Source organism: Rhizobium sp. P1_B8, from assembly GCF_056406515.1.
On record NZ_JBFTZZ010000024.1, the window covers coordinates 55,970 to 100,664 of the forward strand.

The window sequence follows — 44,695 nt, forward strand, 5'->3', positions numbered from 1 at the left end:
CATTCGGACCTGTGAGCATGGCGACGCCGGTCTGCATGCCGCCGATGGTCACGCAGCCCTTCGGCATTTTCAGCGAGGGCACGGTCTTTCGCGGCATGTAGATGCGCGGATCGAGACCATGCAGATAACCGAAACCGGGAGCGCTGCCCAAGGCGAACACACGGTAGGTCGCTTCATGATGGATGCGGACGACCTCGCGGTCGCTCAAGCCTGAGAGATCGCAAAGGGCTGGAAGATCCGTCGCATGTTCGCCGCCATATTGGACGGGGATCTCGATGGTCTTGCCCTTGAGATCGATGCTACGGGCATTCTCCCATGCCTCCAGCAGCCGGGCGACCACCGCATCGGGATCTTCGGGGGTCTCCTTGAAGATCACCAGCAGATTGGTCATGCCCGGGATGTTTTCCGCAAGGTCCGTCCAACCTTTCACAGTCTGGGACAGAGCCCAGATCCGCCGCTGCGCGATAAGGTCGAAGTCGCCTGGCGCCTCGAGCAGGAAGGATCTGGCGCCGATCGAGGAAACCCGCGCCAGGTTTTTGGTGACCGGAACGATCTCGCGTTGCGATGCATGTCTGTTCGTCGTGACGATCATGACTGGAGCTCGATTTCGAACAGAGGATCACCGAAGCCGACCGGTGCGCCGGGTTCTGCGAGCAGCCTGGTCAAAACACCGGAACGGCTGGCGCGAAGGGGAAGCAGGATATGCCCTACCCCGACAAAGCCGACGATATCCGCTTCGGATACGGAGCGCGGCAGATTTTGCGGCGCGGCGGAGGCGGGATGCTCGACATGGAAGCGGCCGGCCATCGGCGCCTTCACAACCACCGATGCGGAGCCGGAAGCCAAACCGGGAACACGGGGCGTCGCTCCGGTCGAGCTGATCCGGGCGCCGTCTTTTCCGGCGACGACGATGCGAAGCTGTCCGTCCGGCCGGGAGATTTCAAGACCGTCCACGCCTGCGGCCATCAGCGCCTCGGTGAGCAATGCGATCGTCGCCGGATCGCTGAAATCGATCGCGCTCATGCCGCCCTCCGCAGCTTCAGCCATTGTTCGAGATAGTGAATGTCCGTCTCGCCGCGCGCGAATGCGCCGTCCTCGAACAGGGCGCGCAGGGAGTGGATATTGGTGGAAATCCCCTCGACCTCAGTGCCGGCAAGCGCTTCGCGCATTCTTGCCATTGCTTCCGTCCGCGTCGGCGCATGCACGATCAGCTTGGCGATCAGCGAATCGTAATAGGGCGAGACCTTGTAGCCGGCATGAATATGCGTATCGACGCGAATGCCCAGCCCGACGGGCAAAGCCAGATGGGTGACGACACCCGCCGATGGCAGGAAGGTTTCCGGATCCTCGGCGTTGATACGGCATTCGAAGGAATGGCCTTCGCATGTTACATCGCCTTGGTTGAGATCCAGAACGTGACCCTGAGCTGCCCTTATCTGCGCCTGGACGATATCGACGCCGCTCGTCATTTCGGTGACGGGATGCTCGACCTGAAGTCGCGTGTTCATCTCGATGAAATAGAAAGCGCCATCCTCATAGAGGAATTCGAAGGTTCCGACGCCCCGGTAGCCGATCTGGAGGCAGGCTTGCACGCAAGCCAGGCCGACCGGCTGGATGATGTCGGACGCGATCCCCGGCGCCGGCGCCTCCTCCACCACTTTCTGATGGCGGCGCTGCATCGAGCAATCCCGGTGTCCGAGCCACACGGCATTGCCGTGATCGTCGCAAATAACCTGGATCTCGATGTGACGCGGATGCTGGAGGAATTTCTCCATGTAGAGCGATGGTGAGCCGAAGGCCTGGCGGGCCTCTTCTCGCGTCAGAGCGATTGCTTCATGCAACACGTCGGCCTTTGGCACGACGCGCATGCCGCGTCCGCCGCCGCCGCCGGCTGCCTTGATGATGACAGGATATCCGATTTCCAGCGCTATGCGCTCGATCGTGGCGGGATCATCGGGCAGCGCGGTGTCCGGACCGGGAACGCAGGGCACGCCGGCCGCCATCATCGCGCGCTTTGCCGAGATCTTGTCGCCCATGGTCGCAATCGAGGAGGTGGTCGGACCGATGAAGATCAGCCCCGCCTTTTCTACAGCGTCGGCGAAGGCAGCGTTCTCGGACAGAAAACCGTAACCGGGATGAATGGCGCCCGCACCGGCGAGACGTGCTGCCAGAAGGATGGCATCCTGATTGAGATAGCTCTTGGCGGCACTCGACGGGCCGATGCAGAGAAAGCTGTCGGCGGTGCTGCCGTAAGGCGCTTCCCTGTCGGCCTCGGAGCAGATGGCGATCGTCTTCAGGCCGAGCTCGCGGCAGGCGCGCTGGATCCGAACTGCGATCTCGCCACGATTGGCGATCAGAACGGTATCGAAGCGGCCGGCCGCGGATTGTTCAGGCGTTTCCGGCATCAGGCAATCTCCGCCAGCAGATCGCCGGTCTCGACCTCGCCGTCGTCGATTTCGGTGAGGTGCGTAATGCGCCCTGACCGCGGCGCGGCGATCGTGTTGAAGACCTTCATTGCCTCGATGATGAAAAGGGTCTGCCCCTCCTCCACCTCGTCACCGATTGCGACGAATGGCGGCTCCCCAGGCGTCGGGGTCCGGTGCAGAACGCCGAAGACCGGCGCCTTCACCGCGTAGGTTTCCTCAGGCCTCGAAGGCATATCGGAGCCAGCATCCTGGGCAAGGCTTGTCGTTGATCCTGCCTCTTGCCGGGGCTCGGCAGCAGCCTCCTGACCCGGCGACGTGCGGAAGATCCGAACCGTCACGTCCTTCTCCGTCACGGTCAGCTCGGTAATGTTCGATCGTCCGACAAAGTCGATCAGCGTCTTGATCTTCGAGAGGTCCATATGCGTGCTCGGAATTTCAAAATTCCACCGCGCGGACCCGAAGTTTCACGTCGCCCGGTGTTGTGATTTTTCGTAGCACGACGCGTCGACTGATGGGGTCAGACGAAGTTTTGATGGAGTGCAATCCGCGTCCTATGGGGACATAGCGCCGGACGCCCTTCGACGAATAGAATCCATCGAAGAGCAAAACGCTTTTCGAAGCGTCGCCTCCCTCCGAAATGATTTACACTTTATCGCACCTGTCTCCTCACTCCTATCGTTAGTCCCGCCGTCCGGGCGTGAATAACGATAGGAGTGAGTATATCGAGACGCTGGCTCATGAGGGCGACTGGCGAAGTTGTAGACCGTCAACCCGCTATCGACATCGCTCGAAAGTCAAATGACCTTCAATCCTTCTTGGGCGTCTTGAAACATACCGTTCAGTTTTACGGCAACCCAGAAGACTTTCTCGGTATCAGCGCCAGGCTCCGCGTGGGCTATTACCGATAAAAAACCATCGGTGCTCGTAGCATTAGGATCTATAGTTACTTTGATTTTCGGAACGACATCGTTGCCGTGCTTATTGGTACATACGAATGCATCGATCGTCTTTTTACTAAAGCCACGACCTATGAGTTTAAAAGGCTTGTCGTCGCCCCAAGAAACAACCACTAGCGGTTCGCTTAAGCTTTCGATCTCAACTTCCGGCTTATCACCACACATATTAGCCTCCGGGATCCATCGTGATCTGTGGGTTAATCGTTGTCGCCTGATCTGCGAGGTATGAACCCGCCTGATCTCGACATAACGCCGCCGGAGCGGGACAAGGCGCCGCCCGATCTGGACATTCCACCTCGGAGATCAGTCGAAGCCTCGGCCGTGAGCAGGATTTGCTCAAAGGTTCCCGTTTCGGCATCGAGCCTCATCGAGAGATCGCTCTTATCATAGATCCAAACCCTCATATCCTTGGCGAGAGCACCAATTTGGGAACCGAGACCCGTTCGGGCACTCGAACCAGGGGACCGAGACAATCTCTCGTACCCGAGATCGCTCGGAGGGGGATCGTCGGGATCTGAACCGGCGCCGTGGACAACGAAGATTGCTGGCCGACCTAGTTCAATGAAAGCACCCTCGAACGAAAATGCATAGATTCGCGCGAGTTTCGCGCCCTCCGCAGCAAGCTGGCTTCTCAAAAAATTGTTCGTTCCTGCTTTAGGGATGCCCAGAGGCTCGTAAACGCTGCCTCTAAGAATTACATCGTTAAGCGAGCGCCCGAACAAATATACAGCTGATACGCCGAGTAAAGTTTCATTGTCTCCCACGTCTCCCTCCATCTACCGAATTATTGACTGCTCATTGATCTCGACAGTAAAATTTTCTCGCGATAGTTCATCTTCGGAAGCGCGAGATAATCTATTGGCAGTAGCGTACGTGCGGAAAGGACATGGCTGCGATGCTCGCCGCCTTTGAGGTGTGCGCCAGCATGCAATTCGCCGATCGCCCGTTGCCCGAAGTTCCTGCTGATGATCCTCGCAAATTGGCCGCCACTTTCATCCCGATCAATCGCAAGCATCGTTCTCGCCACGTCGCCGTAGTCCAGGAAGTCGGGAGCAAGAGCCCACAAGGTTTCCGCCAGATACGTCCCGACGACGTCTCGTGCATCGAGCAGTGCTTCGACAAAACCATCCGAGTTGCGCGCGAAAGCGCGGTCGAAAGCATGCTGCACGGGTGCCTCGGCGGCCGGATCGAACTCGGCAATATCTGCGAGATTTTCAACGGCAGGCGAGATCAAGCCGCGCGCCACTAGGCTCTCATGAAAGAGGTCGACGAGGATGTCGAATATTGCACCGGTGAGCGGTTGCGAGAGCTCATGCTCGTCCTTCCACCCACGAGCGAAGTCGGCCATCGTCCTTTTGTTATTTGCCGAACGAATCTGGCGATGCGGCGAAAATTCCGAAAAGCGCGCAAGGCGATTTGCACGGTAGAGGTTACCGCGCGTCTCCGCGAGAACATTGTCGATCACGGACGGAAAATGCATGGCCGCGATCAGCGACACGCAGTCGGAGAAGGCCTCCTGGAAGCCAAGATATTCCGGATACTCGGTTCCCGGGCGCGGCACGCCCAGTACGCTGAAGATGATCGCGTGCCCCACCTCATGAGCGATGACGTCAAAATCCAGGCTGAAGGGAAGGACGCGCCCGTTGTTTTCGAACTGGCTCCCAATTTCGAGGAAACCATAGCCGTATTGGGCGTTGTCCCATCGCGGCAGGATCGAGATTTCCAGACGGTCATAATGATCGCGAAAATGCCAGGTGAGCGGCTGACCGAGATAGCGCTCCCACACATCCAGTGTGAATCGCACGCAACCAAAAACATGCGCGGCTTCGAAGCCAGCCATTGAAGATCGGAGATAGTCGAAATTGCCGTACTCGTCGGGGGTGGCCGGCTGAAGGATTTTCCCGGTCCAGGGCGGCAGATACATGTACGGTGTTCCGAGCGGCCCGCGGTTCACACCGTAAGGACTCGTCTTGCCGACCGGCTCCACAACGAACATGCGATCGTCGGCCGGACCAGCTGTCAGGCTACCCAGCGGAGACGACACTTCGACAATCTCGGGACTGGACCGAGCATCTTCAAATGGAGGCTGTACAAAAAGTCTGAACCGGGTGCCCATCCGCTCCCCCTCAAAAGACTTTTATGATTGCCAGTTTAAGTTGACCTTCGGCGCTCGCGAGAATTTTAGCAAGTAATGAAATAGTATTAGCGCCAGCCTGCCAAATGTACCGGGCGTTATTCAGACGGCTCAACCAACCTCGAATAGCGCGGGTGACTGCGAATGGAATCGAGGTCCGAATCGTTCTTGAACCACAGCCGCATCTCGATGCCGACCTGAGGTATCCAGACCTCAAGCAAATCTATCGCTCTGTCGATTTCGCCAAGCAGTGCATAGGTGCACGCGGCATTGTACTGGATGTTTATGTCGTTGGGATCCGTCGCCAGCGCGCGCGCCAACCATTCCAGTGCCATGTCGCGGACACCGAGAAAGGCCAGTGCCGTCGCTCCCAGGCAGGCAACATTGGCATTCTCCGGGTGAAGCCGCAGTTCCTCCTCCGCCTTTTTCAACGCGATCCGCGCATAGCTACTGGCCTTGTCTATTTGCCCGAGCGAACGAAAGACGTTCACGAGCATGATCGGCGCACCATAATCGGCAGGCTTGATTTCCATTGCGCGCTGAAAGTGCGTGGCCGCTAGTTCGAACTGACCGTCGGTGACGCAAAATTCGGCATAGTACCGGTTCGCCTCGTGGCAATTGGCGTCGAGCGACAAAGCCTGCTCGAATGCTGAAACCGCCTCAGCGCGATTGCCGGCCACCGCCAACGCAAACCCCTTTGCCGCATGTGCCTCCGCTAGATTGGGATCGATAACGAGCGCCGTCGCCGTGTTCGCGAGAATGGCCTCCACGGGAATTTCCGCACCGAACTGAGACCGCAGACGCGCATCGCAAACCGCGATTCCGGCATAGGCGCGGGCATAGCCCGGATCCAATTCGATGGCTCTGGCGAAACTCTGCCTGGCCATCAGGTGGTTCGAGCGCGAGGCAATATGGTAGTATTCTCGCCCCCTGAGGAAATGCGTATAGGCTTCAACGCTTCCTGTCGGCGCCTGCTCGATAGCCTTCTTCTCCTCCGGAAGCAGCTTGACCTTAAGCTGCTCGACGATCGCCTTCACGATCTCGTCCTGCACTTCGAAGATGTCGGTGAGGTCGCGGTCGTAACGCGCGGCCCATACATGGCCGTCGCTGGCTGCTTCGATCAATTCCGCATTGATTCGTACGTGGTTGCCTGCCTTGCGGACGCTGCCCTCCACGATATAGGCAACGCCGAGTTCTCCGGCGATGCGCTGCAGGTTTTCGCTCCGGCCTTTCCACGTGAAGACGGTGTTGCGGCTCAGTACGAATAGGCCTGAAACATTCGATAGGTCCGTGATGAGATCTTCAGTGATGCCGTCGCTGAAAAAATCCTGCTCGGAATCGTTGCTGATGTTAGCGAATGGCAGGATTGCAACGGATGGCTTGTTGACGGGTGCCCGTGTGTGGGTACCTGCGGCAAGCGGAACCTGCTCGCTGGAGGCGACATTGCCCCAATCGGCAAAATAGACATGGACCGGACGGGAAATGTTCTTGACGTTCATGGCGCCCTGATCTGCGAAATCGAGACCGAGCTTGTTTGCGACTTCGTGGCGCACTGCCGCCGAACAGGCAATGCCGCCCGGAGCTGCAAGGGCTTGCAGCCGGACTGCCACATTAATGCCGTCCCCATGAAAGTCATCCGCATCGAAGACGATATCGCCCAGATTCAAGCCTATCCGGAACGCGAAGTGCCTGTCCGCTGGAATCCCCATGTTGCGCTCCAGCATGCCGCGCTGGATTTCGACTGCGCATCGTGCAGCACTGAGCACGCTCCCGAACTCGACCAGGAAACCGTCGCCCATCAGCTTGATTATATGCCCGCCATGGTTCGCGACAGCTGGATCGAAGAGCTCGCGGCGATGCTGACGAAGGGCGTTGAGCGTCTCCTCTTCGTTTGCCTCCAGGAGACGGCTGTAGCCCACCACATCGGCGGCCAGGATAGCCGCCAATCGGCGCTCGACAAGCTCTGCACACATGCCCGTCTCCCCAACGTGCTGGTGGCAATATTACTCAATTCTAGAAGTTAGCCGATCATGTTGCCGGATGATTGTATTACTGACAACTAAAATATCCCTCTGTCGCCAAACCAACAGTTTACGCTGAACACTGTAGGGCTGTAATGGCGTCGACCGACAAGAGATCGAAGTACCGAGGATCAAGCGGCGGGTTTTGATTGATGTCGAGGGTAATCCCCTCGCCGCGGCCGGCTCCGTCAGTTCTTCGGAGCAGCGATGCTCTCCCGCAAGATCAGGCTGCTGCGGATGACGGTACGAACCGTCGCCGTATTCTGCCTCTGGCCAATGGCGTCGAAGAGGAGATCCACCGCGGCGCGCCCCATCTCTTCCACCGGCTGCTTGATCGTCGAGAGTGGCGGAGAGCAAAATTCGCAGACGGGGGAGCCGTCGAAGGAGACGACGGACACATCACCGGGAATACTTAGGCCCGTCCGTTGGATACGGCTGACAAATGAAATGGCCATGTCATCGCTGGTCGCGATGACGGCTGTCGGTTTCTCGGTCAACTCGGCGAAATCATCCGCCGCCTGGACACCAATGTCGAAGCCGTGCTGATAATCGAGATGACCACCCGAGCGATGCACCGAATCCTCGGACAATCCTGCCGCCTCGAGCGCCTCGAGGACGCCGCCGTAACGCTCGACATCGTGATAGTTGCCTTCAGGCCCCGCAAGATAGAAGAACCGTCGATGACCCAGTCGGATCAGTTCGGCCGTGACGTCGCGCACGGCCTCGCGGTCGTTCGTAACGACGCTCTGCAGGCCGGCATCGCTCATGTCGAGCAGCATCGACACGATCGGCAGGCCGGAATTGGCCAGCGAGCGTCCGTCAACCTCCGGAAGCTTCGACGACAGGATGATGGCCCCGCGCACGCTGCCGCCGAAGGCGAGGTCGAGAATGTGCCGTTCGGAAATCTCGTCGCGGTCGAGGTTGGCGATCATCAGGTTGTAGCCGCCCTGGATCAGCGATTTATTGATACTCTGCAGCACCTGCGGAATGACCTGGGAAGCGCCATAGTAGAGCGATCCCGGCAGAATGATCATGATGATATTGGATTTGCCGACCCTGAGACCGCGCGCCATCGCGTTCGGGGTGTAGCCCAGTTGCCTGGCTGCGGCATTGATCTTGGCGCGCGTCTTTTCGTTGACCCGTCCGGGATTGGCGAGCGCCCGGCTCACTGTCGATATCGCAACGCCGGCGAGCCGCGCGACATCGGCCATCAACGCGCCTGATTGATCCTCCCCGACTACATCCTTGTTTTTGTTCACGGTTCTTTCTTTCTCCGGGATGCTTTTGTTTGCAACTCTAAGACAAGTGGCAGCTTATAGCAAACGTTTGCCAAAAACCGCTTGCGTAAAAAAACAGCTTGGCTATTATCTAATCATGGCAAACGATTGCCATACGCTAATGCATTGAAAATTCTACGACTTATGAATGCGGAACGGCCCTTCCGCAAACGGATAGGTCATGCCTTGAAAAGGGAGTGATTATGGCTGCTGACGACAGGCTGCGCTTCGGCGTCGATCTCGTGACATTCTTCCATCCCGGCTTTTGGGACGTCGATAGCCATGACGCGATCGTCGACTATGCACGCGCCGCGCCGCGCGCCTTCTGGGACAAGATCCTCGACGGCGTCCAGGCCTCCGGCGTTACCGGCGTCGAGCTGACCTTCTCTCCCTTCAACTGGCAGGACGCGATCAAGACCTATGGATCCGTCGATGCCTTCGCGGCCGAGCTGGCAAGACGCGGTCTGACGCTGTGCAGCGGCTTCTTCGCGGAACTTGAGGCGGCCGGCGACTTCGCCGAGCCCGAGGCCCAGCGCGCGCTGATCGACAAGGCGGAACGATATGCCGACTTCCTGAAAGCCTGCGGCAGCGACATCATGGTGATCGGCGCGCCCTTACGCCAGACGCTCGGCGCCCAGCCGGTGCAGTTCCATGATTTCGATCGCGCCAAGGTGATCGCCGATTTTCTGAACCGGCTCGGCGCGACCCTCTATGCCAGGGGCGTACGGCTGGCGCTTCACACCGAGGCGCACTCGATCTTTGCCGCCGCGCGCGACGTCGATCTGATGATGCTTCTCACCGACCCAGCCTATGTGCACATGTGCCCGGATACCGCCCACATCATCGTGGCCGGCTCCGATCCCGTCCAGCTCGTCGATCGCCATCACGAGCGCATGATCATCGCCCACTGGAAGGATGCGCGCGGCCCGATGCCCGCCGACACCCCGATCGACAAGCACATCCATGAACGCCACCAGCCCTATTTCTGCAGCTTCGGCCTCGGACGGGTCGACTGGCCGGCCTGGATCCGGCTGCTGCGCGACCGGGCCTATGAAGGCTGGGCGATCCTCGAACTCGATGCCGCGCCGGATCCCGTCCGCGACATCGCCAACGGGCTCACCCTCGTCCGGCAGGCGCTCCTGCCGATCTATCGCTGACAGTCATCCCTAAAACAACAAACGCCCCGCAAAGAGGGCATTTTCAAGAGGTGGAACAATGAAGACCATGATGAAGCTTTTTCTTGCCGGCGTGGCATTCGCCGGCCTGTCTGCCTCGGCCCATGCCGAGGACAAGCCGACGATCGAGATCATGTCGTCCTGGACGTCGGGCGGCGAAGCAGCCGCGCTCAACGTCATCAAGACCGAGTTCGAAAAGCGCGGCGGCGTCTGGAAGGATTCCTCGATCGCCGGCTTCGGTGCGGCCGATGCCGCCTTCCAGAACCGTATCGTCGCGGGTGACGCGCCCGGGGCCAAGCAGGGCGTCATCGGCCTCGCTGCCGCTGATTTCATCAACCAGGGCCTGTTCAATCCGATCGACGACGTGGCCTCCTCCGGCAAATGGGCGGACGCCCTGCCGAAATCGATCCACGATCTCATCTCCTATGACGGCAAGGTCTATCTTGCGCCGACCGGCGCCCATGGTGAAAGCTGGATCTTCTATTCGAAGGAAGCCTTCGAGAAGGCCGGCATCGCGCAAGAGCCCAAGACCTGGGACGAGCTCTTTGCGGATCTCGACAAGATGAAGGCTGCCGGCATCGTTCCGGTTGCCTGGGGCGGCCAGCCCTGGCAGCAAACCAAGGTCTTCAACATGATCCTGCTCTCTCAGGTCGGGATCGACGGGTTCCTGAAGATCTATGTCGACAAGGACAAGAGCCCGGCATCCGTCGAGGGTGTGAAGAAGACCCTTGAAATCCTCGGCAAGCTGCGCGGCTATGTCGATGCCGGTGCAGCCGGCCGCAACTGGAACGACGCGACCGCCATGCTGATCACCGCCAAGGCCGGCGTGCAGTTCATGGGCGACTGGGCCAAGGGCGAATTCACCGTTGCCGGCAAGGAGCCGGGCAAGGATTATGGCTGCATGATCGTGCCGGAGTCGAAGGGCATGGTTTACATCGCCGACTCCCTCTGGTTCCCCAAGACCGGCAAGGCCGAGACCGACAAGGCGCAGAAACTTCTCGCCGAAGTCGTCATGGATCCGGCCGTTCAGGTCGAATTTGCCCTGAAGAAGGGCTCGGTTCCGATGCGCGCCGACGTCGATAAGTCGAAGCTGGACGCCTGCGCGCAGAAGGGTGTCGAGCTGATGAGCGCCGGTGCAATCGTGCCGGACCAGGCGATCGTGCTGACGCCCCAGCAGGTCGGCGCGCTCGACGACTTCGTCGACGAATACTGGAGCGGCGGCTCGAACGATGCAGGCGCCGCAGCCGAAAACTTCTTCGCCGTCTTCGAGTAGGATAGTACCCGTGGCGTCGGCCTGATCCGACGCCACGGCTGCCGGCTGCCGCCTCACGCGGCGGCCCGAGCCCTGCTTTCCACTCCGTCAACGAGCTGGCCGATGTCCATCAAACGCAAGCCCAATCTTTCCGCGACCATCGCCTTGCTGCCGACATGGTTCGTCGCGGTCGTGGTCTTCATCGGCACCATGGCTTGGTCGATCCGCCTGTCCTTCACCAATTCGACGCTTTTTCCGTCCTCGACCTATGTCGGCTTGGCGCAGTATTCGAAGCTCTTCTCTTCCGCCAAGTGGCTGGCCTCGCTGCAAAACGTGTTGATATTCGGCGTCCTATACGTCGCAGGCTGTTTGCTGCTCGGCTTCTTTCTCGCCGCGGCGCTGGACCGCAAGATCCGCTTCGAAAGCGCCTTCAGGACCATATTCCTCTATCCCTACGCCATGTCCTTCGTGGTGACCGGGCTGATCTGGCAATGGATGCTCAATCCGACGCTCGGCATCCAGGCGAGCGTGCGTTCGCTCGGCTGGGAAAGCTTCGTCCTCGACTGGGTGGTCAATCGCGACATGGCGATCTATGCGCTGGTGCTTGCCGGCGTATGGCAGGGCGCGGGGCTCGTCATGGTCATTGCGCTCGCCGGCATGCGCGGCATCGAGGCCGAGCAATGGAAGGCGGCGCGGATCGACGGCATTCCCGTCTGGCGGATCTATGTCTCGATCATCCTGCCGCAGCTCGGGCCGGCGCTGGCCGCGGCCGGCATGCTGCTCGCCATGGGCGTGATCAAGACCTATGACATCGTCGTCGCCATGACCAATGGCGGCCCCGGCAATGCGACGGAGGTGCCGGCGAAATTTATCATGGACAATCTGTTCGGGCGCCAGAATCTCGGCCTCGCCACAGCAGGCGCGACGGTGCTTGTCCTCGGCGTGATCATCGCAGTCGCTCCGTTTCGCTACATCATGCACATGCGCGACAGAGCGAAGGGAGCCGCGTGATGGCCCGTCCTCATCCAAACGGCCCGAAGCCGGCACAGATCACCGCCGGGCGCATCGGCCTCTATGCCTTCCTTGTCATCGCCGCGCTTTTCTTCCTTTTGCCGCTCTACACCATGGTCGTCACCTCGCTGAAGTCCATGGACGAAATCCGGCTCGGGCAGATCTTTGCCCTGCCGGCCACGCTCGATTTCTCTGCCTGGGCTACCGCCTGGTCGGGCGCCTGCATGGGAACCGTCTGCGTCGGCATTCGCAGCGGCTTCTGGAATTCGGTGGCGATCACCCTTCCCTCGGTCGCGCTGTCGGTCTTTATCGGCGCCGTCAACGGTTATGCGCTGTCGCTCTGGCGGCCGCGCGGGGCAAACCTGCTCTTCGGCCTGCTGATGGCCGGTGGCCTGATCCCCTACCAGATCTTCCTTTATCCGATGGTCCGGGCGATGGCGAATATCGATCTCTACAATTCGCTGGCCGGCATCATTCTCGTGCATGTCATCTTCGGCCTGCCGCTGGTGACGCTGCTCTTCCGCAACTATTTCGTCAGCGTGCCGGAGGAGCTCTGCAAGGCGGCACGCGTCGACGGCGCGGGCTTCTGGCGCATCTTTTTCGAGATCATGCTGCCGATTGCCGTGCCGATGGTCGTCGTGGTCTCCATGCTGCAATTCACCGGCATCTGGAACGACTTCCTGCTCGGGCTCGTCTTTGCCGGGCGCGACAACCTGCCAATGACCGTGCAGCTCAACAATATCGTCAACACCACGATGGGCGAGCGAACCTACAACGTGAACATGGCGGCGACGATCCTCACCGCCATCGTTCCGCTCGCCATTTATTTCCTGTCCGGCCGCTGGTTCGTGCGCGGCATCGCGGCCGGCGCAGTCAAGGGGTAACGCTTCCATGCAATCTGCCGTCTCCGTCAAGGACCTGAAGATCGCCTATGGCGACCATACGGTGATCGAGAAGATGTCGATCGATATCGCGCCGCGAGAGTTCCTGGTGCTGCTCGGCCCTTCCGGCTGCGGCAAGTCTACGCTTTTGAACGCCATTGCCGGTCTCCAGGACATTACATCAGGCGAGGTCTGGATCTCGGGCAAGAATGTCAGCTGGGAGGAGCCGAAGGACCGCGGCATCGGCATGGTCTTCCAGTCCTACGCGCTCTATCCCCGCATGTCGGTCCGCAAGAACCTCTCCTTTGGACTTCGCGTCGCCCGTCTGCCGAAGGCCGAGATCGAGGCCCGTGTCGCTCGCACCGCCGCCCTTCTCCAGCTCGACAAGCTGCTCGACCGGCGCCCTGCCGAGCTATCGGGCGGCCAGCGCCAGCGCGTCGCCATCGGCCGGGCACTGGTGCGCGAAGTCGATGTCTTCCTGTTCGACGAACCGCTGTCGAACCTCGATGCCAAACTGCGCAACGAATTGCGCGTCGAGATCAAGAAGCTGCACCAGCGCCTCGGCAATACGATGATCTACGTGACCCACGACCAAGTCGAGGCTCTGACCCTTGCCGACCGCATCGCCATCATGCGCGACGGTGTGATCCAGCAGCTCGCCTCGCCGGCCGAGATCTACCGCCGCCCGGCCAATCTCTTCGTTGCCGGTTTCATTGGCGCTCCGGCCATGAATTTCATCGAGGGCCGGATCGAGCGCGGCGACGGGGCGGCGCCCGTCTTCCTGGGTAACGGGCTGAGCATCGATCTCTCCAGTTATTCCTTCCGTGCAGTCGTGGCGGAAGGTCCTGCTACACTCGGCTTTCGCCCGGAACACCTTGTGCTCGATGGAGCTGCGAGCGGCCTGCCCACCATTCCGGGCCGCGTTGCCGTCGTCGAGCCGATGGGTTCGGATGCCGTTGTCTGGTTCGACTGGGCGGACCAAAGCCTCTCGCTCCGGCTGATGGGCGATGTCACGCTGCAGCCCGGTGACGCCGTGGCTCCCGGGCTCGATATCGCCAAGGCCTCCCTCTTCGGCGCTGACGAATCGCGGCTGTGACGCACCATCCCTTTGTTTTCCCGCAATTCCGGGTGCAATTCGCGCCGTTTTGAGGATTGCTTCAGGACAGGATTTGAAAAGACATGTCTGAGATCGTCTATGATGCGCTGGTGATCGGCTCCGGCGCGGCGGGTTCATTTGCGGCAAAAGAACTGACGGCACAGGGGCTGTCGGTGCTGTTGCTCGAGGCCGGTCCCGCCGTTGGGCCGAAGGATTTCGATCCCGCGCGCAAGAAGGCGCCGGCAAGCAGCATCAATATCTGGGAGCGCGCGCGGGCCACCTTGAAGGGCCAGCCGATCCAGGCCCGCGCGGCCTTCTTTACCGAGCGTTTCAGCCACTTCTTCGTCAACGACCGCAAGAATCCTTATACGACGCCGAAGGGCGAGCCCTTCCTCTGGATCCGCGGCCGCCAGGGCGGCGGGCGTCTCCACAGTTTCGGCAGGGTGCTGCTGCGCTGGACCGACGATGATTTCAAGATCCGCTCGCGCGCCGGAAAGGGTGTGGACTGGCCGGTCTCCTATGAAGAACTGGTGCCTTTCTACGACGAGGTGGAGACTTATCTCGGCCTCTACGGCAATAGGGATAACGCGCCCACCTTGCCGGACGGCGTCTATGCGAAGCCGGCAAGCCTGACGCCCGCCGAACAGATCTTCAAGCAGGCGGTCGAAAGCCGCTGGCCGGAAAGGCACGTCGTCTCCTGGCGTTACATCGCGCCGGACGCCGACCGCATGCCGCGACCGCTGCGAGACGCTCAGGCCACCGGCCAACTGACCGTCCGCTACGACGCCGTCGTTCGCCGCATCACCACGGACGAGAAGACCGGCCGCGCCACCGGGGCGGAGTTCATCGATCGCAATACGGGCGAGGTATCGACCGCGCGCGCCGCGACGGTGGTGCTTTCGGCCTCGCCGATCGAGAGCGTACGGCTGCTCTTGAATTCGGCGTCGGCGAAACATCCTGATGGGCTCGGCAACAGCTCGGGCGCCCTCGGCCGCTATTTCATGGATCAGCTTCCGTGCCTTGCCTTCGGGTCCTTTTCGAAGGCGAAGGGTTGGGCGGTCGACGAGTCCGCGCCGACCGACCCGTTCTACAATCCGTCGGGCGGGATCTTCATTCCCCGCTTCGGCGAGGGCGACGTCGCCCGCGGCGATTTCGACTACCAGGGAAGCGTCGGCCGCGCGCCGGTCTCCGGAGAAAGCGATGCACGTCTCGCCTTCTTCGGTTTCGGCCGCATGCTGCCCTATGCAGATAATCGCATCACGCTCGACGTCAGGCGTAGGGATGCCTGGAACATTCCTGTGCCGCATATCCGCTGCGTCATGCGACAGGAGGAACAGGCGCTGCTCAGAAGGCAGGAGGAAACGCTGATCGCGATGATCAAGGAGGTCGGCGGCGACCTCGAATTCATCGGCTCGCCCACCGGCCTCAAGGAGATGGGCAAGGGCGCCTTTCCCGAAGCCGATGCCTTCAGCCGCTTCATGTTCCGCAAATGGTTCCGCAACACCATGTGCATGGGCGCGGCAATCCATGAGACGGGCGGCGCGCGCATGGGCGAAACCCCTGAGGCTTCGGTGCTCAACCCCTACAACCAGGTCTGGGATGTCCCGAACCTCATCGTCACCGACGCCAGCGCCTTCCCCGGCAGCGGCATCGCCGGCACGACGCTCACCGTCATGGCCTTGACGATCCGCGCCTGCCGGAATCTTGTCGACCAGTACCGGACGGGACAGCTATAGGCGCGCCTCGGCGGCTGAAGCGCATTCGACGCCGCAATCATCGGCTTAAGAGATCGGGACGTTGCTGTTCCGGCTTTGGCTTAGCCGAACCGTCACACAAACTTCGCAGTGACATGCTCCTGTCAGAAAACGCAGGAAGGAAAAGCCCATGTCTCAAACACATCAGGACCAGCTCAGCCGTATTAAGGCCGAGATCGCCGACAGCTTCGATGAAGAGCTGGAAATGCAGATGGAGGAAGACCGGCTGGACGATCTCGTCGCCGAAGGAATGTCGGAGCCGGCGGAGCAGACACTCGAGCGAAAGACCTACTTCCGCGAGCTCTTCCGGCTGCAGCATGAACTGGTGCGGCTGCAGGATTGGGTTCAGCATAAGAAGCTGAAGGTGGTGGTGCTGTTCGAAGGCCGGGATTCGGCCGGCAAGGGAGGCGCGATCAAACGCGTGACCCAGCGGCTCAATCCGCGCGTCTGCCGGACGGTCGCGCTGCCCGCCCCTACCGAGCGGGAACGTCATCAATGGTATTTCCAGCGTTATGTCCCGCATCTTCCGACCGCCGGCGAAATGGTGCTCTTCGACCGAAGCTGGTACAATCGCGCCGGTGTCGAGCGCGTCATGGGGTTCTGCACCGATGAAGAGCTCGAGGAGTTCTTCCGCTCGGTGCCTGAATTCGAGCGGATGCTGGTCCGTTCCGGCATCGTGTTGATCAAATACTGGTTCTCGATCACCGACGAGGAGCAGGAATTCCGCTTCAAGATGCGTATCCACGATCCGCTGAAGCAATGGAAGCTCTCACCGATGGATATGGAAAGCCGTGTGCATTGGGAGGAATACACCAAAGCCAAGGAAGAGATGCTGGCGCGTACGCACAGCCCCGATGCGCCTTGGTGGGTGGTTCAGGCCGTGGACAAGAAAAGGGCGCGGTTGAACTGCATTGCCCATCTTCTCGAGCAGATCCCTTACGAGGATGTTCCGAAACCGGAGATCCAGTTGCCAGACCGCATCCGTCACGCCGATTACAACAGGGCGCCGGTTCCGCCTGAAATGCTTGTGCCGGAGCGCTATTGAAAGCATCGCCGCGTTGGGCGGCGGGCTACCGCATAATTCTTCAATTCGGAATCGTTTGAGGGATTGCTCCGCTACGCCGCGCAAGACGTGGCGTAGCGTCGGATCGCCGGCGACCGTCAGGCGGCGATATCAGCCATGCGGTTCAATTTCGAGACGGCGTCATCCGGCAGCAAGAGCGCGGCGGCGGCGAGATTTTCCCTGAGATGGCTGACGGACGAGGTGCCGGGGATCAGCAGGATGTTTTCCGCACGACGCAGCAGCCAGGCGAGCGCCACCTGCATAGGCGTGGCATCAAGGCGTGCGGCGACCTCAGAGAGGGTGGAAGACTGCAGTGGGGTGAACCCGCCGAGCGGAAAGAACGGCACATAGGCGGTGCCTTCGTGCGCGAGATCGTCAATCAGCCTGTCGTCGGCCCGATGCGCCAGATTGTACTGGTTCTGCACGCAGACGATCTCGGTGATCCCACGCCCCTCAGTGATCTGTTTGGATGTGACGTTGCTCAGCCCGACGTGACGCACCAGGCCTTGCCGTTGGAGATCGGCGAGGACCGTCAGCGGCGCTTCGATCGACCCTTCGGCCGGGCCGCGCACGTCGAACATGATCCTGAGATTGACGACGTCAAGCACATCAAGGCCGAGATTGCGGAGATTGTCGTGCACCGCCGCGGTCAGTTCTTCACGCGAGAAGGCCGGCATCCACGATCCGTCCGTGCCGCGCCGGGCACCGATCTTGGTGACGATGGTGAGATCGTCGCGATAGGGATGCAGCGCTTCACGAATGATCTGGTTGGTGACGTGGGGGCCATAGAAGTCGCTGGTGTCGATGTGGTTTACGCCGCTCGCGACCGCCTCGCGCAGTACTGCCAGGGCCGCGCCATGATCTTTGGGCGGACCAAACACGCCAGGACCAGCGAGCTGCATGGCGCCATAGCCAAGCCGCTTCACGCTGCGGCCGCCGAGGTTGAACGTGCCGGATTGATCGATAGTGGACATGGTCTAACTCCTTTCAAGAGATGACACCAAGATAGGCGTTGGCGGCACGTGTGAAAATTGGCTATAATCCGCACGGGCTGTGCGGAGTAGCGAACAGTGAAAGCAGATCTGGGTGATCTCAATGCCTTTGTTGCCGTGGCGCGCGCCGGGGGTTTTCGTGAAGGGGCGCGCGTAAACGGCAGCAGCGCCTCTTTCCTCAGCGAAGCGGTGCGTCGCCTGGAGGCCCAACTCGGCGTCAGGCTGCTCAACCGCACGACACGCAGCGTCGTCCCGACCGAAGCGGGCAAGGGCTTGCTGGAGCGGCTCGGCCCTGCCTTGAGCGAGGTAGAGTCTGCCCTCGACGTCGTCAACGGATTTCGCGACAGGCCGGCGGGTGCGTTGCGCCTTAATGTGCCGGTCAGCGCGGCGCGGCTGGTGCTGCCCGCCATCGTCCCAGCGTTCCTCGCCGCCTATCCCGATATTCGGCTGGAGGTGGTAACCGACGAGAGTTTTGTCGACGTGATCGCGGCCGGCTGCGACGCCGGCATCCGCTATGACGAGCGGTTGGAGCAGGATATGATCGCAATACCGATCGGGCCACGCGTCCAGCGCTTTGCCATCGCCGCCTCCCCCGACTACCTGGATCGCCGTGGCCGGCCGCAACACCCGAGCGAGCTGCTCGGCCATGCCTGTATATTGGGCCGTTTCGACAGCGGTGCGATTACGGCGCCGTGGGAATTCGAGCGCGATGGCGAGATCGTGCGGGTCGATCCAACGGGGCCGTTGATCGTGCGGGTCGGCGGAGCGACCGACCTGGCCGTCGATGCAGCGATATCAGGAACAGGGATCGTCTGCCTCTTCGAGGACTGGCTGCGCCCGCATTTCGACAGCGGTGCGCTCGAGCCCATCCTCGAACCGTGGTGGCAGCGCTTCTCCGGGCCATTCCTCTATTATCCCGGACGGCGTCTGGTGCCCGCGCCGCTCCGGGCGTTCATCGATTTCGTCAAGGCATCAGCCAATCAGGCTTGATGTTTGTCGGCCCGAGACGTGCCTCCGATCTTCGTTGAGTGCTTCCATGCGTTAGAGCTTGACCTCGGCACTGTCGCCCATATCAGGTTTCTGTTCGAGACCGCGGCGGCCGCCATCTTGATATAGCTGATGATCGTGCCTGGGCTGTCCCAACCACGCAGTCGATCAATGGACGCTTGGGGTTTTCATGACCATTGCGAAGTCTTCGGCGACCAGTTCACTGACGGCGATGAGAACTTCTTCCCGGGAAAAACCCGATGTCAGAGCGCGTTGGATCAGATCCTGCAGATCCGGCTCCACGACATCGCGGCAATCCTCGAGGCGTTCTTCGGAAACGGTGAGGCTATTGAGTTCGTCCATTGTCTGTCCTTTCACGGAATGTAGCAGCCGAAGCTCGGGGCTAGTTGGGAATGGCTGCTAACGGGTGGTCGCCACCCGCTTGGATCCGGCGAGCAGGCCTTCACGCTGCATCTTCTTGCGTGCGGCCTTGCGATGCCGACTGATCGCCTGCGCCTTTTCTCTGACACGCCGTTCGGACGGCTTTTCATAGGCGCGCCGTTCCTTCATTTCACGGAACAGTCCTTCGCGCTGCATTTTCTTTTTCAAGACCCTGAGCGCTTGATCGACATTATTGTCTCTGACGAGTACCTGCATTTCAAGTTCTCCTTGTTTGGGTGGTGCGACGATCGCAGGCTCAGCCAAGCTGCTCGGCGATCAGAGCCCGCAATTCGCGGCGGGTGAGAAGGCAGGGAAACGGCTTCCAGCTTCCAGCAATGCGGCGGACAGCCTCGTCATCCTCACGCGGTTTCGCCACCGCAACCGCGGTGGCTGTATTTATGTGGCTCAAAAAGAATTCCTTTGCCGATCTCGGCCGGCGTCATCGATTGTTTGTGGGGTTGCCCGTCACGCAGCCATAACGGCGCGCACGGATGTACAAGCGCTTCAATCATGAGCCAGCAACAGCTTAGATTTCCGCTTGATCGGGTATTCCCGCAAGATAGGTATCGGCGGACACAATTGCAACGGATGGCCCGGATGGCATGGCGCGGGCATCGCCAATCGCCTTCAGATATACTCAGCGCCATTTTATTCAAGTTATCCGGGTATAGTTTTCGCCGAATTTTCTTCAATTTGGCTTGAAAGTGACATTATTCCGCCGGAATGGAAGCAACGCGGAGGTTGGCATCGAAATTAACCTTCTGTTAAATAGACCATTGACTTGTAGTATTAATAGGTTGTTAAAGGAGCCGCTCGCTGAGGTCGAAATTGACCCGCCAATAAACAATTTTAGGAGAGAGCTATGGCTTCGCCGATACATGCAACTGATGATAGTGCAACATTTAAAGAAACCGACGTTATTTCTGGAAATCTGCTTTCCAACGATTCATCCGACAACGGCCACCTGTTCCTGCGCGCCTTCGACGGCGCAAGCGTTGGCGCCAAGGCCGGCAACAGCCAGGTCACCGAGATCCAGGGCGACTACGGCACTTTCTTCGTCAAGCCCGATGGCAGCTACACCTATGTCCTGAGCGACGCGGCCAAGATCGGCTTCGCCAACGGTGAATCGTACCAGGAGAAGGTTTCCTACAAGATCTCCGACGGCAGCGGTCATACCGATGTCGGCCTGTTCACCCTGAACATCCAGGGCGTAACCCAGGTAAAGCCGATCGCTGTTGACGACCACTACAGCTTCAACGAAGGCGACGCCATCGGCGGCAACGTTCTGGACAACGACATTGCCGGCGATAACGGCAAGCTCTTCCTGCGTCAGTTCGACGGCACGAACGTCAGCGCCAAGAGCGGCCTCGACGCTGTTACCGACATCGTCGGCGACCATGGCGTCTTCCACGTCAAGCCGAATGGCGAATTCACCTACACGCTGACGGAAGACCTGGCTGCCGGCCAGAACGTCACGGAAACCGTCCAGTACTACAAGATCTCCGATGGCGAAGGCCACACGGATGCTGGCGTTCTGACGCTCAACATCACGGGCACCGACGCTCATCTTGCTTGATCAGCAGCAGTAAATCAGTCGGACACAACGCCCGCCGCGCAATCGGCGGGCGTCTTCATATGTCCGCTTGTTTTGACGCGCGGTGCCGGCGGGGTTCAATCATGTTGAAGGTCTGAAAAGCGGGTATAATACTTTTTAGCTAGTTCTTATAAATGCCGGGGTGGCGTAGTCTTCATGTTCGGAGGACACGCCGTTGACCGAACACATCGAACCCAGGCAAATCGAAACAGACGATCTGACGAAAGTCTGGTCCGTGACGGAGTTCTGCGCGCGTCACCGCATAGATACCGAGGAACAAGCGCTGCTGCTCAAGCTTTTCGGGCCGTTCGCGACCGCCTCCGAATTGCTTCACAATGCCAAGCGCGCGCCAAGGTTCAGATAAAAGGTCCTTCACCTCGTTGCCTGGACGGATGTGCCGATGAGGCCCCCTCTCTCGCTCTTCAACGATCTTGCCATAAATGCCCGGCAGGTCCTTCAGTGAACGAGACTGCGCAAGATATCACCCGATCGGGCGACGCTCGCTGTTCTTGCCTCTCCTTAGACATTTATGCAGTAATCGAAATGGTGCGATCGTTGCAATTGGCGGAACCATCATCGTGAAAACGAGCGGCGCTAGTATGGATCATGTCGATATCATTGATGCTGTCTATCAGGCTGCGGTCCGTTCAGAATTATGGCCGGATACCCTCTGCTCGATCGTTGACTACGTCGGCGCCATCGCCGGAAATATTGTCTACCAGGCGCCCGATGGTCGCGGCAGCTTTTTGATCCCCGGCCGCATGCGTGAAGATTTGAATGCGCTCTATCTTCAGCATTATACGGGAAACCCCTATGCCCGCGCATTCGAGAAGGTAAAGCCGGGTGAGATTGCAGTCGGCAATACGTTGATCGATGCAGAGGCCGTCCGGCATTCGGCGTTTTATGCCGATATCTGCGCGCCTCAGCACATCTTCAATCAGCTCTTCCTGCCGCATGCCAGCCTGCACGAGCGTGGAGGTATCGGCGGTGTCGCTCTTTTCCTGTCTCGTCAGCAAGACGAACACGCCGTCGAAGCGGCGGCACGGCTGAAGCTGCTGAGTCCGCATATGGCGCGGGCAATCGATCTTTCCTTTCAGGTAAACCAGATCGCCCGTGCACCCGAATTGCCGCAACGGCTGATCGATGCAATGGCTGACGCGGCCGTGCTGATCGATAGTCGCGGTGCAGTCCTTCTGTTGAATGCGGCGGCCGAAGCACTGCTCAAGCAGGCCGACGGCATTTTCCTCAGCCGATCCGAGAGGCCCTCGCTTGCTGCCCATATTCCAGAGACATCCACCCGGCTAGTGAACGCCATTCGCCAGGCGTTGCTGATAGCCGATGGCGAGGACACGCCGTTCGGAGGAGCTTTGTCGATCTCTCGGCCATCGGGTTTGCCACCTTATTTGGTGATGATCACGCCGCTTGCAGCGACAGCGGTTTCCATCTGGGATGCGGTTGACAGCGGAGCGCGCGTCCTCATTCAAATCGTCGATCCAGAAGCAAAGACGCGCCGGCAAGCGCAACAACTGCAACACATCTTTGGCCTGACCGAAGCCGAAACGCGGGTCGCTGCACTGATCGGCAGCGGAATGAATTTGCCCGAGATTGCCGAGGTTCTTGGAATTTCGTCCAACACGGCAAAAACACACACTAGCCGATGCTTTGGCAAAACGGGAACTCGATCCCAGGCGGCTCTCGCCAGGTTGATTGCGTCGATCCCGATCGCGGGAAACAGGACGGCGGCGCCGTCCCGTGCGAAGGGGAAGAGCCTTCCGCGGCAATCGTAAATTCCCAAGCCATCTTCACATTCAATATGCTTTGAAGAGGCCGCTGCGTGACCTTCATAGGTCAGGGCGATTTTCCTGAATTACTGCTCACTCTCTGCACAGAATCTGCAATCCGGCGCGGCATCCTTCGGCCATGAGCAAGAATGACATCCCGCCCCGCTTCACTCCGCCCGCTTTGCCGGATCGCCTCCGCAATGACGGATGGTGGCTGACGGAGACAGGCGGGCCTCAGGGTGCCGAGAAGGTTTCAATGATCATGCTCATCGTGATCGAAAAGCGCCATTTAGAGGAGCAACTATGGACGCAACCGAGACATTGACGCCACCAATCCCTCTCAGGCGCGGCAGCGGCCGAATTGCCGCGCTGCTTGGGCTCGTGGCTCTTGCGGATTTTCTGATCTTCGGCCAGCAGCCCGGGATAAATCTTTTCCTTTTTGCGCTCGCTGTCTGCGTCGGCATTCTGCTCTCGGCCACGAAAAGTCCATCGCCTTTGATGGTAGCTCTGCTGCTCGGCTTTTCGGTCTTGGCTTCAGCTCCCCTGCTGGAAGCGCCTTCACCGATCGGCTTTGCCCTTTGCCTCGTGGCCCTGATGTCGATTGCTCTCGTCAGTGGAAGGCTTATGCCCCGTCGCCTGACGGGCCTGCCCGTGGTATTTTTCCGTTTCGCTCTCGTCATTCCCGTGCGGCTTGCCGCGGATATCAGAAAATATCTTGCGACACCGGCCAAACGTTCCTCCCTCGTCGAGCTTCGCCGGGGCGTCGGCCTCTGGATCATGCCGCTCATACTCGCATTGGTCTTCGTGCTTCTCTTCGCTGCCGCAAATCCGCTGATCGAGAGCGCGCTGCGCAGCATCCGTTTTGAGGTTCTGCTGCGACTTTTCGATCTTTGGCGGATCGGCTTCTGGATGATGATCGCCATCGTGGTCTGGGCAATGTTGCGGCCGCACCTGAAGCGTCGCGCTGCGAGGTCGCAAGCCGGCAGGCCCTTCATGATCGTGCCCACCAGAAATACGCCGCTCGGCCATGCCTCGCTGTTGCGGTCGCTGATCCTGTTCAACGCGCTCTTTGCCGTGCAGACGCTTCTCGATCTCGTCTATCTCTGGGGCGGCGCAGATCTGCCCGATCACATGAGCCATGCTGAATATGCTCATCGCGGCGCCTATCCGCTGATTGCGACGGCACTTCTGGCCGCCGGTTTCGTCCTCGTTGCCATGCGGCGCGGTGGCCCCGGTGATCATAGTTTGCTCATCCGCGGCCTCGTTCACGCCTGGATCGGCCAGAACATCCTTCTCTGCCTGTCGTCCATGCTGCGGCTCGGGCTTTACGTCGAGGTCTATTCGTTGACGGAATTGCGTGTCGCTGCCGGTCTCTGGATGGGACTCGTCGCTATCGGCCTTGTCTTGATCCTGCTGCGCATTCTGCTCAACCGATCCAACGAGTGGCTGATCGCCGCCAACCTCGCCTCCCTGATTGCGGTGCTCTATATCAGCGCCTTCATCGATTTCCCGGCTGTGATCGCCCGTTTCAATGTCGTCCATAGCGAGGAAATCAGCCAGGAAGGCCCACCGCTCGACCTCGATTATCTCTCCTCGCTCGGTCCTTCCGTCATTCCGGCGCTCGATCTCTATCTCCAGATGTTGCCGGGCTACCTGGTCGACAAGCGGAATCAAGCGCTGGCATTTCGGTACTACCTCGTCAGGGATTTCGAACGGCGCCCGCGTGACTGGCGGAACTGGACCTTCCGGGCGGCGCGGCTGGAGACCCATCTTCTATCTCCTGCTGCCATTGCAAGATAGAAAGAGAACGATGACAACAGGTACGAAAAACAACGCAGGACTGGTGGATGGCGCCCCGAATTCTCGTCGTCGATGACGAACCTCACATCCGCGACGTGATTTGCTTTGCGCTTGAGCGCGCCGGCCTGGCATCGATGGCCGCCCGCAACGGCACCGAAGCGATGGCGGCCTTCCGCCGAGGCAACATCGATCTCATCATTCTCGATATCGGCATGCCAGATATGGATGGCCTGGAGGTCTGCCGCCAGATCCGCAAGACGTCGGGATTGCCGATCCTGTTTCTTTCGGCGCGTGACGAGGAGATCGACAGGGTACTGGGTCTCGAAATTGGCGGAGACGATTATGTCACCAAACCTTTCAGCCCGCGAGAACTCGTGGCTAGGGTCAAGGCAATTTTGAAGCGCAGCAGCAATGGGGCAGGACCTGAGAGACGCCACGCCACACTTGTTGCTGGCGCGCTCAGCCTGGATCGTCGCGGCAGGACAGTCACCTTCTGCGATGGTGAGATCGCAATGACGGCGCTCGAATTCGCAATTCTGGATGCTTTGCTGTCACGCCCCGATATGGTTTTCAGTCGCGAACAATTGATGGAAGCGGCCTATGGCGCCGGTACCTATGTCGCTGACCGGACGATCGACAGCCATATCCGCAACATCCGGGCCAAGTTCCTGGCGGCCGGCGGCCAGGGGGTCATTGCAACGGTTCACGGCATCGGCTTCAAACTCGGCAGTGAAATCGGGAGGAAGGCCTGATGCTGGCGCCCAAGGTCAAGACAAAATGGCGGCCGACGCTGGCGCTGATCGTCTATGTCGTGCTTCTTGCGGTCATGGCGCTGCCGATCCTCATCGTCATCTGGTTTCGCACCGTGGAGATGAGTTCGAACCGGATGGCACCTGCGGAAATCGGCGCCCTCGCCGTCGTCTTCATGCTGACGCTCGGCGTTGCCTATGTGCTGACGCGCACCATCACCGGCCCTATCGACGCCTTGATTGCCCGCGCGGACGAGATCGCCCGTGGCGGCAAGGCGGCGATCCGACCGCTTGAAAGCTACGGAACATGCGAGATCGCTTTGCTGTCGCAAAGCTTCCTCGATCTCGCCGGAAAACTGGTCGATCGCACCGAATATATCAGCTCCTTTGCCGCCCATGTCTCCCACGAACTGAAATCGCCGCTGACGGCCATCCGCGGTGCCGCCGAACTTTTACGCGACGATGATGCGGAAAGGCCGATGACGAAGGCGCAGCGTTTGCACTTTCTCGATAACATCGTCGCCGACGCAGTCCGGCTCGATGCGTTGCTGCAGCGGCTGAGGGAACTTGCGCAGGCGGAAACCCTTGTCGCCGAGGGCAGAAGCAGCGTCACCGACATCATATCCTCACTGCGCGGGCGATTTCCCGCCCTGGATATTTCCGGCTTAGGCGATACGGAAATATCGGTTGCTCTTCCTCAGGAAGCAGCCGCCATCGTCTTTGCCAACCTTGCCGAAAACGCTCTTCAGCACGGCGCCACGCTGTTGGAACTCAGAGTATCGGCCGACGCCCGAACAGCCGTCATTCTTGTTCGTGACGACGGCAGCGGTATTTCCGAGGCAAATCGCCAACGCATCTTTCAGCCGTTCTTCTCCACCCGCCGCGAACAGGGCGGCACCGGCATGGGCCTCGGTATCGTCCGCGCCATGCTGAGCTCGCATGGCGGGACGATCCGCCTGCTGCAGACGACCGGCGCCGGCACCGAGTTCGAAATCACCATCCCGGGACCGAACTGGCGCTCCAGAGACTGATAGGGGCATTGCGCGGAAGGGCGATCCCGGCACTGCCCCGTCCTGAGCAAGGCAATGTCATCAAGCGAGTGGATCAGTTTCCAGGTTCTATCGCCGTCAATGCCGCCTGCGCGATGACATCTGCAATGCGTTTGGACAGCGCCGGGTCGGAAGCAGCGCGGGCGAGGGTTACACCGCCACTGAGCATGGCGAGTAGCAAGATCGCCTGATCTTCCCGGCGTGTTTCGGATTGACCTGGTATCTCACCCTCCGGCAAGCCGACCGCAACTTCCTCGATGAGACGTTTGAGTTCTGCCGTATAGGCGCTTCGTGTTTCATCGTCTGCGCGCATGACGTCGGGGGAGAGGCTCGGCAGAGCGCAGCTCTCGCCCAGATCGCAAGTTCTTTTAAAGCCGAGATAGTAGCCGACGAATGTCGTCAGCCAGTCTTTCGGTTGCCTGGCCTTCAGCGCCGCAATTCCTTGCCGCAGCTCTTCCAGACCCGTCAGCACGGCGGTGCGAAAGGCTTCACCCTTGGACTTGAAGTGTCCGTAGAAGGCACCGTTGGTCACCCCTGCGGCCTTGGTCAATGCATCGATGCCAGCACCGCCATAGCCTTCCTTTCTGAAAACCTGTCCAGCCGCCGCGATGACGCGCGTTCGGGTCTCCTGCTTATGTTCGGCACTATATCGCATCTATGTCCCTTTTGGAGTGATCACTCTTTATGCCTTGCTAAGAGAGTGATCGATGTGTATTCATAAAGAGTGATCGGTATATATCATAAGCGGTCACGGTTCAAACAGGGAGATATACGATGCCTATCACACTCACCGTGCCCGAAGGCCTACTTTCGCAGCAGGCTCAGGCGCAAGCCTTTGCCGGATTGACGGACGCGGTGCTCGATGCCGCCGGCTTGACCGGCAATGACTTCATGACAGCCAATATTATCGGCACGATCAATGTGCTGCCGCAGGAGCATGTGCTTGCGGCGGGAGAGCCGATCGCTGCAGCCTTCGTCGAGCTCAAGCTGCCCGAGATCGCGCTGGTGAGCGCTGAAGCAAAACAGGCTTTCTTCGAAAAAGCGGCCGATGTCATCGAACAGGCCGCCGAAGGCCGGCTGAAGCGCGAACATATATGGTCGAACATCGTCTACGCGCCTGAAGGGGCCTGGGGTATCGCCGGCCGCAGCTACAACAATGCCGATCTCGTCTGTGCCATCCAGGGTGCGGTTGCCGCCTCGTAACGATCGCGGCGTACGCTCGGAAATCTCAGACTTGCAATGCCGGGCCGGCGACACCAAGGCGTCGCGGTCCGGCGCCTTGACGGAGCCAAGCCATGCAGCTTGCTAACTATCTGTTCTTTTCCACAGGTTGCGAAGAGGCGCTCGCCTTCTATGCCGAATGCGGGCTTGGCCGGATCACGCAATTGAAGCGCCACGGCATGGACGGGATGCCCGTTGCCAGCAAAGCCATGCGGGACAAGGTGATGCACGCTCGTTTCGAAGGACCTGATGTTCTGTTCTTCGCCTCGGACAATCATGATGCGGAGCCGATGCGAGGCTCCGCCCACATGCTGATCATGGACGACCGCGACAGTACCGACAGCCTATTCGCACGGCTGGCCGAGGGCGGAGAGATCACGACACCACTCGCCGTCCAGCCATGGGGAAGCTATTATGGCAAGTTCACGGATCGCTTCGGTGTCCAGTGGATGCTCGATTGCCTGGCGTGAGCATGTGCTCTATGCGCGAGTGTGAGCCGATAACACCCCGATACCCGCTAAGTGTCGGCGTCTGTGTCGTAATCATTCAGAATATCGCGCGCAGAGGACAATCGGCAGGATCGCAGGGGAGACACTCGCCCCCGATCAAGCGGCTGCGAACGCCCTACCCTACCCGGTGCCCGCGTCTTACCGCGTCGTATAGCCGCCGTCGATAACCAGCACTTCGCCGGTGACATAACTTGCCGCCGCGGAGCAGAGGAACAATGCGGCACCCGCCACCTCCTCCGGCTGCCCGACGCGTCCCATCGGGGTCATGCTGCGCCAGGTCGGGAACCAGTCGGGATTGTCGATGCCGCCACGCGACAGATCGGTCTCAATATAGCCGGGGGCGATGGCGTTGACGCGGATATTCTCGGCGGCAACCTCGCTGGCGAGGCTCTTCGTCATCATGTGGACCGCCGCCTTGGAGGCGTTATAGGCGACCTGGTTCTGCGGAATGTTGGAAACGATGCCCGAAATCGAGCCGATATTGAGGATGGCGCCGCCGCCCTGACGCCGCATGGGTGCGAGTGCCGCCCGGCAGGCACGGAAGACGGTGTCGACATTGACGGTCATGATCTCGCGCCAGATGGCATCGGAGAACTCGCCGCTGTCGCCATGAATGGCGATGCCGGCATTGTTGACAAGGATGTCGAGCCGTCCTGTTCGTGAAAGGGTCTCAGCGACGAGTTCGTCGGCAGCGCTTTCCTTCATCAGGTCGGCAACAATGAAATCGCAATCGACGCCGGCCTTGGAGAGCCGGTCTTCTGCCGCTGCATTGCGGCTTCGGCCCGTCATGATGACTTTGGCGCCCGCCTCGCCGAGCGCCTCGGCGATCGCAAGCCCGATGCCGCGCGTGCCGCCGGTCACCAGCGCCACCTGTCCGTTCAGGCGAAATCTGTCGAAGATCATGTCCGTTTCCTCTCGGCGATTGTTGAAGGCGATCGCGCTTTCGTCAGATGTCGGCGCTCTGCGGCAGGATAACGAGATCGCGAATCGTAATGTTGCGTGGGCGAGTCAGCATGAAAAGCACGGCCTCGGCCACTTCGTTCGCCTCCATCAGGCCGCCCGCGGCGAGCGCCTCATCCAGCTTCTCCTGCGGCCAATCGCTGAGAAGGGCGGTGACGACCGGACCGGGAGCGATGGCGCCGACGCGCAAGCCATGCTTGGCCACCTGCCGCCTCAGCGTATGGACGAATGCCTGGACCGCATGTTTCGAGGCGGTGTAGATCGGTTCCCAGACGACCGGGATCATGCCGGCAACGGAACTCGTCAGGATGATATCGCCGGTCTTGCGCTCGACCATATGCGGCAGAACGGCATGCACCGAGCGGAATGCGGCGTTGATGTTCAGATTGAGCATGCGGTCCCAGGCATCAGGGTCGCCACCCAATACCTCACCGCCGATGTAAGAGCCGGCATTGGCGTGGAAGATATCCAGCTGGCCCGCTTTTTCCAGGATCTGCGACATCATCCCTTCAACGCTTTTCGGATCGGTGAGATCGATGACCAACGGAATGGCATTTGCGTCGAGTTTCGAGCAGATTTCCTTCAAGGCTTCTTCATTGCGGTCAACCAGCACGACCCGAGCGCCCGCGGCAAGCAAAGCCTTGGCGCATTCAAGGCCGATACCCGACGCCGCTCCGGTGACGGCCGCGACTTTTCCAGACAGATCCTGACCCATTTTCTTCCTCTGGTTTCCTGGTTGCTTAGAGCATCTCCGTTTTCTTCGAATCACGGAAGTGCTCTATCTCTTTGTTTTCACGCAATTCCGGACGCAAAACCGCTGCGCACTTTTGCTGAAATTGCTCTAAGCCCGGCCGTGCGAGATCCGCGATCGGCGTGCCAGCGAGTCGACGATGACGGCGACGGCAAGGACGGCGCCCGTGATCATGTATCGAAGCGACGATGACAGATCGAGAAGCGTCAGCCCGCTGGCGATCGACTGAATGACGATGATGCCGAGAAGGGCTGAATAGGCACTGCCACGCCCGCCGAACAGGCTCGTGCCGCCGATGACCGCCGCAGCGATGGCGTTGAGATTGACGTCGCCGGTGCCGGCCTGCTGACTTGCCGTCGCCAGCCGGGCGGCAGAGAGAACGCCGCCGGTTGCCGCAAGCAGGGCGCACATGACGAAGGCGCTCGTGTAGATCCGCGAGACGTTGATGCCGGAACGACGGGCCGCTTCCCTGTTGCCGCCGACGGCGTGCATGGAGCGTCCCCATTTGGTGCGCGTCAGTGCATAGTTCATGGCGACGGCGAGCCCGACGAAAAGACCGAACATCCACGGAATGCCGCGCGACTGGTTGAGATAGAACGCGACTGCTTCCAGGGCGAGTGTGATGATAACAGCGCGGATAAGCAGTCCGCGGGCCGATTTTGCCGACAAGCCGGCCGCCCGCCGGCGCGCCGACGTGCGGTAGCTGGAGAAGAAGAACGCAATGCCGGCAAGTGCTACCAGCAGATAGGCGATCGGGTCCGGCATGACCATGATCTGGCCGAAACTCACGAGCCAGGAGCCATAGGGAAGATTGATCGAACCCGTCGCTCCGAGGATATAGAGCTGCAGGCCGAGAACCGCGAGCAGTCCGGACAGGGTGGACACGAAACTCGGCATGCCGAAGCGGTTGAAGACAAACGCGTAGAGCGAGCCGATCAAGGCGCCGACGATCATAGCGGCGAGGACTGCAAGGACCACCGGCCAACCCTGGTTGACCCAGAAGACGCCGACCAGCGCCGAGGCGAAGCCGCTGACGGAGCCGACGGAAAGGTCGATCTCACCCACCATCAGGATACAGACGATACCCAGCGAGATGACGCCGACCGTCGAGCAGTCGAACAGCATGTTGACGAGGTTGCTGCTGGAGAGAAACACCGGATTGAGCGCCTGAAACACCGTCCAGATGATCGCCAGGCCGACAATGACCGGCAGTGAGCCGAGATCGCCGGAGCGGATGCGATCCCAAAAGGCCTGGATCGAGCCGCCGAAACTGTCGTCATGGCGCACTCTCTCATCACGCCGGTCGAGCAACGCCGGTGCTACCGGATCATTGTCGATGGTCTTCATCATGGCCTGCCCTCCTCGTTCGGTTGGCTTTGCGCCTGGCGGCGCGACGCGCGGCGGGAGACGGAATTGTTGGATGCACCGGTGATGGCGCTGACGAGCTGCTCGTTGGACGCGTCGGGCAGCATGGTGCCATTGTTGCGACCGAGGCGAAGGACGACGATGCGATCGGCGACGGCGCGCACATCCTCCATATTGTGGCTGATCATGATGACAGCGAGGCCGCGTTCCCGCACGCGCTCGATGAGGTCAAGCACTTCAGCGGTCTGGGCAACGCCGAGCGCTGCTGTGGGTTCATCGAGCATGATCAGTTTCGGCTCGAGCAGCAGCGATCGGGCGATCGCTACCGTCTGGCGCTGTCCGCCGGAAAGTGAGGCGACGGGCTCGCGCACACTTGGAATGCGGGCCGAAAGCTCATTCAAGAGTTGCCAGGCGCGGATCTCCATGGCGACCTCATCGAGCTGATAGGGGCTGAGCTCCTTGCCGAGGAAGATGTTGGCGACGACGTCGAGATTTTCGCAAAGTGCCAAATCCTGGAAGACTGTTGCAATGCCGAGGCCGAGAGCCGCACTTGGGCTCGGCAGGTTTACCGGCTTGCCTTCGAACAGGATCGTGCCCGAGCTTGGCTGATGCACGCCGGCCAGGATCTTGACCAGCGTCGATTTGCCGGCGCCATTGTCGCCCACCAGCGCCACGACCTCGCCGGCATACACGTCGAGTTCGATATCGGTGAGCGCCGACACCGCCCCGAAGTTCTTCGATATTCCGCGCAGACTGAGAACAGGCTGACGGGAAGGGTCAAGATTGTGAGAGGTTTCAGACATCGCCTGGCCTTTCGGAAAGAGCAACGGAAAGCGCGACCGGCGACCGGGCGCGCTTTCCTTGCGGATTACTTCGTAATGCCAAGCTTGTTGCACCCGTCGGCATAGCGGCCGGTGCACAGCTCCTCGGCGGTGTTGATCTTCTTGTCGATGATCTCGGCCTTGAGGTTTTCGGCGGTGACGACGGCAGGGACGAAAAGCTGCGCCGGCGTGTCGTAGAGCGTCATTTCGGCCTTCGGCGTTTCTCCGGCCAGGAGCTTCACGGCGACGTCGGCAGCGGCGGCGGCGACGATTTCGCTCGGCTTGGAGATCGTATTGTACTGATCCCCCGCGATGATCAGCTGCAGTGCCGCGATCGTCGCATCATTGCCGGTTACCGGCGGCACGGGATCGACACCCGCGGCCTTGAAGGCTGCGATGGCGCCACCACCCGTGCCGTCATTGGCTGCGACCACGCCCACGATCTGTTTGCCGAAACGGGTGATCTGGCCACCCGCCCATTGCTGGGCGTTCGAGGGCTGCCAGTTGGGCGTATCGAATTCGGCAAGCGTCTTGTATCCACCGCTCGCCAGACCCTCATGAATGCCGTCCTTGATCAGCCCGGCAGCCGCATCGGTCGGCGAACCGTTGATCTGCAGGATGCCGCCTCCATCGGTCGGCACATTCTCAGCCTTCAGATGCTGGACGAGCGATTCCGCAATTGCCTTGCCGATCGCCTTGTTGTCGAAGGAGACGTAGAAATCGGCCTTGCCTTTCGGAATCGGACGGTCATAGGCAATGACCTTCACACCCTGGCTCTGTGCGAGCTGGACGAGCGATGCAGCCGCTGCCGAATCCACCGGGTCCAGCACGATGACTTTGGCGCCCTGGGTGATCGCCGAATTGAACTGCTGCTGCTGTTTTGCGATATCGGCATCGGCGTTCTGATAGAGAACCTTGCACGACGCGCAAAGCTTCTTCATTTCCGCGACGAAGCCCGGGTGATCGTGCTCTTCGTAGCGGGTAGAGCCCTGATCGGGCATGAGGAATGCCACTGTCGCATCCGAAACGGCCGTTTGCGCAAAGGCGGAAGTACCGCCCAGCAAGGACAGGACAAATACCGCGGCGCCTGCCGCCTGTGTTGAGAATTTCATCATTTCCATCTCCTCCCATTGGTAAAAATTGTGTAGGTTCGTGATTGCACTGCCTGCTGTGGCCGTTCGGCTGAATGAACGGTCGCGCCTGTCCCGGCGTTTGATGTTTTTGAGGACAAGCATCTCCGATCGCGAGCCGCTCATCGCACGCCCACGTTCAAAGTCAGTGTCAGTTTTCGCTCCTCCTCCTTGTCCTCCCTCGTCCCTTGGACCGTGCTCGTTCGGCTCCTCCAGAGCATTTCCGTTTTTCTCCGAGTCACGGAAATGCTCTGTCTTTTGTTTTACGCAATTCCGGACGCAACACCGCTGCGCACTTTTGCTGGAATTGCTCTAGGCCGCCTTTGCCACATTGATATTGTCACCCAACAACCGCCGGAAACGCGAAGGCGTCATGCCTTTTTCCGCGAGAAACTGCCGGTTGAAGTTGGACAGGTTGTTGAAGCCGACCTCGAAGCAGATATCGGTGATCGATGCATGGTCATCGCTCATCAGGATCTGGCAGGCGAGATTGATGCGCAGGCGTTTCACATATTGTACCAGCGACATGCCGGTATGGCGGCGGAAGCCTCGCGAAAAGGCGCCGGTCGACTGTTCGGCGATCGCCGCGAGATCAGCTTCGTCGAAGGATTTCGTGAGGTTCTCTCTGATATAGGCGAGCGCCCTGTTGATGCCGGCCGACATGTAGCCCGATGGATCGGGCAAATAGCTCGGGCTGGCGAGAAGCTGGGAATCCTGCGCCCGGCTGAGCAGGCCGACGATCATCATGAACAGCTCGATGCGACGCACACCATGCGCCTGCTGCACCTCGTTCATCAGGGGAGCAACCTGCCGGCTGGTATCGGCGCCGAACAGCACGCCGCGGCGGGAGGCTTCAAGAACCGGATCGAACGGGCCGAGCTCGGCCAGCACCTTCATCGTGTCGCTGATGAAGCCCTCGCTGAACTGGATGAGCTGGCATCGAAGCGGAATGCTCGAGCCCTTCGGGACATCGCTGATCCAGTTGTGGGGGAGATTGGGACCAGCAAGAACGAGATTACCAGGCTCGAATTCGCCGATGAAGTCGCCGACGAAATACCGTCCCGTTGTCGCCACGACGAGATGAAGTTCGTATTCCGGGTGAAAATGCCAGCGAACAGTATGGTAGGGATAGCCATGCGCCTTCGTTGCGAAAGATTCGCCGGGCCGGATCTGAATGACTTCCAAGTCAGGTTCCATTGTCTCCTCCTCCGAGGACGGTTCCAGGCCCGCCAGCCAAATTCTTTTTGGCTTTTATTGTTGAAGGGGAGTGTAATGGGCTCATGTCACGCCCGCCACCACGATTCCCGGTCAAAACCGATACTTTTTTGACAATAGACGCTGCGCAGCCGGCGTAAAGACGACAGCAATCCGCATTTCAGATCGTCTAAGGGCCGGCCTCAGGCGGCCAGGGCTGCAATGACGTTTCTGACCAGCGCAGAAGAGGACAGCCGGCTTGTGGCGCAGCTAGGGGCGCCGATCGCACCGACACGCACGGAAACGCCGCCGCGCGCATTGGCGATCGCAAACATCGACTCGTCGGTCAGATCATCGCCGATGGTAATCGGGCAGCGGTTCTTGAACGGGTCGGACTGGAAAAACCGTTCCAGCGCATCGCCCTTGCTCGACCGTGCCGGACGCAGCTCGAATACCATCTTGCCGAGCTGCAATGCCCAGTTCGGCCCGGCGAGCTCAGCATAGTGGTGCATGCGGTCTTCGAGCACCTTTTCATATTCTGGCGCGAGCCGGTAATGGGCGGCAACGGCCGCACCCTTATCCTCGATCAAGACTCCAGGATAGTGCTCGGCTTCCGCCGTCAGCGCATGCTTCAGCGCCTGAAACTCAGCTGTCGCCTCGACCGTCTGCATGCCCGCGGCGTTCCTGATTTCGGCGCCGTGCAGGCCTGCTGTCGGAAATGCAAAGGGTTTGAACAGCGCGTCCGCATAGGCAAGCGATCGTCCGGTGACCAGTGCCAAGGCACCGCCAAGTTTGTTCGACAGGCGATGAAGTTGTCCCGGAAGCGCCTCTGGAACCTCGATCGCATCCGGCGTGGGCGCAAGATTGAGCAGCGTCCCATCGATATCGAGAAACATCGCCCAGCGGTCGGGCTCTTCCAAGACCAGTGAAAGCATTTCCTGAGTAGCGTCGTCGTCCTGCACGGCATTCTCCAAACTCTGCAATCATTGAAGCTAGGTCGCCGGCCGACAAGGACAAGGTGGCTTTTCACACTCCGGAACATCCTGAGGCTAGTCCGCGTTGTGTCTCGCCGCCCGTTCGAGCACTCGCGCCCTAGAAGGTACATTAATGGCCAAAAGCAGTTCAGATCCCCGTGATGAGGTCAATGCCCCGCTGGCACATGGCGCTTTAAACCTGCCATTGGTGGTGATCGACGATTACAACAACGAACTGCGTGACAAGAATGGTTTCGTTGGCGACAACGCAAACAAGAAGACTTTCCAACAGAAGCTTGATGATTGGAGAAAACGCATCCGCAAGGTCGGAGACGACCCGATCGGCAAGATTGAGACCGACAAGCTCTCCAAGAAAAAAATCGACGCTATTTTGAAGGGCGATGATTTGGCGGCGGCGGCGTTGATCATGGGGGCTGTGGAGGATTTTGCCCAGGACTTTGCCGATGTGATAGGCAAGTTTCTGAAGGACAAACGCTGGGGAAAGACGGAACGCATCGTCGTTGGCGGCGGCTTCCGACGGAGCCATTTTGGCGAACTGGCGATCGCCAGGACGATGGTTATTCTCAAGGCGGCCGGCATCGCCGTCGAGGTCGTGCCGATCGTTCACCACCCCGATGAGGCCGGACTGATCGGCGCGGTCCACCTGATGCCCCGCTGGATGTTCAAAGGCCACGAGGCCATCCTCGCCGTCGATATCGGCGGCACCAATGTTCGCGCCGGCGTCGTCAAATTCGGAAAGGACGACGTGCCGAATTTTGCGGATGCAAGCGTCTGGGATTCAGCCATCTGGCGTCATGCCGACGACGAGCCAAGCCGCACTGCGACCGTCGAGAAGTTGGCCGCGATGTTGCAGGATCTGATCGGCAAGGCCGAGAAGGCCAATCTCAAGCCAGCACCCATCATCGGGATCGCATGCCCCGGCATCATCAAAGCCGATGGCTCCATCGAACGCGGCGGACAGAACCTGCCCGGCGGAAACTGGGAGAGCGACAGCTTCAACCTTCCTGCCGCACTGATGAAGGCCATTCCTGAGATCGGCGACGACAGCACATTCGTAATGATGCACAACGATGCCGTCGTGCAGGGATTGTCGCAGATCCCTTTTATGAACGACGTGTCGAGATGGGCGGTGCTGACCATCGGCACGGGGTTGGGCAACGCGCATTTTACCAATCGCGAGGGAACGAAGGCGCGGTAGGCTCAGCAATTCGAGACGTCCGGCGCTGCCCCATGACGCATTTCGGGGTGCGCTTCAAGATGAGAGCCCTCCCCTTTCCTGCCCACGTTGGAATACATGGTGATAACTCCGACAGACGGTTCTCGGCAGGTTTAAATTGCGCTTATCTCGGCAACTCCACACAATCGATCCGCAGACGAAAGATGGACTATGAACTTCAAGGGAATAAGCGCCCCGCTTAATGCCGGCCGTCTCGAACAGATGCTCGGCCTTGCCCCGTCACGCCGCGATGCCGAAACCGAGGACGCTAGTGACAAGCCCTCCAGCAACGAACCCGTCCGCGGGCTGGAGGCTGAAAGCTCATGCCGTTCGTCTGCCTATAAATGAGAACCGAATGTCTGATTCGGACCGTGCTCAGCTCGGCCGCTAGCCGGTGGGTCGGCAATGGCGTTCAGCCGTATCGAAAATGAGCAGTAACGAAAGGATGGGGGCGCTCTGGTCGCGTGGCATTCTTCTCTCGCTACGAAACTCTGGGATTTTCGACAAGACCAACGCTTTGCTATCGCCACGGCCACAACGGCGCTCGCTCTCTCTAACGGTCCTTCATTGCATTCGCCGTCGTCGAGAAGCACACATAAACACGACGGTCTTATTTCCGCTTGGAGCAGATCGGCAAGGTCGGCGTGCGCGGCATCGAGCTGGAAGGCAAAGCCGCCATCAACGACCGGGTCAATCTCACACTTGCCTATTCTTGTTGGGATGCCGAAATCCGCGAGGACGGAACCGGCGGCAATATCGGCAACCGGCCCTCGCGCGTGCCGCGGCATCTGGCATCGGCCTGGCTCGACTACACGGTCCCGGGAGACGGAAAGCGCGGCGACCTGACGCTCGGCGGCGGCGTGCGTTATATCGGCCAGACCTATGGGGACGAGGCGAACACCGTATCGGTCGCAGCCTATACGCTCGTCGACGCAGCCGTCAGCTACAAGGTGACGCCTGACGTGATGTTTGCCGTCAACGCGACGAATCTGTTCGATCGCAAATATGTCGCCAGCAGCTACTTAGGCACCGAATATTACGGCGATCGGCGCAAGGTCGTCGGCACGCTGAAGTATTCCTGGTAAAGATTGGCGGACGCCGCCTTGTCCAATCAAGGCGGCGCCCGCAATCTGCGCCAAGGGATCGCCCTCTCAGCAATGTGGACTGCATTTGGCCATTCCGGAAATGATAACCCCACGACGAGGCTTTGATTGACGCAAGAGGGAGCCGCCTCTACCTAAGAGTGAGTTTTCATTTCGAACGTGCTCCAATTTGGCAGGTTGAACATGTCCGAGAATTCTCCGGGCTCAGTCCCGAAAATTTGGCCGTCTCCGAATCGGCCCGGCTTCCGCAAAACTTTCGCTTTAGAACTTGACGACCATCTTGATATCCAGCATGCATCGCGGCAGCTTCTGCCACCCGGTCCGACCGTGGGGGCAGCGGGAATCGTTGCGCTGTTCGTCGCGCTGATTACCAATTTCGACAAATGGCAGGCCGGTGACGTCGGGACATTCGCTATCTATGTCCTCGCAACAATTGTTGCTGGCGCGCTCGGGGTCTTTCTGCTGCTCGGGCCGATCCGGCGATTCCTGCGTTCCATGTATCGCCGACGACTGGTGAAGGCGGAAGCTATCGGCAGGCCCGTCGAGTCTACCGTGGACCAGAGCGGCATCAGCTACACGGTCCTGGGTCAGACGGTCACATGTACCTGGGATTCGCTCTATGCGCTCGAAGAGGATGCCGGAACCTTCCACTTTTGGATGTCCAAGATGGTCTCTCATCCGTGGCCGGCGAGATTGTTTGCCTCCGAGGAGAAGCGACAAGTCTTTCGCGAAAACGTATTGAAGTGGTCCGGCCGGTCGTTCTCCCCACCCGTACTGGCCCGCCTCGGAGCAAGAGGCAGGGCCAACCTGCCGGCGAATGAGGCGACGCCAAGGTGAGATCGTTGATGGTGTTGCATGGGCAACTCCCTCAGCCGACAGCGCGTTTCCGCATCATCAGCATCAAGAACGGTGCGCCGATGAGTGCGGAAACAAGACCGGCCGGAATCTGGTAGGGCGATACGATCGTGCGGCCGACGAAATCGGCAGCAACCATAAGCCCCCCTCCGATCAGAGCGGCACCAACCATTTGCGGCAGCGCGCGTGCCAATCCCGCCTCCCGCGCAAGGTGAGGTCCCATGAGGCCAATGAATGACAACGGGCCAACCGTCAGCGTCGCGGCGGCCGTCAGCAATCCTGCGAGGCCAAAAAGCGCAAATCGCGATTTCGCCAATGGTATACCGACCGCCGCCGAAGGAGACGGCCCAAGGGGAAGTATGTCAAGCCAGCGGCGCACCGCAAGCGAGACGGCAATCAGCACGGCACCGAGCGCCACCTCCGTTGCGGCGGTCGATCCCTCGATAAGATAAGTGGACCCGCTCATCCACCGCATCAGCAGAACTGCTCTCGGATCTCCCGTCGAGCTCAACACGCCGACGACGGCATCGACCATCGCGCTTAGGGCAATGCCCGCAAGCAGGACTCGCTCCGGAGCGAACGCCGATCGCCGGGAGCTGGCGAAGATGACGACAAGCACACTGATCGCACCTGCCACGGCAAAGGCAAATTGACCGGAAAACCCTGGAGCAACGGCAAAGAGCGCAATCGCAACGCCGAAGGTCGCGCCGGCACTGATTCCCAGAACTTCGGGACTTGCCATTTCGTTTCCGGTCAGCCGCTGAAGGATCGAGCCCGCGACCGCAAGCATCGCGCCCGATGTCAGGGCGGCGAGGATTTTAGGTATCCTGATAGCAAGGACATCGTACGAGAATTCGCCGGAAGCGAGAGCCCAGCCGCCATTGACGTCACGTCCGAGAAAAACGCTGACCGTCAACAGCACAAGCAGGCCGGCAGCCGCGATGATGACCGGTGCCGTTCCATCCCACCGGCGTGACCGTCCGAACGCCGGCGATTGCTGCAGTCTATGACGGATCTTCAGACGCGGCAGCAGCGCGAGAAGCAGCGGCGAACCGAAGATGGCTGTTACCGCCCCCGTCGGCAAAAAATCACCAAGCCCACCCGCGACCAATTGCAGAACAGAGTCGGCGAAGAGAAGCAGCCCGGCGCCGATCAGGGGGGACCAGAAGATGAGCTGCGCGGGACGCCGTGCTCCGGACAATCGCGCAATCGTCGGCGCGACCAGTCCGATGAAACCAATGACCCCAACGGCGCTCGTGACAAATGCAGCAAGCGCGACAGCAAGCGCCACGACAATGAAACGCAGGCGGACCAATCGGACGCCCAGCGCCGTGGAACTGCTCTCGCCAAGATCGAGCAGCGAAAGCGGTCTCATCACGAAAGCGCAGACGATGGCGATGGCGCTGAACTTCCAAAGAAGCGACAAGGGAATGACCCAGCTTTGCTGTGCCAGCGAGCCGGCGCCCCAGATGAACAGGCTCGAGAGATAGCGCTGGTTCAAATAGGTCAGGATGGCAGAGAGGCCACCACACCATAGACTGAGAACCAGCCCCGACAGAACAAGCGAATAAGGCGAAAAACCGCGGCGCGCGCCCAGGCTGACGACGATCACGGCAGCGGTCGCACTGCCGATCAGAGCGACAAGATCACGGCCGGCGCCAAGCAAGTCGGGGAGAAACAGCGATGTGACCACCAGCGCCAGGTTTGCTCCGGCCGACACGCCGAGGGTGGTCGGATCGGCGAGCGGGTTTCGCAAAACTTGCTGAAACAGCGCCCCCGACAAGGCAAGCGCCGCTCCGGCAATCAGCGCCGTCGCAAGACGGGGAAGCGTCGAATAGGTGAACACCATTCGCGTGACATCGTAATCCGGTCGAGCCATTTCTGACAGCGCCGGAGCGGCAAGAAACCACGATGCCACGCCTCCACCGCCAATCAGGAGGAGGAAGACAATTGCTGGCCCGATATTGTCGCGGCGGGATATCATCATGCTTCTTTTTCCAGAAGATCTGTCAAAAGGCCAGCGAAGCGCATGGCCTCGTTCACCATGCCAAACATCAGGGCCGGCGGCAGAATCGACAGATGGCCCGGACGCGCAAACGCCAGCCTGTTCCACAGCGGGCTCTGAGCGAGTTTCGGAAGAACGTCCGGAGGAACGGGATCAAAGGCGATCAGACGCGCGTCCGGATCGGTGATCTTGGAGAGATCTTCAATACCGATCGTTTCAAAACCCCAGTAGTTCGACTCTCTGGTCCAGGCGTTGCGGACACCGATGCGCTCGAGCACATTGTGGAACAGCCCAGGACTCGAGTAGATGCGGACATGGCGGGCATCCATGAAATTCACGAGGGCGACTGGCGGCAGGTTCTTGCCAGCCAGCCGACTGCCGCATCGCTCGAAGAAGGCGTCGGCGCGCGCGAGGAACTGCTCTGCTTCATTCTCGCGGCCAAGCTTACCAGCCAATTTACGCGTCGCCGCGATGGCAGCGGGAAGAATAGATCCAATGCCCGGCGTAAAGACTTCCAGCCGAACGACTTTCGCCACCGACTGTAGCCTGGGCAACAGCTCATCCAAGTAAGGTGTGGTCAAGATAATGTCGGGCTTCAGCGTGACGAGAATTTCAAAATTGACCTCGAACGAACTGCCAATATCGACGACGGATTTTGGCATCGGCGGCTCGACAACCCATCTGTCCCAATCGGCGAGGTCCGAAATCCCGACCGGAGGCAATCCGAGGGATAAGAGAGTGGACGCAAGGCCATAGTCGAGGCTGACGATCCTTGGGCCTATCGACTGCGCAAACAGCGGAGCTGGAACGACCGAGGCCGCCGCGAACTGCAAAAGGGAGCGCCGCGTAACACCCATTGCACGCCTAGCCTCAGCAAACATAGGCGAGCGGATAAGGCAGGTTGGGCGCGGAGATCACATCCATGTCGATCCCATAGATCTCTTGCAGCGTGTTTGGCGCAAGGATCGCGCTCGGCGTTCCGCTCGCAACAACGCGACCGCGTTTCAATGCATGGATCCGATCGCAGAAGCGAGCGGCCATGTTGATGTCGTGGAGAACGATGACGACACTGCTTCCAAGCTCGTGCGCCAAGCGTCGCACCAGGGAGAGCACCTCAATCTGATGCGCAACATCGAGTGCCGCAGTCGGTTCGTCGAGCAACAGGCAGCGAGCATCCTGAGCGATCAGCATCGCGATCCAGGCACGTTGCCGCTCACCGCCTGACAATGTTCCGACGATACGGTCGGCGAACTTCTCGATATGCGTTGCTCGGAGGGCTTCCTCGACTTTCCCTTCATCGTTCTTGGTGAAGCGGCCAAGCGCCCCGTGCCACGGATAGCGACCGCATCCCACAAGCTCGCGGACTGTCATTTCCGATCCGGTCGTGACATCCTGGGGCAGATATGCGACCGAACGAGCGAAGACGCGTTCACCATACGTCCTAAGATCCCGGTTGCCGTAAGAGATCGATCCAGCGCTCGGCACAAGCTGGCGAGCCAACATCTTGAGAAGACTGGATTTACCGGAGCCGTTGTGGCCGACCAGTGCCACAACTTCTCCTGCCGGAAATTTGAGACTTACATCGCGGAGAATCTCGTTCCCCTCTATCAAAAGACCTATATTTTCGGCGACAAAAGTTTCAGCCGTTCGAGGCGGATCTTGCGTCGGGGGGAGCATAGCCACGTGACATCCTTTAACCGGGTGATAGCTCGGTACTAAAGATGAGACCAGCAATCAACTATTTTCGTTGTTCCAATATCTCTGCCTAGCGCCTCGTCATCCTCACGCGGGCGGCAGGCCTTTCGGCCACCTGGTCAGGTTGACTTTCCCAAGTGCGATGCGCCGTCTCAAGGACGCCCAAGGTCGCAACATATCTCAACAATAAAGTGCAAACCGCAACACCGAACCGCAGCATAATGAATCGGTCCCAGCCGACTTGCCGGTTTGCTGAAGCCTTCTCCAATCATCGAAATGACGAGGCACTTTAATGTACACAAAGATAATCGCGCTGGCCGCTGTGGCTTTCTCGGCGGCGCCGGCCTTTGCCGCCGATGCCGTGGTTCAGGATCCTGCTTACGTTCAACAGGGACAGACCCAGTCGGCCTTCGACTGGTCGGGATTTTATCTCGGGCTTCAAGGCGGATACACCTCGACACATGCGAGCTACCTCGATGGTTCCGAGCAGGATCTTGATGGAGGTTCGACGGGTATCTACGGCGGATATAATTTCCAGCATGGTCCTTTCGTCTTCGGTATCGAGAATGACTTCAACTACAACTGGAAGGATGGGAGTGACGTTTCCCTCAAATGGGATGGCTCGGCGCGTGGACGTGTGGGATATGCCTTGGACCGTACGCTGATCTATGGAACCGGGGGTTTGGCGGCCGCGGGCGGAGAAGTCGACGTGCCTGGAATTGGCAAGAAGGACGACATTCTGATTGGCTGGACCGCCGGTGGCGGTGTAGAACGCGCCCTGACCGACAATATTATGATGCGCGCTGAATATCGCTATGACGATTTCGGACGCAAGGATTTCGGCTCGGCGCTCGGCGATTTCGAGGTTAATCAGCAAAAGGTGACGGTCGGCACGAGCTTCAAATTCTGAATGTCTGATCTCCTGTTGGGATGAGAAATCCGCGGCGAATCCTGCCCGGTGCTTGGAGATCGGCTGATTTGACAACCTGCTATCGGCCGCCGGCATTGCGGCCGAACTGCATTTTCGGGCGATGCTGCGGATATTGGCATTGCAGGTAATCTCTGATCTAGTCTCGAACTCTGTCCGCCGGGCAGTTGAGAAGCAGGCTCATGATATTTGAAACGAGCGAGAGCCATATTCTCATGACCACTCACCGCTTCATTCCGACGATCTTTCACAATGTCATCGGCTCTCTTCCGCCGGCCCTGCGTATCGCCGACGGCGACACCGTGGTCACTGAGACGCTCGACGCCGTCGGGTATGACAAGGACGGCGTCAAGCAGACATCCGGCCCCAATCCGATGAACGGCCCGATCTTCGTGGAAGGTGCTGTGCCCGGAGATGCGCTGAAGGTCGAGATCATCAGCATGATCCCGACCAGGGCCACGGGGTTTACCCGCAGCGTCGTCGCCGCCAATGTCGTCGATCCCGAGACGGTTCGCGACCTGCCGGCGCGCGACATGGCCATCTGGGTCATCGACCGCGAGGCATTGACCGTTCGGCTTTCCGAGCCGGTCGCCGGCCTCGAAAACCTCGTTCTGCCTCTCGCCCCGATGATCGGCTGTTTCGGCGTGGCGCCCAGCCTCGGCCAGGCAATATCGACCGCAACCAGCGGCGAATATGGCGGCAATATGGATTATCGGCTGTTCGGCCCCGGCACCACGGTCCGCTTCCCGGTAGCAGCTCCCGGCGCCCTGTTCTTCCTCGGCGACTGCCATGCCGTGCAGGGGGATGGCGAGATCGTCGGAACCGGCGTCGAGACGACGTTCGAAGTCACGGTGCGGCTGACGGTGGAAAAGAAGGCCGGAGTGGTCTGGCCGCGTGGGGAAACCACCGAAGACATCTTCACTATCGGCAACGCCCGGCCCCTCGATCAGGCGCTCCAGCATGCGACCAGCGAAATGTTGAATTGGCTGGCATCAGATTATGACCTGGACAGGACGGCGGCCAGCCATCTGCTCGGTCAGGTGGTGCGTTACGATGTCGGCAACGTCTTCGATCCCGCCTATACGATGGCTTGCCGTGTTGCCAAGAAATGGCTGGTTCGTCGATAGAGGGTTCTCGGGAGCTGCCGTCCCCGACAGGACTCTGGACCAGCCCAGACGGTGAAATGATGCGCGACGATCACCAGGTCTGCCATGGAGCGCGCCTCGTCGACGGAACGAAGGTCGCGTTTATGGCAACGGCTGATGACTTCGCAGCGGTCACCCCGAAAAATGGAGGGAAGATAGGAAGCGCCCGTCGTCTATCGGTTAGGGCACCATGGGGAAAAGGGGTTCGACTCCCCTAGGAGCTGTGGACAGTTACCTGAGCCACAGGATTGTTGCGGCAATTGCGATCATTGCCCGATAGTTTCGGGCGGTTTTCTCGTATCTGGTGGCGATGCGTCGAAATTGTTTGAGTTTGGAGAAGCAGCACTCGATCAGATGACGCTG

At 59.8% G+C, this 44,695-nt stretch carries 45 protein-coding genes and 2 pseudogenes (1 of these 47 only partly in view); 21 read left to right on the forward strand and 26 right to left on the reverse strand.

Features of this window, described 5'->3' with window-relative positions; all coding sequences use genetic code 11:
• The 9 genes from pxpB to AC1D2N_RS25370 all read right to left on the reverse strand — a co-directional run.
• Positions 1-592, reverse strand: the 5' portion of a protein-coding gene (gene pxpB / locus AC1D2N_RS25330; protein WP_130654220.1) for a 5-oxoprolinase subunit PxpB. 116 nt of this gene lie to the left of the window's left edge; only the first 592 of its 708 coding nucleotides appear in the window; the start codon lies at positions 590-592; its stop codon lies off the left edge, out of view.
• A complete protein-coding gene (locus tag AC1D2N_RS25335) occupies positions 589-1,023 on the reverse strand; it encodes an acetyl-CoA carboxylase biotin carboxyl carrier protein (RefSeq protein ID WP_130654219.1) in 435 nt (144 codons plus the stop codon). The genes pxpB and AC1D2N_RS25335 overlap by 4 nt, the downstream gene beginning before the upstream one ends.
• A complete protein-coding gene (locus AC1D2N_RS25340; RefSeq protein ID WP_130654218.1) occupies positions 1,020-2,405 on the reverse strand; it encodes an acetyl-CoA carboxylase biotin carboxylase subunit in 1,386 nt (461 codons plus the stop codon). Before AC1D2N_RS25340 ends, AC1D2N_RS25335 begins: the two co-directional genes overlap by 4 nt.
• A complete protein-coding gene (locus AC1D2N_RS25345; protein WP_047620540.1) occupies positions 2,405-2,845 on the reverse strand; it encodes an acetyl-CoA carboxylase biotin carboxyl carrier protein in 441 nt (146 codons plus the stop codon). Before AC1D2N_RS25345 ends, AC1D2N_RS25340 begins: the two co-directional genes overlap by 1 nt.
• Positions 2,846-3,220: 375 nt before the next feature.
• The gene (locus AC1D2N_RS25350) at positions 3,221-3,547 is read right to left on the reverse strand and encodes a hypothetical protein (protein WP_047620541.1); all 327 of its coding nucleotides are present in this window, start codon (positions 3,545-3,547) and stop codon (positions 3,221-3,223) included.
• Positions 3,548-3,579: 32 nt separating this feature from the next.
• A complete protein-coding gene (locus AC1D2N_RS25355) occupies positions 3,580-4,158 on the reverse strand; it encodes a hypothetical protein (protein ID WP_047620542.1) in 579 nt (192 codons plus the stop codon).
• An 8-nt stretch (positions 4,159-4,166) separates the two neighbouring features.
• A complete protein-coding gene (locus tag AC1D2N_RS25360) occupies positions 4,167-5,498 on the reverse strand; it encodes a gluzincin family metallopeptidase (protein WP_130654217.1) in 1,332 nt (443 codons plus the stop codon).
• A 116-nt stretch (positions 5,499-5,614) separates the two neighbouring features.
• Complete coding sequence (locus AC1D2N_RS25365; protein WP_047620544.1) at positions 5,615-7,489, reverse strand: adenylate/guanylate cyclase domain-containing protein; 1,875 nt, start codon at positions 7,487-7,489, stop codon at positions 5,615-5,617.
• A gap of 236 nt (positions 7,490-7,725) precedes the next feature.
• Positions 7,726-8,796: a LacI family DNA-binding transcriptional regulator gene (locus AC1D2N_RS25370; RefSeq protein WP_115157896.1), complete on the reverse strand. Its 1,071-nt coding sequence runs from the start codon at positions 8,794-8,796 to the stop codon at positions 7,726-7,728.
• Between the two features lie 221 nt (positions 8,797-9,017).
• On the opposite strand from AC1D2N_RS25370, the gene AC1D2N_RS25375 reads away from it, so the two are divergent.
• From AC1D2N_RS25375 to ppk2, 7 genes are all read left to right on the forward strand, one after another.
• The gene (locus AC1D2N_RS25375) at positions 9,018-9,971 is read left to right on the forward strand and encodes a sugar phosphate isomerase/epimerase family protein (protein ID WP_018246896.1); all 954 of its coding nucleotides are present in this window, start codon (positions 9,018-9,020) and stop codon (positions 9,969-9,971) included.
• A 58-nt stretch (positions 9,972-10,029) separates the two neighbouring features.
• Positions 10,030-11,262, forward strand: a complete 1,233-nt coding sequence (locus AC1D2N_RS25380) for an ABC transporter substrate-binding protein (RefSeq protein ID WP_130654216.1) — start codon at positions 10,030-10,032, stop codon at positions 11,260-11,262.
• 102 nt (positions 11,263-11,364) lie between these two features.
• Entirely contained in the window at positions 11,365-12,252 is an 888-nt protein-coding gene (locus AC1D2N_RS25385; protein ID WP_130654215.1) for a carbohydrate ABC transporter permease, read from the forward strand.
• The gene (locus tag AC1D2N_RS25390) at positions 12,252-13,136 is read left to right on the forward strand and encodes a carbohydrate ABC transporter permease (RefSeq protein WP_113542805.1); all 885 of its coding nucleotides are present in this window, start codon (positions 12,252-12,254) and stop codon (positions 13,134-13,136) included. The genes AC1D2N_RS25385 and AC1D2N_RS25390 overlap by 1 nt, the downstream gene beginning before the upstream one ends.
• A gap of 7 nt (positions 13,137-13,143) precedes the next feature.
• Positions 13,144-14,229, forward strand: a complete 1,086-nt coding sequence (locus AC1D2N_RS25395) for an ABC transporter ATP-binding protein (protein WP_130654214.1) — start codon at positions 13,144-13,146, stop codon at positions 14,227-14,229.
• Between the two features lie 83 nt (positions 14,230-14,312).
• Positions 14,313-15,965 (forward strand): GMC oxidoreductase, encoded by a 1,653-nt coding sequence (locus AC1D2N_RS25400; RefSeq protein ID WP_130654213.1) that lies wholly within the window; start codon positions 14,313-14,315, stop codon positions 15,963-15,965.
• A gap of 148 nt (positions 15,966-16,113) precedes the next feature.
• A complete protein-coding gene (gene ppk2, locus AC1D2N_RS25405; RefSeq protein WP_018246902.1) occupies positions 16,114-17,028 on the forward strand; it encodes a polyphosphate kinase 2 in 915 nt (304 codons plus the stop codon).
• A 116-nt stretch (positions 17,029-17,144) separates the two neighbouring features.
• Here ppk2 and AC1D2N_RS25410 read toward each other — a convergent pair whose 3' ends face one another.
• Positions 17,145-18,020, reverse strand: coding sequence for an aldo/keto reductase family oxidoreductase (locus AC1D2N_RS25410; RefSeq protein ID WP_113542802.1), 876 nt, complete (start codon positions 18,018-18,020; stop codon positions 17,145-17,147).
• 96 nt (positions 18,021-18,116) lie between these two features.
• Here AC1D2N_RS25410 and AC1D2N_RS25415 point away from each other — a divergent pair, with 96 nt between their 5' ends.
• Positions 18,117-19,028, forward strand: coding sequence for a LysR family transcriptional regulator (locus AC1D2N_RS25415; RefSeq protein WP_130654212.1), 912 nt, complete (start codon positions 18,117-18,119; stop codon positions 19,026-19,028).
• Positions 19,029-19,079: 51 nt separating this feature from the next.
• Here the strand turns inward: AC1D2N_RS25415 and AC1D2N_RS25420 are convergent.
• The 4 genes and pseudogenes from AC1D2N_RS25420 to AC1D2N_RS25435 form a co-directional block, all read right to left on the reverse strand.
• Positions 19,080-19,180, reverse strand: a pseudogene (locus tag AC1D2N_RS25420) (pyridoxamine 5'-phosphate oxidase family protein); the annotation flags it as partial.
• 13 nt (positions 19,181-19,193) lie between these two features.
• Complete coding sequence (locus AC1D2N_RS25425) at positions 19,194-19,388, reverse strand: hypothetical protein (RefSeq protein WP_003538349.1); 195 nt, start codon at positions 19,386-19,388, stop codon at positions 19,194-19,196.
• Positions 19,389-19,445: 57 nt separating this feature from the next.
• Positions 19,446-19,682 carry a 30S ribosomal protein S21 gene (gene rpsU / locus AC1D2N_RS25430; protein ID WP_018246906.1) on the reverse strand — a complete coding sequence of 79 codons (237 nt, stop codon included), beginning with the start codon at positions 19,680-19,682 and terminating at the stop codon, positions 19,446-19,448.
• Positions 19,683-19,722: 40 nt separating this feature from the next.
• Positions 19,723-19,875 (reverse strand): hypothetical protein, encoded by a 153-nt coding sequence (locus tag AC1D2N_RS25435; protein WP_165403118.1) that lies wholly within the window; start codon positions 19,873-19,875, stop codon positions 19,723-19,725.
• A 453-nt stretch (positions 19,876-20,328) separates the two neighbouring features.
• Here AC1D2N_RS25435 and rapA2 point away from each other — a divergent pair, with 453 nt between their 5' ends.
• From rapA2 to AC1D2N_RS25465, 6 genes are all read left to right on the forward strand, one after another.
• Positions 20,329-21,042, forward strand: coding sequence for a calcium-binding lectin RapA2 (rapA2, locus tag AC1D2N_RS25440; protein ID WP_018246908.1), 714 nt, complete (start codon positions 20,329-20,331; stop codon positions 21,040-21,042).
• A gap of 193 nt (positions 21,043-21,235) precedes the next feature.
• Positions 21,236-21,424 (forward strand): hypothetical protein, encoded by a 189-nt coding sequence (locus tag AC1D2N_RS25445; RefSeq protein ID WP_018246909.1) that lies wholly within the window; start codon positions 21,236-21,238, stop codon positions 21,422-21,424.
• A gap of 76 nt (positions 21,425-21,500) precedes the next feature.
• Entirely contained in the window at positions 21,501-22,847 is a 1,347-nt protein-coding gene (locus AC1D2N_RS25450) for a helix-turn-helix transcriptional regulator (RefSeq protein WP_376766762.1), read from the forward strand.
• Positions 22,848-23,144: 297 nt separating this feature from the next.
• Entirely contained in the window at positions 23,145-24,641 is a 1,497-nt protein-coding gene (locus AC1D2N_RS25455; protein WP_130654211.1) for a DUF4153 domain-containing protein, read from the forward strand.
• Between the two features lie 47 nt (positions 24,642-24,688).
• A complete protein-coding gene (locus AC1D2N_RS25460; protein ID WP_018449036.1) occupies positions 24,689-25,393 on the forward strand; it encodes a response regulator in 705 nt (234 codons plus the stop codon).
• Positions 25,393-26,421 (forward strand): sensor histidine kinase, encoded by a 1,029-nt coding sequence (locus tag AC1D2N_RS25465; RefSeq protein WP_018449035.1) that lies wholly within the window; start codon positions 25,393-25,395, stop codon positions 26,419-26,421. The genes AC1D2N_RS25460 and AC1D2N_RS25465 overlap by 1 nt, the downstream gene beginning before the upstream one ends.
• Positions 26,422-26,494: 73 nt before the next feature.
• Here the strand turns inward: AC1D2N_RS25465 and AC1D2N_RS25470 are convergent, their stop codons facing one another.
• Entirely contained in the window at positions 26,495-27,094 is a 600-nt protein-coding gene (locus tag AC1D2N_RS25470) for a TetR/AcrR family transcriptional regulator (protein ID WP_018449034.1), read from the reverse strand.
• A 119-nt stretch (positions 27,095-27,213) separates the two neighbouring features.
• On the opposite strand from AC1D2N_RS25470, the gene AC1D2N_RS25475 reads away from it, so the two are divergent.
• Both AC1D2N_RS25475 and AC1D2N_RS25480 read left to right on the forward strand, forming a co-directional pair.
• Positions 27,214-27,642, forward strand: a complete 429-nt coding sequence (locus tag AC1D2N_RS25475) for a tautomerase family protein (protein WP_018449033.1) — start codon at positions 27,214-27,216, stop codon at positions 27,640-27,642.
• Positions 27,643-27,734: 92 nt separating this feature from the next.
• Positions 27,735-28,130 carry a VOC family protein gene (locus tag AC1D2N_RS25480; RefSeq protein ID WP_018449032.1) on the forward strand — a complete coding sequence of 132 codons (396 nt, stop codon included), beginning with the start codon at positions 27,735-27,737 and terminating at the stop codon, positions 28,128-28,130.
• A 177-nt stretch (positions 28,131-28,307) separates the two neighbouring features.
• Here AC1D2N_RS25480 and AC1D2N_RS25485 read toward each other — a convergent pair whose 3' ends face one another.
• The 7 genes from AC1D2N_RS25485 to otsB all read right to left on the reverse strand — a co-directional run bounded on the left by AC1D2N_RS25485 (position 28,308) and on the right by otsB (position 35,373).
• Positions 28,308-29,072: an SDR family NAD(P)-dependent oxidoreductase gene (locus AC1D2N_RS25485; protein WP_018449031.1), complete on the reverse strand. Its 765-nt coding sequence runs from the start codon at positions 29,070-29,072 to the stop codon at positions 28,308-28,310.
• A gap of 43 nt (positions 29,073-29,115) precedes the next feature.
• Positions 29,116-29,844, reverse strand: a complete 729-nt coding sequence (locus AC1D2N_RS25490; RefSeq protein ID WP_130654210.1) for an SDR family oxidoreductase — start codon at positions 29,842-29,844, stop codon at positions 29,116-29,118.
• Positions 29,845-29,970: 126 nt separating this feature from the next.
• Positions 29,971-31,230 carry a sugar ABC transporter permease gene (locus AC1D2N_RS25495; RefSeq protein WP_047620556.1) on the reverse strand — a complete coding sequence of 420 codons (1,260 nt, stop codon included), beginning with the start codon at positions 31,228-31,230 and terminating at the stop codon, positions 29,971-29,973.
• Positions 31,227-32,048 (reverse strand): ATP-binding cassette domain-containing protein, encoded by an 822-nt coding sequence (locus tag AC1D2N_RS25500; RefSeq protein ID WP_047620578.1) that lies wholly within the window; start codon positions 32,046-32,048, stop codon positions 31,227-31,229. Before AC1D2N_RS25500 ends, AC1D2N_RS25495 begins: the two co-directional genes overlap by 4 nt.
• A gap of 65 nt (positions 32,049-32,113) precedes the next feature.
• Positions 32,114-33,187 carry an ABC transporter substrate-binding protein gene (locus AC1D2N_RS25505; RefSeq protein WP_193445978.1) on the reverse strand — a complete coding sequence of 358 codons (1,074 nt, stop codon included), beginning with the start codon at positions 33,185-33,187 and terminating at the stop codon, positions 32,114-32,116.
• A gap of 321 nt (positions 33,188-33,508) precedes the next feature.
• Positions 33,509-34,393, reverse strand: coding sequence for a helix-turn-helix domain-containing protein (locus tag AC1D2N_RS25510; protein ID WP_130654209.1), 885 nt, complete (start codon positions 34,391-34,393; stop codon positions 33,509-33,511).
• Positions 34,394-34,593: 200 nt separating this feature from the next.
• Positions 34,594-35,373 (reverse strand): trehalose-phosphatase, encoded by a 780-nt coding sequence (gene otsB / locus AC1D2N_RS25515; RefSeq protein ID WP_197728293.1) that lies wholly within the window; start codon positions 35,371-35,373, stop codon positions 34,594-34,596.
• Between the two features lie 124 nt (positions 35,374-35,497).
• Between otsB and AC1D2N_RS25520 the strand changes: the two genes are divergently transcribed.
• The 3 genes and pseudogenes from AC1D2N_RS25520 (at position 35,498) to AC1D2N_RS25530 (ending at position 38,541) form a co-directional block, all read left to right on the forward strand.
• A complete protein-coding gene (locus tag AC1D2N_RS25520) occupies positions 35,498-36,583 on the forward strand; it encodes an ROK family protein (protein WP_130654240.1) in 1,086 nt (361 codons plus the stop codon).
• 641 nt (positions 36,584-37,224) lie between these two features.
• Positions 37,225-37,686 (forward strand): annotated as a pseudogene (locus AC1D2N_RS25525) (TonB-dependent receptor domain-containing protein); the annotation flags it as partial.
• Positions 37,687-37,887: 201 nt separating this feature from the next.
• Positions 37,888-38,541, forward strand: a complete 654-nt coding sequence (locus tag AC1D2N_RS25530) for a hypothetical protein (RefSeq protein WP_130654206.1) — start codon at positions 37,888-37,890, stop codon at positions 38,539-38,541.
• Positions 38,542-38,572: 31 nt separating this feature from the next.
• On the opposite strand, the gene fhuB is transcribed toward AC1D2N_RS25530, so the two are convergent.
• The 3 genes from fhuB to AC1D2N_RS25545 are packed head-to-tail and all read right to left on the reverse strand — an operon-like array spanning position 38,573 to position 42,241.
• Positions 38,573-40,543: a Fe(3+)-hydroxamate ABC transporter permease FhuB gene (gene fhuB, locus AC1D2N_RS25535; protein ID WP_130654239.1), complete on the reverse strand. Its 1,971-nt coding sequence runs from the start codon at positions 40,541-40,543 to the stop codon at positions 38,573-38,575.
• Positions 40,543-41,421, reverse strand: coding sequence for an iron-siderophore ABC transporter substrate-binding protein (locus AC1D2N_RS25540; protein ID WP_047620558.1), 879 nt, complete (start codon positions 41,419-41,421; stop codon positions 40,543-40,545). Before AC1D2N_RS25540 ends, fhuB begins: the two co-directional genes overlap by 1 nt.
• Before the next feature lie 13 nt (positions 41,422-41,434).
• Complete coding sequence (locus AC1D2N_RS25545) at positions 41,435-42,241, reverse strand: ABC transporter ATP-binding protein (RefSeq protein ID WP_130654238.1); 807 nt, start codon at positions 42,239-42,241, stop codon at positions 41,435-41,437.
• A 310-nt stretch (positions 42,242-42,551) separates the two neighbouring features.
• On the opposite strand from AC1D2N_RS25545, the gene AC1D2N_RS25550 reads away from it, so the two are divergent.
• Positions 42,552-43,169 (forward strand): outer membrane protein, encoded by a 618-nt coding sequence (locus AC1D2N_RS25550; RefSeq protein ID WP_047620560.1) that lies wholly within the window; start codon positions 42,552-42,554, stop codon positions 43,167-43,169.
• Positions 43,170-43,402: 233 nt separating this feature from the next.
• Complete coding sequence (locus AC1D2N_RS25555; protein ID WP_130654237.1) at positions 43,403-44,314, forward strand: acetamidase/formamidase family protein; 912 nt, start codon at positions 43,403-43,405, stop codon at positions 44,312-44,314.
• 249 nt (positions 44,315-44,563) lie between these two features.
• Here AC1D2N_RS25555 and AC1D2N_RS25560 read toward each other — a convergent pair.
• Positions 44,564-44,695, reverse strand: a 132-nt coding sequence (locus AC1D2N_RS25560; protein WP_477982220.1) for a transposase, incomplete at its 5' end; no start/stop codon positions are given.

Excerpts from the sequence above, each read along its gene's own strand:
- AC1D2N_RS25335 (WP_130654219.1), bottom strand. The coding sequence starts at position 1,023 with ATGAGCGCGATCGATTTCAGCGATCCGGCGACGATCGCATTGCTCACC.
- AC1D2N_RS25340 (WP_130654218.1), bottom strand. The coding sequence starts at position 2,405 with ATGCCGGAAACGCCTGAACAATCCGCGGCCGGCCGCTTCGATACCGTT.
- AC1D2N_RS25345 (WP_047620540.1), bottom strand. The coding sequence starts at position 2,845 with ATGGACCTCTCGAAGATCAAGACGCTGATCGACTTTGTCGGACGATCG.
- AC1D2N_RS25350 (WP_047620541.1), bottom strand. The coding sequence starts at position 3,547 with ATGTGTGGTGATAAGCCGGAAGTTGAGATCGAAAGCTTAAGCGAACCG.
- AC1D2N_RS25355 (WP_047620542.1), bottom strand. The coding sequence starts at position 4,158 with ATGGAGGGAGACGTGGGAGACAATGAAACTTTACTCGGCGTATCAGCT.
- AC1D2N_RS25360 (WP_130654217.1), bottom strand. The coding sequence starts at position 5,498 with ATGGGCACCCGGTTCAGACTTTTTGTACAGCCTCCATTTGAAGATGCT.
- AC1D2N_RS25365 (WP_047620544.1), bottom strand. The coding sequence starts at position 7,489 with ATGTGTGCAGAGCTTGTCGAGCGCCGATTGGCGGCTATCCTGGCCGCC.
- AC1D2N_RS25375 (WP_018246896.1), top strand. The coding sequence starts at position 9,018 with ATGGCTGCTGACGACAGGCTGCGCTTCGGCGTCGATCTCGTGACATTC.
- AC1D2N_RS25380 (WP_130654216.1), top strand. The coding sequence starts at position 10,030 with ATGAAGACCATGATGAAGCTTTTTCTTGCCGGCGTGGCATTCGCCGGC.
- AC1D2N_RS25385 (WP_130654215.1), top strand. The coding sequence starts at position 11,365 with ATGTCCATCAAACGCAAGCCCAATCTTTCCGCGACCATCGCCTTGCTG.
- AC1D2N_RS25390 (WP_113542805.1), top strand. The coding sequence starts at position 12,252 with ATGGCCCGTCCTCATCCAAACGGCCCGAAGCCGGCACAGATCACCGCC.
- AC1D2N_RS25395 (WP_130654214.1), top strand. The coding sequence starts at position 13,144 with ATGCAATCTGCCGTCTCCGTCAAGGACCTGAAGATCGCCTATGGCGAC.
- AC1D2N_RS25400 (WP_130654213.1), top strand. The coding sequence starts at position 14,313 with ATGTCTGAGATCGTCTATGATGCGCTGGTGATCGGCTCCGGCGCGGCG.
- ppk2 (WP_018246902.1), top strand. The coding sequence starts at position 16,114 with ATGTCTCAAACACATCAGGACCAGCTCAGCCGTATTAAGGCCGAGATC.
- AC1D2N_RS25410 (WP_113542802.1), bottom strand. The coding sequence starts at position 18,020 with ATGTCCACTATCGATCAATCCGGCACGTTCAACCTCGGCGGCCGCAGC.
- AC1D2N_RS25425 (WP_003538349.1), bottom strand. The coding sequence starts at position 19,388 with ATGGACGAACTCAATAGCCTCACCGTTTCCGAAGAACGCCTCGAGGAT.
- rpsU (WP_018246906.1), bottom strand. The coding sequence starts at position 19,682 with ATGCAGGTACTCGTCAGAGACAATAATGTCGATCAAGCGCTCAGGGTC.
- rapA2 (WP_018246908.1), top strand. The coding sequence starts at position 20,329 with ATGGCTTCGCCGATACATGCAACTGATGATAGTGCAACATTTAAAGAA.
- AC1D2N_RS25450 (WP_376766762.1), top strand. The coding sequence starts at position 21,501 with ATGCCCGGCAGGTCCTTCAGTGAACGAGACTGCGCAAGATATCACCCG.
- AC1D2N_RS25455 (WP_130654211.1), top strand. The coding sequence starts at position 23,145 with ATGGACGCAACCGAGACATTGACGCCACCAATCCCTCTCAGGCGCGGC.
- AC1D2N_RS25460 (WP_018449036.1), top strand. The coding sequence starts at position 24,689 with ATGGCGCCCCGAATTCTCGTCGTCGATGACGAACCTCACATCCGCGAC.
- AC1D2N_RS25465 (WP_018449035.1), top strand. The coding sequence starts at position 25,393 with ATGCTGGCGCCCAAGGTCAAGACAAAATGGCGGCCGACGCTGGCGCTG.
- AC1D2N_RS25470 (WP_018449034.1), bottom strand. The coding sequence starts at position 27,094 with ATGCGATATAGTGCCGAACATAAGCAGGAGACCCGAACGCGCGTCATC.
- AC1D2N_RS25475 (WP_018449033.1), top strand. The coding sequence starts at position 27,214 with ATGCCTATCACACTCACCGTGCCCGAAGGCCTACTTTCGCAGCAGGCT.
- AC1D2N_RS25480 (WP_018449032.1), top strand. The coding sequence starts at position 27,735 with ATGCAGCTTGCTAACTATCTGTTCTTTTCCACAGGTTGCGAAGAGGCG.
- AC1D2N_RS25485 (WP_018449031.1), bottom strand. The coding sequence starts at position 29,072 with ATGATCTTCGACAGATTTCGCCTGAACGGACAGGTGGCGCTGGTGACC.
- AC1D2N_RS25490 (WP_130654210.1), bottom strand. The coding sequence starts at position 29,844 with ATGGGTCAGGATCTGTCTGGAAAAGTCGCGGCCGTCACCGGAGCGGCG.
- AC1D2N_RS25495 (WP_047620556.1), bottom strand. The coding sequence starts at position 31,230 with ATGATGAAGACCATCGACAATGATCCGGTAGCACCGGCGTTGCTCGAC.
- AC1D2N_RS25500 (WP_047620578.1), bottom strand. The coding sequence starts at position 32,048 with ATGTCTGAAACCTCTCACAATCTTGACCCTTCCCGTCAGCCTGTTCTC.
- AC1D2N_RS25505 (WP_193445978.1), bottom strand. The coding sequence starts at position 33,187 with ATGGAAATGATGAAATTCTCAACACAGGCGGCAGGCGCCGCGGTATTT.
- AC1D2N_RS25510 (WP_130654209.1), bottom strand. The coding sequence starts at position 34,393 with ATGGAACCTGACTTGGAAGTCATTCAGATCCGGCCCGGCGAATCTTTC.
- AC1D2N_RS25520 (WP_130654240.1), top strand. The coding sequence starts at position 35,498 with ATGGCCAAAAGCAGTTCAGATCCCCGTGATGAGGTCAATGCCCCGCTG.
- AC1D2N_RS25530 (WP_130654206.1), top strand. The coding sequence starts at position 37,888 with ATGTCCGAGAATTCTCCGGGCTCAGTCCCGAAAATTTGGCCGTCTCCG.
- fhuB (WP_130654239.1), bottom strand. The coding sequence starts at position 40,543 with ATGATATCCCGCCGCGACAATATCGGGCCAGCAATTGTCTTCCTCCTC.
- AC1D2N_RS25540 (WP_047620558.1), bottom strand. The coding sequence starts at position 41,421 with ATGGGTGTTACGCGGCGCTCCCTTTTGCAGTTCGCGGCGGCCTCGGTC.
- AC1D2N_RS25545 (WP_130654238.1), bottom strand. The coding sequence starts at position 42,241 with ATGCTCCCCCCGACGCAAGATCCGCCTCGAACGGCTGAAACTTTTGTC.
- AC1D2N_RS25550 (WP_047620560.1), top strand. The coding sequence starts at position 42,552 with ATGTACACAAAGATAATCGCGCTGGCCGCTGTGGCTTTCTCGGCGGCG.
- AC1D2N_RS25555 (WP_130654237.1), top strand. The coding sequence starts at position 43,403 with ATGACCACTCACCGCTTCATTCCGACGATCTTTCACAATGTCATCGGC.